General features: G+C 68.6%; 49 protein-coding genes and 1 pseudogene (2 of these 50 cut by a window edge). 14 read left to right on the top strand and 36 right to left on the bottom strand.

The window, feature by feature from the left end; all coding sequences use genetic code 11:
- Positions 1-177, top strand: the 3' end of a protein-coding gene (locus AB0J95_RS09240) for a hypothetical protein (RefSeq protein ID WP_364754598.1). The gene continues 873 nt to the left of window position 1, outside the view; only the last 177 of its 1,050 coding nucleotides appear in the window; its start codon lies off the left edge, out of view; the stop codon is at positions 175-177.
- A gap of 14 nt (positions 178-191) precedes the next feature.
- Here AB0J95_RS09240 and AB0J95_RS09235 read toward each other — a convergent pair whose 3' ends face one another.
- The 3 genes from AB0J95_RS09235 to AB0J95_RS09225 are packed head-to-tail and all read right to left on the bottom strand — an operon-like array spanning position 192 to position 3,480.
- A complete protein-coding gene (locus tag AB0J95_RS09235) occupies positions 192-1,028 on the bottom strand; it encodes a fumarylacetoacetate hydrolase family protein (protein WP_364754596.1) in 837 nt (278 codons plus the stop codon).
- Positions 1,028-1,942: a VOC family protein gene (locus tag AB0J95_RS09230; RefSeq protein WP_364754593.1), complete on the bottom strand. Its 915-nt coding sequence runs from the start codon at positions 1,940-1,942 to the stop codon at positions 1,028-1,030. The genes AB0J95_RS09235 and AB0J95_RS09230 overlap by 1 nt, the downstream gene beginning before the upstream one ends.
- Entirely contained in the window at positions 1,939-3,480 is a 1,542-nt protein-coding gene (locus AB0J95_RS09225) for an FAD-dependent monooxygenase (protein ID WP_364754590.1), read from the bottom strand. The genes AB0J95_RS09230 and AB0J95_RS09225 overlap by 4 nt, the downstream gene beginning before the upstream one ends.
- 136 nt (positions 3,481-3,616) lie before the next feature.
- Between AB0J95_RS09225 and AB0J95_RS09220 the strand changes: the two genes are divergently transcribed.
- Genes AB0J95_RS09220 through AB0J95_RS09205 form a run of 4 tightly spaced genes read left to right on the top strand, consistent with a single transcriptional unit; the run spans position 3,617 to position 7,759 of the window.
- Positions 3,617-4,819: an MFS transporter gene (locus tag AB0J95_RS09220; RefSeq protein WP_364754588.1), complete on the top strand. Its 1,203-nt coding sequence runs from the start codon at positions 3,617-3,619 to the stop codon at positions 4,817-4,819.
- Positions 4,816-5,499, top strand: a complete 684-nt coding sequence (locus AB0J95_RS09215) for a class II aldolase/adducin family protein (RefSeq protein ID WP_364754585.1) — start codon at positions 4,816-4,818, stop codon at positions 5,497-5,499. Before AB0J95_RS09220 ends, AB0J95_RS09215 begins: the two co-directional genes overlap by 4 nt.
- A gap of 5 nt (positions 5,500-5,504) precedes the next feature.
- Positions 5,505-6,965, top strand: a complete 1,461-nt coding sequence (locus AB0J95_RS09210) for an aldehyde dehydrogenase family protein (RefSeq protein ID WP_364754582.1) — start codon at positions 5,505-5,507, stop codon at positions 6,963-6,965.
- An 8-nt stretch (positions 6,966-6,973) separates the two neighbouring features.
- Positions 6,974-7,759, top strand: a complete 786-nt coding sequence (locus AB0J95_RS09205) for an IclR family transcriptional regulator (RefSeq protein ID WP_364754579.1) — start codon at positions 6,974-6,976, stop codon at positions 7,757-7,759.
- A gap of 1,382 nt (positions 7,760-9,141) precedes the next feature.
- Here AB0J95_RS09205 and AB0J95_RS09200 read toward each other — a convergent pair.
- Positions 9,142-9,861: a BTAD domain-containing putative transcriptional regulator gene (locus AB0J95_RS09200; protein WP_364754577.1), complete on the bottom strand. Its 720-nt coding sequence runs from the start codon at positions 9,859-9,861 to the stop codon at positions 9,142-9,144.
- Positions 9,862-10,058: 197 nt separating this feature from the next.
- Between AB0J95_RS09200 and AB0J95_RS09195 the strand changes: the two genes are divergently transcribed.
- Entirely contained in the window at positions 10,059-10,922 is an 864-nt protein-coding gene (locus AB0J95_RS09195) for a manganese catalase family protein (RefSeq protein ID WP_364754574.1), read from the top strand.
- 61 nt (positions 10,923-10,983) lie between these two features.
- On the top strand, positions 10,984-12,195 hold the full coding sequence (locus tag AB0J95_RS09190) for an Nramp family divalent metal transporter (protein WP_364754572.1): 1,212 nt from the start codon (positions 10,984-10,986) through the stop codon (positions 12,193-12,195).
- A 22-nt stretch (positions 12,196-12,217) separates the two neighbouring features.
- Here AB0J95_RS09190 and glgX read toward each other — a convergent pair whose 3' ends face one another.
- Positions 12,218-14,326 (bottom strand): glycogen debranching protein GlgX, encoded by a 2,109-nt coding sequence (gene glgX / locus AB0J95_RS09185; protein ID WP_364754569.1) that lies wholly within the window; start codon positions 14,324-14,326, stop codon positions 12,218-12,220.
- Between the two features lie 66 nt (positions 14,327-14,392).
- A complete protein-coding gene (locus AB0J95_RS09180) occupies positions 14,393-15,328 on the bottom strand; it encodes a sensor histidine kinase (protein WP_364754567.1) in 936 nt (311 codons plus the stop codon).
- A gap of 138 nt (positions 15,329-15,466) precedes the next feature.
- Here AB0J95_RS09180 and AB0J95_RS09175 point away from each other — a divergent pair, with 138 nt between their 5' ends.
- Positions 15,467-16,696: a GGDEF domain-containing protein gene (locus AB0J95_RS09175; protein WP_364754564.1), complete on the top strand. Its 1,230-nt coding sequence runs from the start codon at positions 15,467-15,469 to the stop codon at positions 16,694-16,696.
- Between the two features lie 870 nt (positions 16,697-17,566).
- Here the strand turns inward: AB0J95_RS09175 and AB0J95_RS09170 are convergent.
- From AB0J95_RS09170 to AB0J95_RS09120, 11 genes are all read right to left on the bottom strand, one after another.
- On the bottom strand, positions 17,567-18,604 hold the full coding sequence (locus AB0J95_RS09170; RefSeq protein ID WP_364754561.1) for a LacI family DNA-binding transcriptional regulator: 1,038 nt from the start codon (positions 18,602-18,604) through the stop codon (positions 17,567-17,569).
- 106 nt (positions 18,605-18,710) lie between these two features.
- Positions 18,711-20,942 carry an FtsX-like permease family protein gene (locus tag AB0J95_RS09165; RefSeq protein WP_364754559.1) on the bottom strand — a complete coding sequence of 744 codons (2,232 nt, stop codon included), beginning with the start codon at positions 20,940-20,942 and terminating at the stop codon, positions 18,711-18,713.
- Positions 20,939-21,616 carry an ABC transporter ATP-binding protein gene (locus AB0J95_RS09160; protein ID WP_364754556.1) on the bottom strand — a complete coding sequence of 226 codons (678 nt, stop codon included), beginning with the start codon at positions 21,614-21,616 and terminating at the stop codon, positions 20,939-20,941. Before AB0J95_RS09160 ends, AB0J95_RS09165 begins: the two co-directional genes overlap by 4 nt.
- A 134-nt stretch (positions 21,617-21,750) precedes the next feature.
- On the bottom strand, positions 21,751-22,491 hold the full coding sequence (locus tag AB0J95_RS09155) for a carbonic anhydrase family protein (protein ID WP_364754554.1): 741 nt from the start codon (positions 22,489-22,491) through the stop codon (positions 21,751-21,753).
- A gap of 189 nt (positions 22,492-22,680) precedes the next feature.
- Entirely contained in the window at positions 22,681-23,214 is a 534-nt protein-coding gene (locus AB0J95_RS09150) for an NUDIX domain-containing protein (protein ID WP_364754551.1), read from the bottom strand.
- Complete coding sequence (locus AB0J95_RS09145; protein WP_364754548.1) at positions 23,211-24,347, bottom strand: glycoside hydrolase family 88 protein; 1,137 nt, start codon at positions 24,345-24,347, stop codon at positions 23,211-23,213. Before AB0J95_RS09145 ends, AB0J95_RS09150 begins: the two co-directional genes overlap by 4 nt.
- A 99-nt stretch (positions 24,348-24,446) precedes the next feature.
- Positions 24,447-25,994, bottom strand: a complete 1,548-nt coding sequence (locus tag AB0J95_RS09140; RefSeq protein ID WP_364754545.1) for a cellulose binding domain-containing protein — start codon at positions 25,992-25,994, stop codon at positions 24,447-24,449.
- 90 nt (positions 25,995-26,084) lie between these two features.
- Positions 26,085-26,936 (bottom strand): hypothetical protein, encoded by an 852-nt coding sequence (locus tag AB0J95_RS09135; protein WP_364754543.1) that lies wholly within the window; start codon positions 26,934-26,936, stop codon positions 26,085-26,087.
- Positions 26,933-27,754 carry a carbohydrate ABC transporter permease gene (locus AB0J95_RS09130; RefSeq protein WP_364754540.1) on the bottom strand — a complete coding sequence of 274 codons (822 nt, stop codon included), beginning with the start codon at positions 27,752-27,754 and terminating at the stop codon, positions 26,933-26,935. The genes AB0J95_RS09135 and AB0J95_RS09130 overlap by 4 nt, the downstream gene beginning before the upstream one ends.
- A complete protein-coding gene (locus AB0J95_RS09125; RefSeq protein WP_364754538.1) occupies positions 27,754-28,677 on the bottom strand; it encodes a sugar ABC transporter permease in 924 nt (307 codons plus the stop codon). Before AB0J95_RS09125 ends, AB0J95_RS09130 begins: the two co-directional genes overlap by 1 nt.
- A 96-nt stretch (positions 28,678-28,773) precedes the next feature.
- The gene (locus tag AB0J95_RS09120; protein WP_364754536.1) at positions 28,774-30,057 is read right to left on the bottom strand and encodes an ABC transporter substrate-binding protein; all 1,284 of its coding nucleotides are present in this window, start codon (positions 30,055-30,057) and stop codon (positions 28,774-28,776) included.
- 143 nt (positions 30,058-30,200) lie between these two features.
- Between AB0J95_RS09120 and AB0J95_RS09115 the strand changes: the two genes are divergently transcribed.
- Positions 30,201-30,911, top strand: coding sequence for an FCD domain-containing protein (locus tag AB0J95_RS09115; RefSeq protein WP_364754534.1), 711 nt, complete (start codon positions 30,201-30,203; stop codon positions 30,909-30,911).
- Here the strand turns inward: AB0J95_RS09115 and AB0J95_RS09110 are convergent.
- The 11 genes from AB0J95_RS09110 to AB0J95_RS09060 form a co-directional block, all read right to left on the bottom strand.
- A complete protein-coding gene (locus AB0J95_RS09110; RefSeq protein ID WP_364754532.1) occupies positions 30,908-31,459 on the bottom strand; it encodes a GNAT family protein in 552 nt (183 codons plus the stop codon). The two genes, AB0J95_RS09115 and AB0J95_RS09110, sit on opposite strands and share 4 nt — an antisense overlap.
- A gap of 15 nt (positions 31,460-31,474) precedes the next feature.
- On the bottom strand, positions 31,475-32,623 hold the full coding sequence (gene dgoD, locus AB0J95_RS09105; RefSeq protein ID WP_364754529.1) for a galactonate dehydratase: 1,149 nt from the start codon (positions 32,621-32,623) through the stop codon (positions 31,475-31,477).
- Positions 32,624-32,633: 10 nt separating this feature from the next.
- Positions 32,634-33,323 carry an SDR family oxidoreductase gene (locus tag AB0J95_RS09100; protein ID WP_364754526.1) on the bottom strand — a complete coding sequence of 230 codons (690 nt, stop codon included), beginning with the start codon at positions 33,321-33,323 and terminating at the stop codon, positions 32,634-32,636.
- Complete coding sequence (locus AB0J95_RS09095) at positions 33,320-35,314, bottom strand: hypothetical protein (protein WP_364754524.1); 1,995 nt, start codon at positions 35,312-35,314, stop codon at positions 33,320-33,322. The genes AB0J95_RS09100 and AB0J95_RS09095 overlap by 4 nt, the downstream gene beginning before the upstream one ends.
- A gap of 290 nt (positions 35,315-35,604) precedes the next feature.
- The gene (locus AB0J95_RS09090; protein WP_364754522.1) at positions 35,605-37,308 is read right to left on the bottom strand and encodes a DUF6119 family protein; all 1,704 of its coding nucleotides are present in this window, start codon (positions 37,306-37,308) and stop codon (positions 35,605-35,607) included.
- Between the two features lie 195 nt (positions 37,309-37,503).
- Positions 37,504-39,093 (bottom strand): cation acetate symporter, encoded by a 1,590-nt coding sequence (locus AB0J95_RS09085; protein ID WP_364755042.1) that lies wholly within the window; start codon positions 39,091-39,093, stop codon positions 37,504-37,506.
- Positions 39,094-39,101: 8 nt separating this feature from the next.
- Positions 39,102-39,455, bottom strand: a complete 354-nt coding sequence (locus tag AB0J95_RS09080) for a DUF485 domain-containing protein (RefSeq protein ID WP_364754519.1) — start codon at positions 39,453-39,455, stop codon at positions 39,102-39,104.
- Positions 39,456-39,517: 62 nt separating this feature from the next.
- A complete protein-coding gene (locus AB0J95_RS09075; RefSeq protein WP_364754516.1) occupies positions 39,518-41,263 on the bottom strand; it encodes a cation acetate symporter in 1,746 nt (581 codons plus the stop codon).
- 226 nt (positions 41,264-41,489) lie between these two features.
- Positions 41,490-41,840, bottom strand: a complete 351-nt coding sequence (locus tag AB0J95_RS09070; RefSeq protein WP_364754513.1) for a hypothetical protein — start codon at positions 41,838-41,840, stop codon at positions 41,490-41,492.
- Positions 41,840-42,589 carry a LytTR family DNA-binding domain-containing protein gene (locus tag AB0J95_RS09065; protein WP_364755040.1) on the bottom strand — a complete coding sequence of 250 codons (750 nt, stop codon included), beginning with the start codon at positions 42,587-42,589 and terminating at the stop codon, positions 41,840-41,842. Before AB0J95_RS09065 ends, AB0J95_RS09070 begins: the two co-directional genes overlap by 1 nt.
- Complete coding sequence (locus AB0J95_RS09060; protein ID WP_364754510.1) at positions 42,589-43,647, bottom strand: histidine kinase; 1,059 nt, start codon at positions 43,645-43,647, stop codon at positions 42,589-42,591. Before AB0J95_RS09060 ends, AB0J95_RS09065 begins: the two co-directional genes overlap by 1 nt.
- Before the next feature lie 169 nt (positions 43,648-43,816).
- Between AB0J95_RS09060 and AB0J95_RS09055 the strand changes: the two genes are divergently transcribed.
- Positions 43,817-46,738: a BTAD domain-containing putative transcriptional regulator gene (locus tag AB0J95_RS09055; protein WP_364754508.1), complete on the top strand. Its 2,922-nt coding sequence runs from the start codon at positions 43,817-43,819 to the stop codon at positions 46,736-46,738.
- 138 nt (positions 46,739-46,876) lie between these two features.
- On the opposite strand, the gene AB0J95_RS09050 is transcribed toward AB0J95_RS09055, so the two are convergent.
- The 3 genes from AB0J95_RS09050 to AB0J95_RS09040 all read right to left on the bottom strand — a co-directional run bounded on the left by AB0J95_RS09050 (position 46,877) and on the right by AB0J95_RS09040 (position 49,227).
- Positions 46,877-47,482 carry a hypothetical protein gene (locus tag AB0J95_RS09050; RefSeq protein WP_364754505.1) on the bottom strand — a complete coding sequence of 202 codons (606 nt, stop codon included), beginning with the start codon at positions 47,480-47,482 and terminating at the stop codon, positions 46,877-46,879.
- Positions 47,483-47,551: 69 nt separating this feature from the next.
- Positions 47,552-48,265 (bottom strand): FadR/GntR family transcriptional regulator, encoded by a 714-nt coding sequence (locus tag AB0J95_RS09045; protein WP_364754502.1) that lies wholly within the window; start codon positions 48,263-48,265, stop codon positions 47,552-47,554.
- 35 nt (positions 48,266-48,300) lie between these two features.
- Positions 48,301-49,227: a dihydrodipicolinate synthase family protein gene (locus AB0J95_RS09040; protein WP_364754500.1), complete on the bottom strand. Its 927-nt coding sequence runs from the start codon at positions 49,225-49,227 to the stop codon at positions 48,301-48,303.
- Between the two features lie 100 nt (positions 49,228-49,327).
- Here AB0J95_RS09040 and AB0J95_RS09035 point away from each other — a divergent pair, with 100 nt between their 5' ends.
- Together AB0J95_RS09035 and AB0J95_RS09030 are read left to right on the top strand one after the other, a co-directional pair.
- Complete coding sequence (locus AB0J95_RS09035; RefSeq protein WP_364754497.1) at positions 49,328-50,299, top strand: magnesium transporter CorA family protein; 972 nt, start codon at positions 49,328-49,330, stop codon at positions 50,297-50,299.
- Between the two features lie 11 nt (positions 50,300-50,310).
- A complete protein-coding gene (locus tag AB0J95_RS09030; RefSeq protein WP_364754495.1) occupies positions 50,311-50,796 on the top strand; it encodes a PaaI family thioesterase in 486 nt (161 codons plus the stop codon).
- Here AB0J95_RS09030 and AB0J95_RS09025 read toward each other — a convergent pair.
- Together AB0J95_RS09025 and AB0J95_RS09020 are read right to left on the bottom strand one after the other, a co-directional pair.
- Positions 50,780-51,010: a hypothetical protein gene (locus tag AB0J95_RS09025; RefSeq protein ID WP_364754492.1), complete on the bottom strand. Its 231-nt coding sequence runs from the start codon at positions 51,008-51,010 to the stop codon at positions 50,780-50,782. The two genes, AB0J95_RS09030 and AB0J95_RS09025, sit on opposite strands and share 17 nt — an antisense overlap.
- A 227-nt stretch (positions 51,011-51,237) precedes the next feature.
- The gene (locus tag AB0J95_RS09020; protein ID WP_364754489.1) at positions 51,238-53,433 is read right to left on the bottom strand and encodes a hypothetical protein; all 2,196 of its coding nucleotides are present in this window, start codon (positions 53,431-53,433) and stop codon (positions 51,238-51,240) included.
- Between the two features lie 124 nt (positions 53,434-53,557).
- Between AB0J95_RS09020 and AB0J95_RS09015 the strand changes: the two genes are divergently transcribed.
- Together AB0J95_RS09015 and AB0J95_RS09010 are read left to right on the top strand one after the other, a co-directional pair.
- Positions 53,558-54,304, top strand: coding sequence for a hypothetical protein (locus tag AB0J95_RS09015; RefSeq protein WP_364754486.1), 747 nt, complete (start codon positions 53,558-53,560; stop codon positions 54,302-54,304).
- A 58-nt stretch (positions 54,305-54,362) separates the two neighbouring features.
- Positions 54,363-54,635, top strand: a pseudogene (locus tag AB0J95_RS09010) (ATP-binding cassette domain-containing protein); the annotation flags it as partial.
- Between the two features lie 325 nt (positions 54,636-54,960).
- On the opposite strand, the gene AB0J95_RS09005 reads toward AB0J95_RS09010, so the two are convergent.
- The 3 genes from AB0J95_RS09005 to pruA form a co-directional block, all read right to left on the bottom strand.
- Positions 54,961-56,637, bottom strand: a complete 1,677-nt coding sequence (locus AB0J95_RS09005) for a PHP domain-containing protein (protein WP_364754483.1) — start codon at positions 56,635-56,637, stop codon at positions 54,961-54,963.
- A gap of 93 nt (positions 56,638-56,730) precedes the next feature.
- Complete coding sequence (locus AB0J95_RS09000) at positions 56,731-57,636, bottom strand: proline dehydrogenase family protein (RefSeq protein WP_364754480.1); 906 nt, start codon at positions 57,634-57,636, stop codon at positions 56,731-56,733.
- Positions 57,637-57,646: 10 nt separating this feature from the next.
- A protein-coding gene (gene pruA, locus AB0J95_RS08995; protein WP_364754478.1) for an L-glutamate gamma-semialdehyde dehydrogenase crosses the window boundary here: on the bottom strand, positions 57,647-57,671 show its final stretch. 1,601 nt of this gene lie beyond the right edge of the window; only the last 25 of its 1,626 coding nucleotides appear in the window; the start codon falls outside the window, past its right edge; the stop codon is at positions 57,647-57,649.

Here is a 57,671-nt window from a genome sequence, read left to right as displayed (position 1 = left end):
ACCAACGCGATCAAGCTGACCATCTGGGGCTGGCTCAAGGGCGTCGGCCAGCTGTCGTTCTGGGCATTGGCCCGTGACAACGGCAAGTGCCCCGGTCAGCACCAGGAGGACTGCTCCGGTGTGCAACAGGCGCCGTGGCAGTACACCAAGACCATGAAGGCCTTCACGCACCGCTAGCACTGTGCCGGAACCTATCCGGCTGTGACGGTTTCGGCGCGCACGCGGTTGGTCAACCGGCCCACTCCCGCGACCTCGACGGTGATCTCGTCGCCGTCCCGCAGGAACAGCTGGGGCTCCCGGCGGAATCCGACCCCGCCGGGGGTCCCGGTGAGGATCACGTCGCCGGGTAACAGCGTCGTGAACTCCGAGACAGCCGCGATCAGCGTCGGGATGTCGAAGATCAGGTGCGAGGTGTCCGAGGACTGCAGCACCTCCTCGCCGAGCACGGTCCGAACCTCGGCCGCCGACAGGTCGACCTCGTTGGGCAGCACCAGGTACGGACCGAGCGGGGTGGAGTGGTCCCACGCCTTGCCCGCTAACCATTGGTGCGTCTTGTATTGGTAGTCGCGCATGGTGATGTCGTTGGCGACGGTATAGCCCAAGACGTGGTCGTAGGCCTTTTCGTACGGGATCCGCCGCCCCGTCCTGCCGATCACCACGGCCAACTCGGCCTCGTAGTCGACCTGAGTGGACTCCGGCGGCAGCAGGATGTCGTCACTGGGGCCGATCAGGCTGCTCGCGAACTTGGTGAACAGCACTGGATACGTGGGCAGCTCACGCCCGGTCTCGCCGACGTGCGCGTGGTAGTTCAGGCCCACACACACGATCTTGTCCGGCTGCGGGATCACCGGCCGCAGGTGAACGTCACTGACACGCACCGCGTCACCGGGGATCTCCTGGGCGGCGGCGAGCGCCTCGATCGTGGTGTCGCGGCCGAGTTCGGTCAGCCAGGACAACGGGATCAGCCATTCGCCGTCCACCCGGCCGACCCGGTTCTGCCCGGCGTGGACGTAGCTCGCGTACGGCATCAGTTTCCTTCCGAGGTCTTGCGCCACTGGGGCAGCTGACCGCCCCACAGGTTCACGCTCCTGGGTTGCGGCTCCCACCGGCGGGGCACGTACTCGACGCGGTCGTCGTGGAACTTCTCCATCTCCGCGGACAGCTCGATGTGGTTGCCGGCCGGGTCGTCGAAGAACACGAACAGGTTGTTGCCCGGGCCGTGCCTGCCAGGGCCCCATGCCACATCCACGCCGATGTCGGTCAGCCGGTCGCACCAGGCCTTGAAGTCCTCCCATTCGGCCAGGTCGTAGGAGTAATGGTCCAGGCCCGTCCGACCGCTGCCGACGATCGCCAGGGTGTGGTGGTCGCGGTTGCTGCGCAGCCAGGCGAACCCGCCGTCGGCCAGCTGGTCGGAGATCCGGAACCCGGCCGTGCCGACGTAGAACTCCGCCATCCGGGCCACATCCGCGGTGGCCAGCGTGACGTGCTGGTACTTGATCGGCCGGCGGCCGGTGTCGGCCGCGTTCTCGCCCTGGCGGTAGACCGCGTTGTGGAAGTGCACGGTGTTGCCGTCGGGATCAGTGGTGCTGATGCCGCTGGCCTTGCCGATCGCATAGTCCACGTAGGACTCATCCAGCTCGGTGACCTGCTCCAGCCGGGCGGCGATGGCGTCCACACCGCCGGGATCACGCACCTCGAAACCGAAGTGGTCCAGCGCGGCCGGTCCGGGCAGCAGGTCGAGCACGTGGTGCCCGGTCCCCCAGCCCAGCCGGGCGCCGCCGTCCGGCAGGTCCTGCTGGACGACCAGGCCGAGCACGGTCGCGTAGAACTCGACGGCGGCGGGTACGTTCGGCACGCGGAAACCGATGTGCGACACGGCGGTCTGCCGCAGGGAACCGGCCGCTCCCGGCTCCGGCAGCACGACACGGACGGGTTTGCTCATGACAGCGCCTTTCGTTCAGCAGTCCAGAACAGGTCGGGGGAATCGCCGGGCCGCCAGGAGGCGGCCACGAAACGGTCCGGGCGCAGCAGGACGAACCTGCCGCGGTAGCCGGCGAACTCGGTGTCCAGCCCGCCGTCGACGTCCACGAACGCCCGGCCGGCCCGGGCGGGTAACCGGTCCTCCGTCGCGACGTGCACGACTGACGGCGACAAGGATTGGGTGAGCGCGGTGGCTGCCGGGTAGTCCGCGAGCTCGACGTCGACGCCGAGCAGCGCCCAGCCCTCGCCGACCGCGTCGTCGAACATCGTCGTCCGGTGCTGCCCGGTGTCGAAAACCCTTGGCTGGCCGACAACAGCGCCGCCGCCATCGGTCACCAGACCGCTGCGGTAGTGCTGCGGCGGCCGGTAACGCATCTCCTCCAGATAGCCGCGCCCGGCCGGGGTGCCCAGCGCCCGGTCGATCAGCCGGTCGCGGCGGGCGGCGAAGGCGGCGTTGGTGGTCATCACGACGCGGCCGAGCTTCTCCGACAACCGGACGGTCGCCTCGGCATGCGGCCTGCGCTCGGTCTCGTAGCTGTCCAAAGCGGACTCGTCGAGCCGTCCGGCCAGCACGTCGGCGATCTTCCAGGCGAGGTTGCCCGCGTCCCGGATGCCGGAGTTGAGGCCCTGGCCGGCGAACGGCGGCATCATGTGCGCCGCGTCGCCGAGCAGGAACGTCTTGTCCTTGCGCCATTCGTTGGCCACGACGGCGTTGAACCGGTAGTTCACCGCGCGTTCGACCTGGCCAGGCTCGATCGGCCGGAACGGCGCCAGCAGCGACCGGACCAGTGAGAACGACGGCGGCACACCAGCCGCACCCTCGCCGGGGTGCAGCAGGAACTCGTAGCGGCACCGGCCATCGCGCCCGGGCACGACCACATGCGGCCGCGCCGGGTCGCCGTGGTGCATGCCGTAGCGCTCGTCGTGCGGGTCGTCCAGCACGTCCGCGACCAGCCACACGTCCTGGTGACTGCGCCCGGTCATCCCGACGCCCAGATGCTCGCGCACGGTCGACCGGCCGCCGTCGCAACCGAGCAGATAGCGGGCCCGCAGCAGGGACCCGTCACCGCATTTCAGCTCCACACCGCCGGCGTCCTGGGTGAACCCGAGCAGTTCGGTACCCATCCGCACGGTCGCGACCTCACGCAGGTGCGCCATCAGCTCGCGCTCGAGATCGGGCTGCGCGAACGGGTTCTTGAACGGATACCCGAAGCGGTAGGGCCGCGCCGCCCGCGCCTGGAACACCGGCCGCCCCGCGGCGTCGTAGTACCGCGTGCCCGTGCCCGGGACGATGATGCCCAGCACCCGCTCCCCCAGGCCCGCCCACTGGTACACGCGCAGCGCCTCGTCGTCGACGCTGATCGCCTTGGGGGCGTCGCTGGTGGTCGCGTTCCGTTCCACCACGACCACTTCCAGGCCCAGCCGGACCAGGAGCGCGGCCGCGGTCATCCCGACCGGGCCGGCCCCGGCCACAGCGACGTCGAACTGCCGTACTCGCACGGGACCTCCTCCGATCGCACTCCGCTGGCGATTCGAAGCTACCGTGCCGCAGTCCTGAATACAAGGACTTGCGTTTTGAATTTCAGGACTCTATGGTCGACGGCGTCAGGGGGCACGTCACAGTCGAGGAGTCCCGATGCCGAACCGGACAACCAGTTCGTGGGCAGTGGTGGCCCTGTGCGCGACCGTCGTGGTCGCCGAGGGTTACGACCTGATCGTCTACGGCGCGCTGCTGCCGAGGCTGCTGACCGAACCGGGCTGGGGCCTGACCGCCGCCGGGGCGGGCGAGCTGGGCAGCCTGGTCTACGTCGGCATGCTCGTCGGCGGGCTGCTGGGCGGCCGGCTGACCGACAGCTACGGCCGCCGGTCCATTGTGCTCGCCTCGATCGGGATGTTCACGGTGTGGACGTTCGCCTGCGCACTGGCCCAATCCCCTTGGCAGCTCGGGCTTTTCCGGTTGCTGGCCGGGCTGGGCATGGGTGCGGTGATCCCGTCGGCACTGGCACTCGCGAAGGAATATTCACCCGAAGGTAGGACACCACTGACAGTCACGATCTTGATGGCGGGCGTGCCGTTGGGGGGAACGAGCGCGTCCCTGCTCGGGCTGGCGGTGCTGCCCGCGTACGGGTGGCGGCCGATGTTCCTGATCGGCGGGGCGATCTCGGTGCTCATCCTGCTGGTCGCGGTGACCCGGCTGCCGGAGTCGGACCAGTTCGACGGCGCCCGCGCGCAACGCACCCGGCTCGCGGAGCTGTTCGGCCGCAGATTCGTGCTGATCTCGGTGCTGTTCTGCCTCGCGTCCGTGCTCAACCTGCTGACCTGGTACGGGATGAACACCTGGCTGACCACGCTGATGCGCGAGCTGCGCTACCCGCTGACGTCCGCGCTGCAGTTCTCCATGACGCTCAACATCGCGGCGGTGGCCGCGTCGTTCGCGTTCGCCGCTGCCGCACGGCGTTGGGGCGCGCGACCGATGGCTGTGCTGTGCGCTTTGCTGACGGCGGCCGGGATCTTCGGTGTGGCACTCGGTACCAGCAGCACGCTCTTACTGCTGGTGTTGATCGCCCTGATCGGCGCGGGCGCGCACTCCGCGCTGAACATGGTGATCTCGTCGGTCGCCGACTCGTATCCGGTGCGGCTGCGCGGGACTGCGATCGGGTGGGCGAACGGCATGGGACGATCCGGCGCGGTGCTCGCACCGGCACTGGGCGGCTGGGTGCTGTCCGCCGGCCTCGGCCCGCGCGCGGTGTTCTACACGTTCGCCACCACCGCGCTGTGCGCGGCCGTGGTCGTCTCGGTGCTCGTTCTCGCGGAACGTCGGCAGGAGGCGTTGGTATGAAGGAGATCATCGCGGGCGTGGTCCGGGCGCACCACGCCCTCGCGTCGGCCGGGCAGGCCGACATGGTGTGGGGCCACGTGGCCGTCCGCGATCCGGAGGGACGCGGCGTCTGGATGAAGGCGGCCGGCTGGGGCTTCGAGGAGATCGAGGCGCAGCGTGTGCTGCTGGTGTCCTGGGACGGCGAAGTGCTTGCCGGCGACGGGAAACGACACATCGAGTACCCGATCCACACCGGCATCATGGCCGCACGGTCCGATGTGGACTGCACGATCCACACCCATGCCATGGCCGCCACTGCGTTCGCCTCGCTGGAGGTGCCGCTGCGGGCGATCAACCACGACGGTGTGCCGTTCGCCGATCCCGACGTGCCGCGGTTCACCCGGACGGGAGCGTTGATCCGGACGGACGAGCTCGGCGCGGCGCTGGCCGAGACGCTCGGTGACGCGCGCGGATGCCTGATCCCCCAACACGGACTGGTCGTGGCCGGGCCGGATGTCGCACACGCCGTGATGTACGCGGTACTGCTCGACCGGGCCTGCCGCGCCCAGCTCACCGCGATCGCCGCGGGCGGACCGAAACGCTGGTCCGACGCCGAGGAGATCACCACCAAGATGGCCGAATGCTGGCCGCCGTCCCAGATCGAAGCGGGCTGGAACTACCTGACCCGGCTAAGGAGTTGAACACGGTGCCTGACATCACCGAGATCACCGCGCAGACCCGCGCACACGACTGGCGCCTGCTCGTCGGCGGCCGGCTGGTCGAGGCGAACTCGTTCTACGACAACACATCCCCGGTCAGCGGGGAGGTGATCGCGCGGGTGCCGGACGCCGGGCCGGCCGAGGTGGACGCCGCCGTGTCCGCCGCGGCCGCGGGCTTCCCGGCCTGGGCGGCGACGCCGATCACCGAGCGCGCCGCGATCGTCCGGGAGATCGGCGCCCGGCTGCGCGCCAACGCGGCCGAGCTCGGCGCACTGGACACAGTGGACGGTGGCAACATCATCCGGCTGTCGCAGGCGGATGTGCTGCGCGGCGCGGAGATGCTGGAGTACTTCGCCGACCTGGCCCGCGGGCTGACCGGGGAGACCGTCCCGATCTCCGCGAACGCCCTGCACTACACCACCCATCAGCCGATCGGCGTGGTCGCGCGGATCATCCCGTACAACCACCCGATCATGTTCGCCGCGGGCAAGATCGCCGCTCCGCTGGTCGCCGGGAACTGTGTGCTGCTCAAGCCACCGCACCAGACGCCGTTGTCCGCGCTGCGGCTCGGTGAGCTGGTGGCCGATCTGCTGCCCGACGGTGTGTTGTCGATTCTGACCGGGCAGGGACCGGCGACCGGCGAGGCGATCGTGCGGCACCCGGGGGTGCGGCGGATCGCGTTCATCGGCAGTGCCCGGGCCGGGCTGGCGATCCAGAAAGCGGCCGCGGAGGTTGCGGTCAAGCAGGTCACCCTGGAACTGGGCGGCAAGAACGCGATGGTGGCGTTCCCGGACGCCGACCCGGCCGCGGTGGCCAAGTCGGTGGTGGAGGGCATGAACTTCACCTGGGCCGGCCAGTCCTGCGGGTCGACCACCCGGTTACTCGTGCACGAGGACATCAAGGACGCGACCGTCGCCGAGATCGGCGCGATCCTGCGCGGGCTCAAACTCGGCGACCCGTTCGACGAAAGCACCGACGTCGGCACGCTCGTGTCGCAGGCGCAGTTCGACAAGGTCACCGGATACATCAGCATCGCCCGCGAGGACGGCGCCACCCTGGCGTCGGGTGGATCCGTGGTCCCCGGCCAGGCCTTGTGCGTGGAGCCGACCGTGTTCACCGATGTCACGCCGGAGATGCGGATCGCCCGGGAGGAGGTGTTCGGCCCGATCGTGTCGGTGCTGTCGTTCCGCGACGAGCAGGAGGCCGTGCGGATCGCCAACTCGGTCGAGTACGGGTTGACAGCGTCGGTCTGGACCAACGATCTGCGCCGTGCGCACCGGGTCGCCGCCGCGTTGGAAGCGGGCTACGTATGGGTGAACGGGTCGTCAGTGCACTACGTCGGCACGCCGTTCGGCGGGGTCAAGTCGTCCGGTCTGGGCCGGGAGGAATGCCTCGAGGAGCTCGTGTCCTTCACCGAGACGAAGGCGGTCCACGTGACATACGCATAATGTTGCCTATGGCTGGACGTGAATCGGCGTATCGCGAACGGAACTCGACCGCCGACCGAGCACTGGACATCCTGGCCATGTTCGACGACTCGATGCCGGTGATCTCCGGCCTGGAGGTCGCGAGCAGGCTCGGCGTGGCCAAGTCCACCGCCTACCGCTACCTGCAGAGCCTGGTGGCCGGGCACTTCCTGGAGGAGGCTCCCGGCGGCGGGTTCCGGCTGGGGCTGCGGATCCTGGAACTGGCCCGGGTGGCGCGCAAGTCCTATGGGCTGTCAGAGGTCGCATCGCCGGTGATGAGCGCGCTCGCGGAGTACGTGCACGAGACGGTGCTGCTCACCCGCCGGGTCGGTGACCTGGTGGTGTGCCTGGACCGCGTGGAATCGCAGGCCCACCGGGTTCGCATCTCCTACGAGCGGGGCAGCACCCTGCCGATCAACGCCGGTGCCTCCGCGCTGGCGCTGCTGGCCTGGGACGACCCCCAGGAGGCGCGTGCGGTCCTGTCCGCCCGGCCGCTCGACCGGTTCACCCCCGCGACAGTGACCGACGTGGACGCCCTGATGGAACGCCTCGAGCAGATCCGGCGGGACGGCTACGCGTCCTCCCGCGCCGAACTCGACCCGGACGTGTACGGCATTGCCGCACCCATCCGCGACGAGGGCGGCGAGGTCGTGGCCGCCATCAGCGTCGCCGCCGTCGCCGCCCGGGTCACCACCGAGGACGAGCCGAGCCTCATCGACCGCGTCCGCGCCGCCGCGGACGAGATCAGCGGCGGCTTGGCCCTCGCCAGCGGCTAGCCGGGGATCAACACCCACACCAGCGGGCGGACCACGGGCAGCAGAACCAGCGCAGCTCGGCACAGCTGCTGTTCCCGCGACCCACTCACCGACCGCCCGACAGCGACAACCCAGCCCGCCCGACATCGATAACCCAGTTGTGCCCTGCTCTTTGGAGCCAGGCCCAGTTCGGCACGGACACATCCCGGCAACCTCGCTCAACGACTGACCGATCCCCCACCCAGCCAATGGATCGCCACCCACAAGACCAGATCCCATCGAGCACCACACAGGCCCACGAACTCGGCCAACGGCTGACCGACCGCCACCCAAACCGATGGATCTCCAGCGACGAGACCAGACCCGATCCGGCACCGAACAGCCCGCGCAACTCAGCAACGGCTCACCTGACAAACCGACGACCTCCGCGCGAACGAAGTCCCGCCCGGCTCCGCAGCCAAGCCCCACAACACCGCTCAACGACCGATATCAATGGCCTCCACACGAACGGAGCCACGCCGGGTTCCGCGCAGACAAGCCGCGCAACCATCCAGGCGGCCGACATCGCCACCCCAACCGACCAATGCCCCCGTACGGACAGAGGCACACCCAGCTCCGCACAGACAAGCCCACCCAGTCCTCTCAACCACCAGCCGATCCCCTCAACCACCTACCGACATCGCCGCCCGAACCAGCCAATGCCCCCATACGAACACAGCCAGGCCCAGTTACGCACACGCAAGCCCGCCCGATCCGCTCACGCACCGACCGACATCGCCACCCGGACCAGCCAATGCCCCCATACGAACACAGCCAGGCCCAGTTACGCACACGCAAGCCCGCCCGATCCGCTCACGCACCGACCGACATCGCCACCTGAACCAGTCAATCCCCCATACGAACACAGCCTCCCCAGCTCGACACAGGCGAGCCCCGCGCGATCCGCTCAACCACCGACCGGCATCGCCACCCGAACCAACCAATGACCTCGTGCGAACAGAGCCACGCCCAGTTCCGCACAATCAAGCCCACCCGATCCGCTCAACCACCAACCGACGTCACCACCCGAACCAACCACCCGTCCCTCCGAACGAAGCCAAACCAAGTTCGGCACCGTCGGCACGGCAGCCCCACTCGACCACCGACTGACAGCACCACCCGAACCAACCGATGCCCCTCGCGGATGGAGTCAGGCAAGTTCGTCATGCGCGGGCCCGCGTAACCCGCTCAGCGACCTCACCGCCCCCAATCCATGGCCTCCGCGCGAACGCAACCACGCCTAGTTCGGCAGAGGTGCGCCCGCTCGATCCGCTCAACGACCGACCTCATCCACCTCAAAACAAACCGATGCCCCTACGAAAGGAGCCAAGCAAAGTTCACTTCAGACAAGCCACACGCCCTGCTCAACGACCGGCTGAGGTCGCTACCTGTACCAATCGATGGATCTCCGGCGAGGGAACCAGGCCCAGCTCGGTGCGGAGCAGGTCCCGGTAGCTGCGGAACTGGCGCACGGCCTCCGCGGGGTTGCCGTCGGCCAGGTGCAGTTCGATCAGCCGGCGGTGTGCGCTTTCGCGGAGTGGGTCGCCGTGGACAGCGGCGAGCGCGGCCTCGTGGGCGCGGAGGTGGTCGCCGTTGAGGCGGAAGCGTTCGCTCAGTGTCTCGAGGGTGCGCAGGCGGAGCTGGCGGAACCAGTCGCGTTCGGTCTGCACCCAGCTCTCCTCCCAGCCGGGCAACAGGTCCATGGTCAGCGCGGCGAGCACCCCGGGTTCCGGCGCGGTGCCGGCGTGGTGGTGGGCGATGCCGGTGGCGAAGTGGCGCACCTGCACGACGTCGACCCGCACGGATGGCGCCACCGTCAGCACCTCGGTGTCGGCGGTGACCAGCTGGTGTGGGGGTGTGACCAGGCGCCACAGCGTGGAGCGCAGGCAGGACGCCGCACGCGCCACGGTGGCCCGCGGCCACAACGCCGCGGCGACTGCCTGGCGGGGCACGGGGTGTTCCAGCAGGGCAAGGAAGGCCAGCAACCGTTGGGAGGCCGGAACGATGCGCAGCGGCACACCTCCGGCCCGCAGCCGGAACGTGCCGAGCAGCTGCAGGTCGACCGCTATCTCGTTGCTGGCCATGGATGTGCGCCTCCGTCGGTGTGCCTTTCCGCGGTACTTCGGGATTCCCGGCCAGCCGCGATTGCAACGTCGCGGCCAGATTTTTCTCACGCGCCCGGCCTGCGGCGTTGACGCGGCCGTGACGGGGCGGTGCCGCGCACCACGTCACGAGGTGACACGCCGTTCCTACCTTGTGGTGGCCAGAAAGGAGTCGCCAGATGTTCTTCCACACCAGCCGGCTGCAGTTCGAATCGAAGCCGGCCCGGCCGGATGCGCACTACGCCCGCAAGCTCCAGGAGCTGATCGGCGGCGCGTGGGGCGAGATGACCGTGACCATGCAGTACCTGTTCCAGGGTTGGAACTGCCGGATGGAGGGTAAGTACAAGGACCTCATCATGGACGTGGCCACCGAGGAGATCGGCCACGTCGAGATGCTGTCCACCATGGTGGCGCGGCTGCTGGAAGGCGCGCCCTCGGAGACCACCGCCGAGATGGTGGACAAGGACCCGGTGCTGGCCGCCGTGATCGGCGGGATGGACCCGCAGCAGGCCATCGTCAGCGGCGGCGGGGCCACCCTGTCGGACAGCAACGGGGTGCCGTGGAACGGCCGCTACATCGTGGCCAGCGGCAACCTGATGGCCGACTTCCGGGTGAACGTGGCCGCCGAAGCACAGGGCAGGCTGCAGACCGCGCGGCTGTACAACATGACCGACGACCCGGGCGTGCGGGACATGCTGAAGTTCAACCTCGCCCGCGACACGGTGCACCAGAACATGTGGCTGGCCGCCATCGAGGAGCTCCAGGAGGACGGCCTGGAGGGCCCGGTGGTGCCCAGTGCCCTGTTCGACGAGGAGCACCAGCAGCACGCCGGATCGATCTGGCACCTGTCCGACGGCGCGCACGGCGCCGAGGGGCGATGGGCGAACGGGACCGCCCCGGACGGCATGCACGAGTTCGAATACCTGATGAAGCCCGAGGCGCTGGGCGAGAAGGGGACCGCGCCCAAACCGGACCCGCTGCTGTACGCCACCAGCCCCGAGAACCTCGGCATGATCGAAAACGCCATCAAGAAGCTCACCTGATCCGCCCGGAGTCACCGCCGGCCCGCCCGGCGGTGACTCCGCTTGTTCCCCTGGAGGTTCGATGGCATCCGTCGCGGCACTGGAGACGAGGCCGGGCCGGCCTCGGGTCACCGCGATGCTGGGACCCGCGTTCGTGGTCGCCGTCGCCTACGTCGACCCGGGCAACTTCGCGACGAACATGGCCGGTGGGGCCGCCTACGGCTACCGCCTGCTGTGGGTGATCGTGGCGGCCTGCCTGGTGGCGATGATGATCCAGTACCTGTCCGCGAAACTGGGCATCGCCACCGGCCGTACCTTGCCCGAGTTGTGCCGCGAGCGGTACTCCCGGCCGGTGACGCTGCTGTTGTGGGTCCAGGCAGAGCTGGTCACCATGGCGACCGACCTGGCCGAGTTCGTCGGCGGCGCGGTCGCGCTGAACCTGCTGTTCGGGGTCCCGCTGCTGCCGGCCACCGGGATCACCGCGGTGGTCTCGTTCGCGATCCTGCTGCTGGCACCGTTGCGCCGCAAGCGGTTCGAGACCGTGATCGGCGGGATGCTGGCGATCGTGCTGGCCGGTTTCGCCTATCAGGCCTGGCATCTCGGCCCGTTGACCGGGGCGGCGAGCGGCCTGCTGCCCGGTTTCGCCGGACCGGACAGCGTGCTGCTGGCCACCGGCATGCTGGGCGCCACGGTCATGCCGCACGTGATCTACCTGCACTCGGCCCTGGTGCGCACACCCCACGACCCGCGCACGGCCTTACGGGGCACCAAGGCGGACATCGGCATCGCGTTGGGCGTCGCGGGAATCGTGAACGTCTCGATGTTGCTCGTGGCCGCCGGGGCGTTCCACGGCACGCCACAGCCCGCGCAATCGTTGACGGACATGCACAGCAGCCTCGGCGCCACGCTCGGGACAGGTGCCGCGGCCGCGTTCGCGTTGGCATTGCTGGCGTCCGGGCTCGCCGCGTCCAGTGTGGGCACCTACGCGGGCCAGATCGTGATGGCGGGGTTCCTGCGCCGGCGCATCCCGTTGCTGCTGCGGCGGTTGATCACCATGGCGCCCGCGCTCGCCGTCCTCGCGATCGGCGTGGAACCCACCCAGGCTCTGGTGATCAGCCAGGTCGTGCTGTCGTTCGGCATCCCGTTCGCGCTGATCCCGCTGGTGGCGCTGACCAGGGATCGCACACTCATGGGACCGCTGGCCAACCGGCGGATCACGACCGTGGCCGGTGGTGTGGCCGCGGCCGTGATCTGCGCGCTGAACGCGTTCCTGCTGGTCCGTACCCTGCTGTGACCCATCGGCCGGCTCAGCGAGCCTATGCGTGGTCCATGCGCTGCACCACGATCAGCGAGCGCGCGGGCATGGCCAGGGTCTCCTTCACCTCGTCTGACGGGTCACGGGTGACTTTGCCGGTGGTGGTGTCGACGACCACGGCCCATTTCGAGCCGTAGTCGTTGCCGGGCAGGGTGGCCTCGATCGTCTCGTAGTGGGCGTTGAAGCACATCAGGAACGAGTCGTCGACGACCCGTTCACCGCGCGAGTCGAGGTCCGGGATGCCTTGCCCGTTCAGGAACACCAGGATGCACCGGCCGAAATCGGCCTCCCAGTCCTGTTCGGTCATCTCCCGGCCCGCCGGGGTGAACCAGGCGATGTCCCGCAGCTGGTCGCCGCTGCGGATCGGCCGCCCGGCGAAGAACCGCCGCCGCCGGAACACCGGATGCACACGCCGGAACTCGGTCAGTTCGGCGACGAACCGCTGCAGCCCCGAATGCGAGAGCTCCCAGTCCACCCAGGACAGTTCGTTGTCCTGACAGTACGCGTTGTTGTTGCCGTGCTGGGTCCGGCCCAGCTCGTCACCGTGCAGGATCATCGGCACGCCTTGAGACAGCAGCAAGGTGGCCAGCATGTTGCGTTGCTGCCGGGTGCGCAGGGCGGTGATCTCGGGGTCGTCGGTCGGGCCTTCGACCCCGCAGTTCCACGAACGGTTGTCGTTGGCGCCGTCGCGGTTGTCCTCGCCGTTGGCTTCGTTGTGCTTGTCGTTGTACGACACCAGGTCGTTCAGCGTGAACCCGTCGTGCGCGGTGACGAAGTTGATCGACGCGAACGGCCGCCGCCCGTCGTCCTGGTACAGGTCGGACGAACCCGTGATGCGCGAGGCGAACTCCCCCAGCGTCGACGGTTCGCCGCGCCAGAAATCGCGGACGGTGTCGCGGTACTGACCGTTCCACTCGGTCCACAGTGGAGGGAAGTTGCCGACCTGGTAGCCGCCGGGGCCGACGTCCCACGGCTCGGCGATCAGCTTGACCTGGCTGACCACCGGGTCCTGCTGGACGATGTCGAAGAACGCGCTCAGCCGATCCACGTCGTAGAACTCGCGCGCCAGGGTCGCGGCGAGGTCGAACCGGAACCCGTCGACGTGCATCTCGGTCACCCAGTACCGCAACGAGTCCATGATGAGCTGCAGGGTGTGCGGGTCGCGGACGTTCAGCGAGTTCCCGGTGCCCGTGTAGTCCATGTAGTACTGCGGGTTGTCGTCGACCAGCCGGTAGTAGGCCTGGTTGTCGATACCGCGCATGGACAGCGTCGGGCCGAGGTGGTTGCCCTCCGCGGTGTGGTTGTAGACCACGTCCAGGATGACCTCGATGTCCGCCGCGTGCAGCGCCCGGACCATGCCCTTGAACTCGTGCACCTGGTTGTCCACCGACGTGTTGGCGGCGTACGAGGCCTGGGGCGCGAAGTACCCGATCGTGTTGTAGCCCCAGTAGTTGCGCAGGCCCTGCTGGATCAGGCCGTGGTCGCTGATGAACTGGTGCACCGGCATCAGCTCGACCGCGGTGACGCCCAGTTGGGTGAAATGGTCGATCATGACGGGGTGCGCGAGGGCCGCGTAGGTGCCGCGCAGCTCCGGCGGGATCTCGGGGTGCTGCATGGTCAGGCCGCGCACGTGCGCCTCGTAGATGACCGACTCGTTGTAGGGCGTGTGCGGCGGCCGGTCGTTCATCCAGTCGAAGTACGGGTTGATCACCACGCCCAACGGCACGTGCCCGGCGGAGTCGCCGTCGTTGCGCTCGTCCGGGTTCTCGAACCGGTAGCCGAACAGCGACTCGTCCCAGTCCACCTCACCGGTGATCGCCTTCGCGTACGGGTCGATCAGCAGCTTGTTCGGGTTGCACCGCTCCCCTCGGCCGACGTCGTCCGGCCCGTGGACGCGGTAGCCGTAACGCTGTCCCGGACCGACACCGGGCAGGTAGCCGTGGTGGACGAACCCGTCCACCTCGGGCAGCCGGATGCGGGTCTCGGTGCCCTCATCGTCGAACAGGCACAGCTCGACGAACTCGGCGACCATGGAGAACAGGGCGAAGTTGGTGCCGACGCCGTCGTAACCGGCGCCGAGCGGGTACGGGGAACCGGGCCATGGCCGCACGGGCAACACTCCTTCGAGCCGCAGAGACGCAACTCCTTAAGCCTGCGGCATTCCCGCCCGGTTCGCTCAGCGGATGAAGTAGGTCCGGAACGTGGTCCCGTCCGGTCCGGTGTACATCCGCACGAGATCGGCCAGGTAGTTGACCAGCAGCACGCCCCGGCCGCGGATCTGTTCGGGCGTCGCCGGGATCCGGCCGACCAGCGGGTTGAAGATCTGGCCGGTGTCGCTGACCTGGCAGACGAAGTCGTCACCGTCCGTCCAGACGTGCAGCACGCCCGAGCCGGGGCCGTGTTCGACGGTGTTCGTGGCCAGCTCGGTGACCGCGAGGACGACGTCGTCGAGCCGGCCCGGATCGACCCCGAGGCTTTCCGCCTGGCGCCGCAGGAACCGCCGCATGTGCGACAGCGTGCGGTACTCGAACGGTTGCGGGACAGCGTCCTCGGGCGCCGGCAGCGGGCGGTTGTAGGTCGCGGCGATCCGCTCCGGCGCGAAGTCCACGCTGTCGCGGGTTCCGTTCGCGTCGATCAGCACCGAGTGGGTCGCCGCGGCGTCCGCGATGGCGTGCGGCGTGAGGGTCGCCGAGTCGTACGGGCACATGATGGTGACGTCCCGCTCGGCGAAGGCGAGGTTGACCAGCGCCTCGTGCTGGACACACGCCGGGTATTCGATCTCGGTCCGGCCGTCCCAGAGCGGCTCGCCGATGATCCGGACCCGGCTCGTGCGGTGCTCGTCGGCGAACGCGTGCAGCACGTTGGGGATGATCCGGCCGGGGTTGCGGCCGTCCACCGCCATGTCGAAGAAGCGCACGTGTTCGGCGGCGCCGCCCAGTTCGGTTCGCAGCAGCTTGAGCTGGCGGGGCGGGACCGCGGCGGCGACCGGTTCGCCGGCGTCGAGACCGTTGGTGATGAACGGGATCGTGGTGGCCAGGTACTCGGTGTCGTCGCGATAGAACAGGGCGGGGTGCGCGAACTGCCCGCCGCGCGTTCCGTCAGCCCCGATCACACCCGCGAGTGTAAGGCCGATCAGGAGATGGTGTGGATTGAGCCGAACTGTGACCGGATGGCCACCCACCAGCGCGCACAGTGAGTAATATTGTCGTCACGCGCGTACATGCCAATTGGGGGAACAAAGGGGGATGGCATGCGGGGAGGAGTTCGAATTCGGCCGGGCCGGTTGGCATTGCTCGATGCGCCGAAAGGAGTGCTGCCTTACTACGTCGGCACGGAGATCGCCGCAATTGCGATAGTCCTGGCCACCACGTGGTGTTCGGTGAGCGGTCAGGAGTGGATCTGGTTCGGCCTGTTGTCGGCCACCGGAGTGGCGCAGGCGGAACTGTCGATGCGGGTGGAGAAGATCCGTTCCCGGCTCGCGAACGCGTGGCACGTGAATATGACGTCGGTGTGGTTGTTCGCCGGGGCGCTGCTGTTACCGCCGTTGCTCGCGGTGATTCTGGCGTTGACCATCTACGGGCACCTGTGGGTGCGGGTGTGGCGGCCGGAGCGCGGCCGCCCGGCATACCGGAAAGTGTTCTCCACCACCACGATCGTGTTGTCCTGCTTGGCCGTCCGGCCGGTGCTGGACTGGCTGGGCGTGTCCGCGATGACCGACGCGCACCTGCCGGTGATCGTTCTGGCCGGGGCCGCTTACACATTCGTCAACAGCGCACTGGTGATGATCGGGGTCCGGCTGCACCACCCCGACGAGCCGCTGCTCCCGCTAACCGGATCGTGGGCGGACAACATCCTGGAACTCGCGACACTTTGCCTGGGCGGGGTGACCGCGGTCGTTTTGTCCACGAGTCCCACGCTGGCCGTGTTGATGGTGTTGCCGGTCGTCGTGTTGCACCGGTGCCTGCTGATGCGGCAACTGGAGGAACTGGTCACCAAGGACCAGAAGACCGGTTTGCTGACCAGCGCGGAATGGCACAACAGGGCGGCCAGTGAACTGACCCGGGCGCGCCGCGGCGGCATTCTCATGATCGACCTCGATCACTTCAGCCTGATCAACCGCAGGCACGGACACGTGGCCGGCGACGTGGCCCTGAAAGCCGTCGCGGACACAATTAGCGCGGAAGTACGCACCTATGACCCGGTCGGCCGATTCGGCGGCGAGGAGTTCGTGGTATTGCTGCCCGGGACCCACGAGGAACACTCCGTCGCGGTCGCCGAACGGATCCGCGAGAAGGTCGCCGGCCTCGAGGTCCCCGCGCCCACAACCGACGGCTCGGCCACGATCAAGGGGCTGTCGGTGTCGATCGGGGTGGCGACTTTCGAGGAGGCGGGGGCGGGGGTCGAGGGCCTGCTGGTGGCTGCGGATCGCGCGCTGTACCGGGCCAAGGATGACGGCCGCAACCAGGTGGTGGTCTGCTAGGCGGCGAGGTGCTTGGCGGGCGACCGTTTCGGCTGGCGGGACGCGGTTCGTTGGGCGACGGCGGTTGGGCTAGGGCGGCCTGTTGAGCGACGGCGGCCTGTTGAGGACGGCGGCCTGTTGAGCAACGGCGGTTTGTTGGCCGGATGACGGCTTGGTGGTGGAAGGGGCGGTCTGTCAGCCGGGAGTGGCTTCCGCCAACCGAAGGGGCCATCGGCCAGCCGGGAGTAGGTGAGTTGCCGAGGCGACGGTGCGGGAGTAGCGGTGGCCCGCTCGCACGCGAGAGTGCTGGTTCGTCAGCCGGGTGGCGGTCTGATTCGCCGCCGGGTGGCGGTCTGGGTTCGCCAGCCGGGCGACTGGCATGACAGCCGAGGCGACAATGCGAGCGGCGTTGCCCCTCCGCGCGCAGGAGCAGTGGTTCGGCAGCCGGGCAGCGGTCTGCGCGCCAAGTGACGGTTCTCAACCGGGGCGACAGGCGTAGCCGCCTAGACGACCATGTGCGAGCGGGAGCGAAGATTTGCGCACCAGCGGCGACCTGGCCGCCGGAATGTGGGTTCGCCAGCCGGGCTGTGAGGACCTGCGGTGGGGCGGGATGCCCGGCTGCCGTACGCGTTGCGGACGTGGGTAGCCGGTCAGGCGCTGTTGTCAGCGCGGCGGTGGTGAGCGCTGCCGCTCGCTTGCCTCCGGCCCCCCGAAATCCAGCGTACCGAGGGGGACCGACACTTTTGGCTCGGCAAGATCATTTGAAGAGGGGTTGTCCACAGGGGTGTGGTGCGCTGCGGTGACTGTGGTGGGCGGCTTTGGCTTCCGATTCAGGTGAGCCGCCCGCGTGCGGGTCCACCGCGCGGCTGCGGTGTCCCGTCCGGGTGGCGGTTATGCGGATTCGCGGAGGATGAGGGTGGGGTCGAAGATCACTGATCTGGGAGGTTGGTCCGGGTCTTCGATGCGGGCTAGGAGGAGGCGGGCCATTTCCGCTGCCATGTCCTCCACCGGCTGACGCACGGTGGTCAGGCGGGGGCGGCTGGCGAGGGCCGGGGGGCTGTCGTCGAAGCCGACCACGGCTACGTCGTCGGGGACCCGGCGGTTGGCTTTTTGCAGGACCAGTACTGCGCCGTGGGCCATCAGGTCGTTGGCCGCGAACACGCCGTCGAGGTCCGGGTGGTCTGCGAGGAGGCGGCTCATCGCCGCTTCGCCGCTCTGCTGGGTGAAGTCGCCTTCGGCGATCGGGATGTAGGTGTGGCCGTGCGCCGTCAGGGTTTCGCGGAAGCCGGTGAGGCGGTCCTGCGCCGCTGGGACGTCGAGGGGCCCGCAGATGGTGGCGATCTTCTGGCAGCCGCGGGCAACCAGGTGCTCGGCTGCCAGCACACCACCGGCGTCGTGGTGCAGGTCCACGTAGCTGATGGGGGTCGGGCGGGCCGGGCGGGCGAACAGGACGACGGGAAGGTTGTGTTCGAGCAGCATGCCCGGCAGTGGGTCTTCGGGGTGGGTCGAGACCATCAACGCGCCGTCGGCGTTGCCCCGCCGCAGGAAGTCGAGGACGTCGCCGCGCGCCTTACGGGTCTCGGCGAGCATGAGCACCGGGTGCACCCCTTGGGTCCGCAGGAACGCGACCACCCCGCCCGCCACCCGGCCGAAGAACGGGTCCGCGAACGCCTCCTTGGCGAACTGCTCCCCCGCCACGCCCGCCCCGGACATCACCAACGCGATGGTGCCCGCCCGCCGGGTGACCAGCGACCGCGCCGCCTGGTTCGGGATGTACCCGGTGGACTGGATCGCCTTGCGGACCGTCTCCTGGATCTCCAGGTCGACGTTGCGGATGCCGTTGATCACGCGGGACACGGTCGCGCGGGACACGCCAGCCACCCGTGCGACGTCCTCCAGGGTGGGGGTCCGCGGTACCGACTTGCTCATGCCCTCTTTCTACTCGACGCCCTGTGGCCGGTGGACCACCCACACCTACGCGGGATGATCGGACGGCCCTGGACGGCAAGGGGGCACCGTCCAGGGCCGGACCGGGCTACTCGTCCGAGTAGTCCCGGGCGGTGATCTTCCGCAGCACCGGCCCGCAGGCCACCGCCGCGATCAACGCGACCACCACACCCAGTACGACGGGCGTGAGGATCCACGGGTTGAGTGCCAGATGGCCCTGGATCAGGGTCACCAGGCCCGACCCGACCAGCACCCCGGCCAGGCCCGCGCCGACCGTGGCGACCAGGGCGGGCAGCATCGCCTCCCGCCGCAGCGCCTTGGTCAGCACCCGCACCGGTGTCCCGGCCGCGATCAGCGCGCCGAACGTCCGGCGGCGGTCCACCACCGACCCGGCCGACGCGACGGCCGCGCTCACCCCGCCGAGCACGGTCGCGATCGACAGCCCGATCAGCGTCGCCCGGCGCAGGTCGCCCGACAGTGTGTCGGCGCGGGCGTCGTAGCGTTCGTTGCTGTACAACGAGACTCCCGGCAAGTTGCGCACCAGCATGGTGTGGACGACGTCCTGGTTCTGCGGCGATGTCACCACCGCGACGGTGTCAGCGCTGCTGATCCCCGGGTACAGCGACGGGTCGACCAGGATGCCGTGGAACCCGCCGGTCGGCTGGTACTCGCGGACCGACACCGCCGCGGGCAGCGGCAGGCCGTCCTCAGGCATGTCCGGCACCGAGTAGGCGCGGAACTTCAGCCTGGTCGCGTCCACCGCCTGCGCCTGCGGAACGTAGATCGCCGGGCCCGGGCGGCAGCTGTCGAACCGCGCGCCGAGCACCTTGCTGGCGTCCGTGCAGGTCATCATCATCGCCGTGGTCGACTCGCGGACGCTGGTGCCGATCGAGCCCTCGGCGATGGCCACGACCGGCGCGTTGATCCCGCGCTGGCTCAGGTCCGACCGCAGCCCGTTGACCTGCTCCTCGGACAGGCCCGCGCCCTGCGCCACGTACACGCCATCACGGAACCTGCCGTTGCTGTAACCGATCTGGCTCTCCACGCTCGGGAACATGGCCAGCGCCAACGATCCGGCGAACACCGCGAGCACGACACCGGCCGAGGCCCGGAACGCGGCCTTGGGGTCGTCCCGCAGCCGCCGCCCGGCGAGCAAAGTGGACGGTGACTGCCACCGGGACACGAACATCCTGCCCAGCAACGAGGTCACCAGCGGGCCGACGAACACGAGCGACACCGCGACCGCGGCGAGTCCGAAAAGGACGACGAACATCTGGCTGTCCCCACCGCTGCGAGCCTGGCTGAGACCCACAACGAACACGACAGCCGCGCCGACCAGCCACAGCAGACGAGCGGCGTTGGGCTGCCGTCTGGTCTGTTGCTGGGCCGCGCCGAGCGGCCGGCTCACCGCGCGCCGCAACCCGAGCACGGCCGCGCCGACCACGAGAGCCGGTGCCACGACAAGCACGAGGGTCAGCATGAGCGCACTGGGCGTCCAGTCCGACGGGTACCAGGTGCCGCCGTCCCAAGGGATCCGGGCGGTGAGGTATCTCAGCGGGAACGTCAGCCCGACCCCGAGCACCACACCGACGACCGACGCGATCGCCGTCTCGGTCGCGGTCATCGAGACGACTTGTTGCGGGGTCGCCCCGGCCAGGCGCAACGCGGCGAGCCGGCGTTCCCGGCGTGCGGCGGTGAGCCGGGCCGCGGAGGCGACCAGTACGAGGCACGGCGCGATCAGCACGACCAGGCCGATCTGGCTCAGCACCACCAGAAGCTTGTTGATGTAGCCGCTTCTGGCCGCGGCCAGCCCGGTGCGCGGGGCGCCGTTCTCACCCAGCTCGGCGGGATCGTGGCCGACCATCGCGACGAGTTCCTCGGGGAACTTCAACGCCTCCGGCCCGAACTGGCCGACGACCCTGCCCTTGAACCGGTCGGCCAGCTGGTCGGCGGGCAGGCTCGCGGCCAGTTCCGCCAACGCCGGTGACAGCAACACCTCGCCGGGCCCGGGCAGCTTCGGGATCCCGGCCGCCAGCGGCACGTTCGGCTTGAGGCGCGCCACGTCGAACCGCTGGATCTCCTGCGCCCCGACGTTGTCCCGGGTCTGGGCGACGACAACCGAAGCGTCCGCCTTGTCCGCGGCGAAGTCCGCCTGCCGCCACCCTTCCCGGTCGGCCCGGGACTGCAGCGCCCCGGGCACCGCCGCCAGCCACAGCACCAGTGCCGCCCCGACCGCGACACCGGCAGCTGTGAACAAGGCGGACATCCGGCTGCGGGAGTCGCCCCGCAGTACCCGGATCGCGAGCTGAACCGGGTTCACGCCGCCGCCCGCACAGCGATCAGGCCGTCGCGCATCTCGATGACCCGCTGCGCGCGCCGCGCGACGGACTCGTCGTGCGTCACGATGACCACCGCGGCGTTGGTCTCGCGGGCGACAGTCAGCAGCGCGGTGATAGTCTCCTCACCGGTGCGCGTGTCCAGCGCCCCGGTCGGCTCGTCAGCGAAGATCACCCGCGGCCGGTGCGCCAGCGCGCGGGCGATCGCCATCCGTTGCAGCTGACCGCCGGAGACCTCGCCGGGGCGGCGGTCGGCCAGGCCCCCGAGGCCCAGCCGGACCAGCCACTCCCGGGCGGCGGCGATTCCCTGGTTGCGTGGCGTTCCCGCGAGCAGGAGCGGGAGCGCCACGTTCTCCTCCGCGGTGAGCTCGGCGACCAGCATGCCGGACTGGAACACGAAGCCGAACTCGCTGCGGCGGAGCTTGCTGCGTTCGGTCTCGCTGAGCTTGGTGATCGGCTTCGTCCCCAGGAACACCTCGCCGCCGTCGGCCGGCAGGATCCCGGCCAGTACGTGCAACAGCGTGGACTTCCCGGACCCCGACGGTCCGACGATCGCGACCACCTCGCCGGCGCGGATCGTGATGTCCACCCCGGCCAGCGCGGTCACGTCGCCGTAGCGCTTGACCACCCCTCGTCCAGCCAGAATCGGCTCTGTCACCTTGACTCCTCCTCGTTTCGGATGGCGATGAGGAGACTGCCCGTCCGGCCAGTGTGGACGCTTCGGCCGCGGGGCCACAGCTGGATCGGCCGGATGACCGATGGGGCATCGGTCATCCGGCCAATGGGCAGCGTTCAGTAGCGGGGGCGGTCCAGCTCGACCACTCGCCCGTTCAATGGCTGCACCTCACGGGCGTTGCCACTGGTGAACAACGACTGGAAGCGCGCGACAGTGCCCGGGGACACGGTCTTGGGGCCGGTGAGGAACCACTGCACGTCCTCGGAGAACGGCGCGGTGGTCAGCGAGCCGTCGTAGCGCGCGACGGTCCTGCGGTCGGGCGGCAGCAGTTCGTTGAGGTCGACCTTGGGCAGGTGCACGGACTCGCCGCACTCCGGCGCCAGCTTGGCCAGCACCTTGTCGACCGCCGAGCGGGGGCCGGGGATGAGCGGCACGCCGATCACCAGCAGGCGCCCGGCGGCGCTGCGGTGCACGAGGTGCAGCTCCAGCGGGGTCGACTGGCCCTCGAAGCGGTGCTCGGACGGGGTGTGGAAGTGGAACTGGATCAGGTCGTAGCGGGTGCCGCTGAGGGTCACGTAGCCGGCGCCGGCCGGGACGATGCCCTCCTCGGTCTCCTCGTGGTTGCGGGTGGCGCAGCCGGCCGGGTCGGTCTGGTCCTTGCGGATGTACTCGAGCTCGACATCAGTGGTGCGGTACGAGATGCGCAGCTGCGGCAGGTTCGGGTCGACGCGGACGTTCTCGCGCGTGATGTTGATCGGGCTCTGGTGCGGTAACTGCGTCTCGGCGGCGGGGGCCGCGAGGACGGTGGTGGCCAGCGATAACGGGACAAGGATGGCGATGGCGCCTCTTTTGACCATATCGCCGGATCCTGACGGGTTTCGTAGACTGTATACAACCTACGAAAGTCGTGAGGTGTCCCCCGTTCGTCGCCCCCGTGTCCCACTTCGTCCGCGGGCCTGGAGATGCCGCGGACGAACGGAGGACTCACCCTGGAGGAAAGGGGGACACGGGCCGGAGGAAAGGGGGACACGGCGAGGGGTGGGGTGTCAGCAGTGGTTGATGGAGTGTTCCACCAGGTCGAGGAAGCTGTGGGCGAGCAGGTCGTTGGAGGTCCGGCGGCGCGCTTCTTCCACGGTTGTCAGGCTGGAACGCAGTTCGTAGCCGTCGATGTCGCTCCAGCTCTCGCTGGTCCGCGAATGCGCCGTGCCGGTGTAGATCAGCTGCAGGAACACCGGGTAGGGGTGCGGATCCTTGGGGCGCTGGGGACTCAGGTGCTCCAGCCGCAGCCAGCCGAGGGGTCGCAGGCTGTCGCGGTCGAGGTGCCAGCCGGTCTCCTCGTGCACCTCACGGCACACGGTGTCATGGTAGGTCTCCCCCGGTTCGCGGCGGCCGCCGGGCAGGGGATGTGCGCCGTCGCGGTTCTCGCACAACACGATCTGCGTGCCGACGCGGACAATGCACCGCACCGAGCTGACCAGCTCGGTGCGGATGTCGTCGAAGGTGTCCGTGCCGTACGCCGTGACACGTAAGGGCATGGTGCCGTAGTCCCAAGCGGTGGCACCGGTGGCTAACCAGTTCATGGCACCCGGGTCAGTTGCTCGTTCATGATCAGGAAGGCGCCCAGGCCGTGGAAGTCGTTCCGCAGCCGGGGGCGGTTGAGGTAGTAGCTCAGCGTGCCGGGGCTGGTGGCGTCACAGATGTCCACCAGGTTCGTCCGGCCGTCACCGCCCAGCGAGATCTTCCCCAGTACACCCTGATATCCCTTGGTGGCAACGGGTTTGACCGATGGGTCCAGGTACCCTCGCTCGACCCCACGCGACAACATGTATGTGAACATAGAAGAAGCCGACGTCTCCGTCCAGTTCCCGTTCGTCGTCCCGCGGTCCACCACCTGGAACCAGCGCCCGGTTGCCGCATCCTGGAACCGCTGGAACCCGCCGGCCAGGTGCCGGACGATGTCGATCATCGCTTGGCGGCGGACGTGGCCGACAGGCAGAACTTCCAGGATGTCGATGGCGGACATGGCGAACCAGCCGATCGCGCGCCCCCAGTGGAAGTCCGAGCAGTGGTCGGTCCCGGTCGCCCACGAGGAGGACCCATCCACGTCGTAGGCGTGCAGGATCAGTCCGTTGCTGGTGCGCAGGTGGTTGAAGTACGCGACCATGTTGCGGGTCGACTCATCGAACCCGTACGTCTGGTTGTACTGCTTGGCGTAGTTGGCGATGAACGGCTGTGCCATGTAGACGCCGTCGGCCCACAACTGGTCCACGAACCCGGTGTTGTGGATCATCCCACCGTCCGGCGTCCGGGGATACGTGGGGAAGCGGTTGCGGATCTTGTCGGCGGCCGTCTTGTAGCGCTGCTGGCCGGTTTCCGCGTGCAGGATCGGCAGCAGCACGCCCGAGCGCATCGCGTCCAGGTTGTTGAAGCTGTTGTTGATGTTGCCGTTGCCGTCGACGAACCGGTCCACCCACGCCTTGATGTAGTCGAAGTAGGCGCGGGTGCCGGTCCGCTTGTACACCAGGTACTGGCCGTAAAGGTATAGACCACGCATGTAGTCCCAGCCGCCCAGCGTCGCGGGGGTGAACCGGGCCATGGTGGAGCGCACCACCTCGACCGACCAGTCGGTCGCGGCGAGCGCCCTGCCCGCGGTGACGGGCAGGGCCAGTGCCGCTCCGGCGGTGCCGAGCAACACAGAACGACGAGTGGGCAAGAGATCCTCCGAGCGGCGTCAACGGTGGACCAGACCAATGGAGTAGACACCGGCTCCGGTCACTGAGTCAATTTCCCGCTCAGAGGAACAACTCTCGTTCTAGAAGCCAGCAGTGACCCTGGTGAAGTCCCAATCGGACTGTGCGATGCCACTGCAGTTGGACACCACGCCGCCGCCCGGGCAGCCGCGGTCGCGGTTGACCGACCAGAACGCCAGCCGGCCGAGGCCGTGCGACTTGGCGTAGTCCCGGATCTGCGTCCAGGTCGCCACCGTGGTCATCTCCTGCTGGTCGGACAGGCCGTTCATGCCGGAGATGCCCATGTGGCTGTAGGCCTGGGCGTCGCTCCAGCCGAACGAAGACTTCAGCTTGTTCTTCAGGCCTTCCGCGGCGTTCACCGTGTCGGAGCCGATGTTCCCGCTGCCGAAGTCGAACGGCATGATCGTGAAGATGTCGATGTTCGCGCCCAGTGCGCGGGCCTGGTCGATCAGCCGGTTGCCGTAGAAGGTCGGGCCGGTCGTGCTCGTGCCGAAGGTGACGATCGTCTGCACGCCGGGGTTGTTCTGCTTGACGATCTTCAACGCGTTCAGGATCCGGTCCTGCACGGTCTCGTTCTCGAACTCGTCGGTGTTCTCGATGTCGATGTCGATCGCCTTGAGCCCGTATGCATTGATCACCTGCTGGTAGGCGCCGGCCAGGGCCTGCGGGGTGCCGCAGTTCGGGCCGAGCTTGTTGCCGCTCCAGCCACCGAACGACGGGACCACATCGCCGCCGGCGGCCCGGATCTGCGAGATCGAGGTGGCGTCCACGCTGCCCTGCAACGGCCGCGAGCCGTCCCACGCCGGGGCGCAGCCACCGGACGAGAGCACGAACGCCATCGTGAACCACTTGATACCAGTGGCGTTCATGACCGTCTGCGGGTTCGGCGGGCTGCCCCAGCCGTTGTAGATGTACGGCGCCGCACGGCCGCCACCGGTCGGGCAGCCGGTCGTGGTTCCGGTGACGGTAGAGGTTTCCCCAGACTCACCAAGGCTGTTGTACGCGGCCACGGCGTAGGTGTGCGACTGGCAGGTGCCGAGGCCTGAGATGGTCGCCGAGGTTCCGGTCACGGTCGCGCGCACGGAAGTGCCTTCGTAGACCCGGTATCCGGTGACGGTGCCGCTGGAGGCGCCCCACGACAAGGAAATGCTCGTGTTGTTCGATCCGGTGATGCTGGGTGCGCCCGGAACCCCTGGCGCACCAGGCGTTGTCGGACCACCGTCACAGCCGCCGCCGTTCAGCCGGCAGTTCTGAATCCCGCCGAAGTTTCCCGGGCTGCCGTTGAACCCGAACGACGCGCTGGCGCCGACGGCGAGCGGGCCGGCCCAGCCGGGTGGCGTGAACGTGTAGTGCTGGCCGCTGCTGGTGCGGGTGGCGTCCCAGGAGGTGGTGATCTGGGAGCCGGACGGCATGTCGAACTCGACCGTCCAGGTGGACAACGTCGTTGTGCCACCGTTGGTCACGGTGACCTTGCCTTCGAAACCACTGCCCCAGTCGGACACCTTGACGAAGGTCGCGGTGACACCGTTGGCGGCGCTGGACTGTGCGGGGACGAACGTGACGGCCGCCAATGCGGCGACCGCGGCCGTGAGGAGACGTCTGGTACGCATGGAAATGCTCCTTACACAGGGCAGGGCGGAGCGTTCCGTTGAACGGGAGGTTCACGTACCTGAAAGAATGGCTTAGACCATTCCGCCTGGTCAATACCCCAGGCTGACCGTCGTGCGGCAGATGTCCAGCACCGGTTCGGCGTACCGCGCGGCCGGGCTGTGATGCTCGAGTTCCGCGTACCCTCCGTAGTGACCGTCGTCCTCGAACACCTGCACCGCGTCGCCCTGGCCGGAACGATCGGCGCCCAGCGGATGGTCGCAGTAGCGACGGTCGGGATGAACCTCGATCACCCGCTCGATCGTCACCCCGTCACGGGAATAACGCATCGGCCCCGCGACGACGTCCGGCTGGATCCCGATCTTGGCCATGAACTGGCCCGGCAGTTCGACACAGGCATGGCCGTCACGGACGGTGAACCGGCGCCCGTCGAACGGCCGGAGATAGTCGCGGTACGCCCACTCCCCCGCCAGATCCAGGCGCAACCGTCCGCCGGCCGGCACCTGCAGCACACTCCACGCGCTGACCTCTTGATCGGGCGGACCGGCAGCGACCTCGACGCGGGTGTGCACCTCGTAGATCACCCGGCGGGAGTCGGCGTACTTCAGGCAGACATCGCGTCCAATGTGGACCTGAGTGGTGGAACCATTGCCGCGGTGGGTAAGCACGGGATCGGCGGCGTAGGAAGCGTGCCCCATCGCCAGGCTGATCGTGCGCCACTCCCCCGGGTCGATCGGCGCCGGGACGACGTGCCCGCTCAGGTCGTTGGGATCGTCGGTGGCCCAGAACCAGTCGCGTTCCGGGCCGAGCCACAGCCGGTCGCCACCGACGTTCCAGTCCGGGGCGTCCGGCGCGGCCCAGAACGCTTCCTTGCCACCAAGGGACACCTGCAGGACGCGGCCGGGCACGAGATCCATCCGGCCGCCGGCCCACTCCCAGCTCACTTGACCGCCCCGACCGCCAGACCCGACACGAAGTGCTTCTGGAACCGCAGGAACACCGCGACCGTGGGGATGGCCGCGATCACCGAGCCGGCCGCGATCACGTTCCACATCGACACGTACTGTCCTTGCAGGCCGAGCAAAGCCGGGGTGACCGGCATCTGCGTCCCGGTCTTCAGAACGGTGATCGCCCACAGCAGGTCGTTGAACACCCAGGTGAACGCCAGGGCGGCCAGCGCGGCGAGCGCCGGCCGGGTCAGCGGCAGGATGATGCGGACGAACACCTGCAGCGTGCCGGCGCCGTCGATCACCGCGGCCTGCTGGATCTCCGACGGGATCGCGCGCATGAACCCGTGCAGCACGAACGTGTAGAAGCCGAGCCCGAACCCGATCTGCACCACGATCAGCGCGGTGAGCGTGTCGTAGATGCCCAGCACCTCGGACAACCGCGACACCGGGACCAGCAGGATCTGCGGTGGCAACAGGTTCCCGCCGAGCATGACCAGCAGGATGGTGCGCCGGAACGGGATGTCGAAGCGGCTCAACGCGAACGCCGCCATCGCACCGAGCAGCAACGTGATGATCACCGTCGGGATGGTCACGATCAGGCTGTTGAGCATGGCCTGGTTCTCGCCGCCCGCGCTCCACGCCTCACCGAAGGCGGCGAGGGAGAACGAGTGCGGCAGGCTGCCGACCCCGTTCTGCGCGATGTCGTCGAACGTGCGGAACGCGGTCACCAGCACCAGTGCGATCGGCAGCAGCCAGAGGATCGACACGCCGCCGACGAACGTGTGGTACGCGGCGGTACGCAAGCGCTTCATCAGTCCGCCTCCCGGAAGGCCCGCACCAGGTATCCGACGATGACGCCGAACGCCAGCACGAAGATCACCACGGCCAGCGCCGAGGCGTAGCCGAGCCGCAGCGACTGGAACGCCGTCGAGTACATGTACGTGCTCAGCAGCTCGGACGAGTGGAACGGCCCGCCGCGGGTCAAGGCCCAGACCACGTCGAACGATCGCAGCGAGTCGATCACGATCACCGACAGCACCACCGAGTTCACGCTGGACAGCTGTGGCAGGGTGATGTTGGTGAACTTCTGCCAGGCGGTGGCACCGTCCACAGTGGCCGCTTCGTAGAGCACCGGGTCGATGCCCTTGAGACCGGCCAGGTACAACACCATGATGTAGCCGATCTGGCGCCACAGCGCGGGAACGATGACCGCGTACATCGCGGTGTCCGGGTCGGCGAGCCAGGAGTGCTGCCAGCTTTCCAGGCCCAGTCCGCCCAGCAGGTTGTTGATCAGGCCGTCCGGCTGGTACATCGCCTGCCAGATCAGCGAGGTGGCCACCAGCGAGAACACCACCGGCGTGAACAGCGCCGAGCGGTAGAACCCGACCCCGCGCCGTTCCTTGGCCAGCAGCAGCGCCATGCCCAGGCCACCCAGAGCGGACAGCCCGCCGAAGAGAATGAGCCACAACACGGTGTGCCACAACGAGGACAGGAAGATCTCGTCGGAGAACATCTCGACGTAGTTGCCCAGGCCGACCGCCCGCGGCGCGGTCATCCCGTCCCAGCTGGTGAACGAGAGGAACACGCCCTGGATGGCCGGCCAGAACACGAAGAAGCCCTCGACCGCCAGCGGGACGAGCACGAAGGCCAGCAGCACCGGCGACAGCCGTTTGCGCTTGCGCCGCCGGACCGGCGCGGGCCGTGTCCGGGGACGCTCGACGGTCAGTGTCGCCACCTCGGCACCCTCCCTGTCAACCAGCAAAGTACAAAGTGGACTTGCGGCCGCCCGCCCCGCCGCATCCACGGGCGGGCGGCCGGTCTGCGGAGAAGGTCAGGCCTTCCAGATCTTCTCGGCCGCGCTCTGCCAGTCGGTCAGGATCGAGTCGATCTGGCCGGGCTGGTCGAAGAACTTGACCAGGGCGGTGTCCGCGGTCGGCTGCAGCGCGTCGGAGGAGTCCCGGTTGAAGAACTGGGTGATCTCCTTGGCGTCGGCGAGCAGCTTCTTGCCCTTGTCCACCAACGGTGTCGAGGCCGCCTTGGCGTTCGCGTTGAGCGGCAGCACGGTGCTCGTCGATGCCTTGACGTACACCTCCTGCGCCTCCGGGGTGGCCATGTAGGCCAGGAACTCCTTGGTACCGGCCACATGCGCGGAGCGGGCGCTGGCGAAGAACCCGTCGGTCGGGCCCTCCTCGGCGACCGGCACGCTCGGGTCGATGATCGGGAACTGGAAGAAGTCGATGTCGTCCAGCTGGTCCTTGGGCGCCGCGTCGGCGAAGAAGGTGCCGATGAGCATCATCGCCGAGCGTCCCTGCAGCAGCGACGTGGTCGCGTCCTGGAAGGACACCGCCGTGGCCTGCTTGTCGAAGTACGGCAGGACCGTCTTCCACCGGTCGAACACCTTCTTGACCTGCGGGTCGGTGAAGCTGTGCTCGCCGGCCAGCAGCTCGCGGTGGTAGGGCGCGCCGTTGATCCGGATGTTGAGGTAGTCGAACCAGGCCGACGCGACCCACGGCGTGCCGCCGCCCGCGCCAAGGCCGATCGGCGCGACGCCCTTGCCCTGCAGCGTCTGGCAGAGCGCGATGAACTCGTCCCAGCTCTTGGCCGGCTGCACGCCCCACTTGGCGAAGTTGGACTTGCGGTAGAACATGCCCCACCAGTAGTTGCTGATCGGGACGATGACCTGCTTGCCGTTCCTGTCCGTGCACAGCGACTTCACCGCGTCGCTGTAGCCGGATGTTTTCTGCCACACATCGCTGATGTCCAGCAGCAGCCCCTTGTCCGCATAGGACCGGGCCACGCTGCCCACGTACCACGTGTACACATCGGACGGTTGCTGCGCGGTCAGATAGCTCGGCAGCTGCGTCCGGAAGGTCTCCGACGCGATCGTGTTCAGGGTGGCCTGGGTGCCCTTCTTGGCGTTGAACGAGTCGATCAGCGCCTGCATGGCCGCCTTCGCGGCGGGCGCCGAAAGGTTGGACTCGATACTGACCGCGCCGGTCGTCTGCCCGCCGGCTCCCCCGGTGGCCGACGTGGCGCATCCCCCGAGCAACGTCGCCGCCCCAAGGCCGCCGATACCTGCTAAGAACCCTCTGCGGCTCAGGCCGTCGTTGTTCATTGGGCCTCCATCTCGCTACCTGCACTGCTAGCGCTGGCGACGAGATTGCAAGAGTGGCGCGCCCATGTCAAGATAAATTACTAAATTATTAGCGATGGGTGCCCTGAGATACTTGGGCGGGAGACCGACCGAAGGGACCGAAAGTGGCCGACTACCAGCTTCGCGGGGTGCACGGGCAGACCGTCGCGGCCTTGGCCGGGCGCATCCTGTCCGGCGACATCCCGGAGGGCGCGACGCTGGACCTGGTGACCCTGCGCGAGGAGCTGGACGTCAGCCTGACCGCGTTGCGCGAGGCGCTGAAGGTGTTGTCCGCCAAGGGCCTGGTCGACGCGCGGCAGAAGCGCGGCACGTTCGTGCGCGCCCGCGAGGCCTGGAACATGTTCGATGTGGACGTCATGCGCTGGCGCTCGGCCGGCCCGCCCGACCTCGGGCTGCTGGAGGACCTGACCGAGGTCCGGTCGGTGATCGAGCCCGCCGCCGCCCGGATGGCCGCCGAACGCGCCACCGCCCAGGACATCGAGGACCTCGGCGCGGCGCTGGCCCGGATGGCCGACCCCGAGCAGGACGCCATCGAGGCCGACCTGGACTTCCACCGCGCCCTGTTCGGTGCCACGCACAACCAGTTGCTGGTGGAGATGCAGCGCGTGCTGGCCAACGGCCTGGCCATGCGCGACAAGGTCGTGCACGCGGCCGAGGCGGACGACCCGGTGCCCAGCCACCAGAAGGTCCTGGAGGCCATCCGCAGCGGCGACTCCCCCGCGGCCGAGCTGGCCATGCGTGAACTGCTCGACAAGGCCACCGAAGACTTCCAGCGCGCCTCCGAGCCCGTGGTCGACTACCGCCCGGCCCCCTAGTCGGTGGGCAGCAGGCTGTAGACGACCGTGTCCCGGCGGCCGTCTTTGAAGCGCATGTGCGAGCGCAGCACGCCTTCCCGGGTGAAGCCTGCCTTCTCCGCGACGCGCTGGGAGGCGAGGTTGTCCGGGCCGCAGGTGAGTTCCAGGCGCGCCAGGGACAGCTCCTCGAACGCCCACGCCGACATCAGGCGCAGGGCCCGGGTGGCCACGCCGCGGCCACGCGCGTCCGCGACGACCCAGTAGCCCACCGACGCGCGTTCCTCGGCCGGATCGACGTCGTAGAGGGATCCCGCACCCAACAGGACGTCCGGGCGCTCAGCGTCCACTATGGCCAGGTTCAGCGAGATCCCGGCCAGCCGGTCGGCCTCCTGCGCGTCGAACCGCCCGTCCATCTGCTCCCAGGTGAACGGCTCGGCCGACGGCCAGGAGAACCGCTGGACCACCGGGTCCGAGAACGCCTCGAACCGTTGCCGCTCCTCGGATCGCCGCCACGCGCGCAGCGTGACATCACCGTCGGTCAGCGGAGGGTCGGGGAACGGCAGTGCCATTCCCCCAACCTAACGTCACCACTCCGCGAAGCTCCCGTCGGCGTGCCGCCACACCGGGGAATGCCAGTCGTGGCCCTGCCGGTCGGCCCGGCGGACCTGTTCCTCGTCGATCTCGATCCCCAGTCCCGGCCCCAACGGCCGCGCCGCGTACCCGTCGGCGAAGTCGAACGGCGACGGGTCGGTCAGGTAGTCGGTGTACTCGGTGCCCACGTTGTAGTGCATGCGCAGGCTCTGTTCCTGGATCAGGAAGTTGGGCGTGGCGAAGGCGACCTGTAACGCCGACGCCAGCGAGATCGGCCCCAGTGGGCAGTGCGGGGCCAGGCTGGCGCCGTAGATCTCGGCCAGCGCGGCGATCCGGCGCAGCTCGGAGATCCCGCCCGCGTGCGACGGATCGGGTTGCAGCACGGCGACTCCGGCGTCCAGCACGGGTTTGAACTCCCACCGCGAGTACAACCGTTCCCCGGTGGCGATCGGGACCGAACTGCACTGCACCACGGAGGCCCACGCGTTGCCTTGCGTCTCGCCGAGGATCGGTTCCTCGACGAAGATCGGCTGCACCTCCTCCAGCATCGGCAGCAACCGGCGGGCCATCGCGGGCGAGACCCGGCCGTGGAAGTCGATCGCCAGATCCCGGTCCGGGCCCAGCACCGCCCGCGCCTCACGGGCCCGCTCCAGCACCGCCTGCGCCTCGGCGGGGGTGTCCACCGCCCGCATCGGGCCGCAGCCGTTCATCTTCACCGCGGTGAAGCCGCGTTCCACTTGCGCGGTAACGGCTTGCGCGATCCCGGACGGACGGTCCCCGCCGACCCAGGAGTACACGCGCACCTGGTCGCGCACCGGGCCACCGAGCAACTCGTGCACCGGCGCGCCCCGGTAGCGCCCCGCGATGTCCCACAGCGCCTGGTCGAACCCGGCGAGCGCACTGGAGAGCACCGGCCCGCCGCGGTAGAACCCACCGCGCCGCAACACCTGCCAGTGGTCCTCGATGCGCAACGGGTCCTGCCCGATCAGCAGGTCCGCCATCTCGTGCACGGCGGCCCGCACCGCCGCGGCCCGCCCCTCGACGACCGGCTCGCCCCAGCCAGCGATCCCCTCGTCCGTGCTGACCTTCAGGAACAGCCAGCGCGGCGGCACGAGGAACGTCTCGATACCGGTGATCTTCAACCGTGCTCCCTCACGACGAGTCCTTCATGACCGTCCAGCCACCGTCCACCACAACACTGGCCCCGGTCACGAAAGACGCCTGCGATGACAACAAGAACGCGATGACCGCCGCGACCTCGGCCGGATCTCCCAGCCGGCCCAGCGGGGTCGCGGCCGCGCTGCGGTCCCGGTCCGCCTCGGACACCCGATCCCACGCCCTGGTGAGAACCGGGCCCGGCAGCACGGAGTTCACCCGGACGGCGGGCGCGTACTCCACGGCCAGTTGAGAAGCGAGGGACTTCAGGCCGCCCTTGGCCGCCGCGTACGCCGGGTGCCCGGGGATCCCCACGACCGCGTGCACGGACGAGACCAGGACGATCGCGCCTTTCCGTTCCCGCAACGAAGGCAGGCACGCGTGCGCGCCCAGGTACGCAGCGGTCAGATTCACCTCGAGCTGCCGCGTCCACTCCGCCCGGGTGGTCTGGTCCAGGGGTTTGACGGTCACCGTGAAAGCGTTGCTCACCAACGCGTCCACGCCGTCGACCGACGCCAGCACCCGATCCCACGTCTCGTCGGCGGCCACGTCACCAACGATCGTGACGTGCTCGCCGTCCTGGATGTCAATGCCCACAACGGTGTATCCGTCGTCCTTGAGACGGCGACAGGCCGCGGCGCCGATTCCCGACGCCGCGCCCGTCACCACCGCGACCCTAGAAGTCACAACACCACCTGGTGCACCCGTCCGTCGACGCCGCGGAACGCGACCCACGCGGATCCGTTGTCCCCGGCGGCCGCGCCGAGGGAACCGTCGAACGCGTTGCTCGGGAACTCTCCACGCGGGAACCACCCTCCCCATGAGCCGTCGGAGAAGTTGCGCTGCCACAACGTGTAGTCGCTGGCACGCGCGAACAGGTAGATCCGGCCGAGGGTCGCCACGATGGCCGGGCTGCCGCTGATGGTGCCGCCGAGGCCGGCCCACGCGCCGTTCTCCCAGATCCAGACCGAGTCGTCGGCGGTGCGCACGGCCACGTGCGGGCCGTTGCCGTCCACCACGGCACTCGGGCGGCCGTAGATCGGCTTGCCGTTGGGCGCGCCGATGCTGGACCACCAGGCGTTCGAGGGGCGCTGCCAGACCTGGCCGTCCTTGCCACGGGCGAACAACGTCCAGCTGCTGGGTGAGGTGAACGCGACCGTCGGGGCGTCGGTGAGGTCGCCGCCCAGCCAGATCCACGGACCCCACTGTCCATTTCGGAACGTCCGCTGGTATGCCGCGTTGTCGCTACCGCGGACGAACAGGTCGATCCGGCCGCCTGCCGAGCCGTACGCGGCCGGCTGCCCGAGGATGCGGTGCCCGTCCAGGCGGGTCCACTGCTGAGCCCAGTTCGCACCCTTCCGAGTGTTCATCAGAACGCTGCCGTCCGCCGCACGGGTGAACGCGGCCGCGTCGGTGTCGGAGAACCGCACCAGCGCCGGGCTGGCCGTGGCGTCGCCGCCGAGGTCCGCGCCGGGGGCGTAGTCCGTGCCGCTCAGCTTGAGCATCGCGGTGCCGTGCGGGGGAACCGTCGTGGCGTAGGAACCGGTGAACGTGCCGAGGTCCTTGCGCTGGCGCAGATCCCGGATCTGCACGTCGCCGGACAGGCCGGCCTTGGTGAAGTCGACCGAGATCATGGAGGGCGTGTCGTTGCGGTTGAGCAGCACCACGGATCGCTGGCCGCGGCCGGACAGGACCTTGCTGTAGACGTCGCCGACGCCGGAGGTCTGGATCCGCACGCCCTGGATGCCGAGCCGGTCCTGGTCGACCGCGATGATCTCCGGGTTCTTCAACGTGTTCAGCATCGACTGCGGCAGGGTGCGCGGGTCGGAGCCGATGATCAGCGGGCCGGCCATCTGCGCCCACATCACCAGCTGCGTGGTCGACTCCTCCTCGGTGAGCTCGTAGCTGCCGTCGGGCAGTTTGCGCATCGGCAGCAGGTAGTCCGCGTCGTTCCAGTGCCCGGGGCCGTTGGCCTCCGGGTGCCAGGCGTTGGTGTCCATGGCGCGCACGATGTTCGCCCACTCGCCCGGGGTCGGGTTGCCGAACGCGAGGTCGGTGTAGGTGCGCCAGGAGTCACCGGTGGTCGGGCCCCAGATGTAGTTGTTGTTCGCGGCCTGCTCCGGGGTGATCGGCACGCCCCACTCGCTGGTCACCGGGTTGCACAGGTTCAGCAGCATCTTGCGGCCGGTCTTCGCGACCGCCGCGCTGAACTGGCCGAACGCCGTGCCCGGGTCGAGCTTCTGGGCCAGGCCGCAGAGGAAGTCCACCTTGATGGCGTCGAACTTCCAGCCGGCGAACTGCTTCGCGTCACGCTCGTAGTACCCGCCGCTGCCCAGACCGCAGCTCTTGCCGCCGTCGTAGGCACCCGCGTCGGTGTAGATCCCCGCACGCAGGCCGCGCTTGTGGATGTAGTCGACAATGGACGGAATGCCGTGCGGGAACCGGGTCTGGTCCGCCGCGAGCCGGCCCTTGGTGTCGCGCGGCGGCGTGGCCTGCCAGCCACCGTCCAGCCACACGATGTCATAGCCCGCGTTGCGCAGGCCGCTGGACACCAGGAAGTCCGCGACGCCCTTCACCGCGTCCTCGGTGGGCGCACCCAGCCCGTAGTACGTGTTCCAGCCCATGTAGGGCGTGGGCGTCAGGCCGCTGTTGTAGTACTGCGGCGCTCCCTGGTCCACCGTCCCGACAGGACTCCCATGATCGCCGTACGGGTCACTGCCTGCCGACACCCCCGGCGCGACAACCACCCCGGCTAACACCGCCAGGACACAAGCCTGAACCAAACGACGCATCATCGCGACGCCCTCACTTCCGGCACGGGACTTCTCCGCAGGTGAGATTGCCTTGCCGCAGCTCGGGTGTCAACGTTTATTAATAATTAATGAGCTGCTGTGTCCGGTGACAGTGCGTGCACGACACAGGACCCCGTGCCGCAGGCGACTGAGCCACCCCGCGTCGATGGGGGCGCCTACGGGATCACCGCGATCCGCAGCGGCACGTTGCAGGTGGACAGCGCGACCGAGGCGGACACCAACGCCGAACGAGCGAACGTGAACAGCGTGTTCGGTTCCAACGCCTTGTCCGACCTGTGAATCGCGTACACCAGTCCGGACGGGCGGGAGCCGAGTGTGGCCGCCCTCTTCTCGTCGTGGCTCCCGACCAACGTGACGAATTCGTCCCACGTGGCCCTGTCCGTCAGGCTCTCGATCGCGACGAGCCCTTGCGCGAACAGGTGGCTCAGCGCGGAGGAGCCGGTGTCAGTACTAACCTTCTTCACGTGTACCAACACGTTACCCGGCCCAAGTAGGTCACAGGCCTCGAAGCCCCGTGGGTGGATCCGCGTCCGGATCAGCTTGCGGTCAAGGCACATGAACCTCGTGTCGACCTCGGCGACGTGACGGTTGTAGGCGCCTTCGACCACGACGCCGGCCTCGTTCGGCGGCGCCGTGGTCCACGCGGGAAGTTCCCAGTCGGGCCCGTCCTTGAACGCATCCGAGACAACTCGGTCGACATGGTCGAGATACTTCTCCCCGAACTCGTACCAGTCGCCATCGATGAGGATGAACCGATAGTCGGGATTGATGATCTCGGCCGCCATCCAGTGCAGGGCCGAGACTTCGCCACCAAGGCTCACGCCGGAGTCGTCGAAACCCTCGATATACCCCGTCCGCAGAACTCGGAGACACTCCTCCGCCGTGCAGTGCCGGACACCGGCTCGAAGATCGTCGACAGTCAGATCGTCAGTGTCGAAGGTGACTTGACCGATCTGCCCGCGGAAGCGTCGAACTCCAGGTCCATCGTAGTAGCGCGCCGGATAGGCAACGCCGATCTCGCCATGGTCAGGATCCTCGTTCGCGAGCAAGTCCGCAGCAGTGGAGTCAAGCAGTTCCGCCATCTCCGTGCCACGCGCGAGCCGTCGCACCCACTGAAGCGGTTCGAGCCTGTCGTGCACCGGCAAGTGATCAACGACCTGCGTGAGAAAACGTAGATCGGACACCAGCGAATCACCCTCGATGCCTAACGGCACATGAAGGCCATCACCACATTCCAAACCAAGCTTGAAGTTCCGACGTTGCCCTCGCTTGTGCACGTATGCGAGATCCACGGTGATGTGAGAACTCACCTTGCCGGTCAACCTTCGTACCAACTCAGCGTGTTCACGGAGGCCGAAGGCCCACAGCCCTTGGCCGCCAGGCACCATGTTTCGGTCAACCCGGGACTTGGCACTCAGCGCCCACCGAGTGACCTGCCTGATGTCGTCGGGATCAAGCAACCTGACGGCGACATCCAGCCCGAACTGCCGATCGATCCTGCCTTCGTGGAGATACCGCCATCCATGGCCGAAGGCCAACGCGTAGTTGACGTCGTCCACGCGTAAGAACAGTGCAGCTGATGCTGTAGCGGTCGTGAACCCGAGCGCCACGCCGGTCAGGGACCGCACAGCGGCGACCCATTCCACTGGCGCGGTCTCGGATTCTCCGGAAACCAAGACAGCCGGTGATGAACCAACTTCGAGCTCGTCGATGCGAAACTGTTCCTGATCATCCTCCAGAATCTTCGTGGAGATCAGTTCATGTAACGGCTTCGGCGAGTCCATACGATAGACGTTGGTCACGCGAGTACCAGCAGAGACTTGCGTCTCGCCAAATCCGGTTTCCGGGTCAGCAGTCACGGTTCAGCGATAGCAAGAACGGAGCGGCGAGGTCCACATCAAAACCGCCGAAACACTCTTTTGGTTAAACTATCGCCGACTCGCGTAACACCGATACCGATCGAAGGGATAACCGTTGGTTGGGGTGGGTCCTGAATGGACGAGAGGGCCACGCTCCCCAACGAAGCGTGGCCCTCTCCTTTCCCCAACCCTCGGTCAGTGCTGGATGGCTTTCTCCGCGCCCACGCCGGTGAGGGCGCGCACCTCCATCTCGGCGTACTTGGCGTCGTCGCGTTCCTTCGACAACACCGTGCCGAGCCAGCCCAGGATGAAGGACACCGGGATGGACACCAGGCCCGGGTTGGTGAGCGGGAACCAGTGGAAGTCCGAGCCCGGGAACATCGCGGTGGCCGAACCGGAGACCGCCGGGGAGAACACGATCAGCACGATGCAGACCGCGAGACCGCCGTAGATGCTCCACAGCGCGCCCTGGGTGTTGAACCGCTTCCAGAACAACGAGTAGAGGATCGTCGGGAGGTTGGCCGAGGCCGCCACCGCGAACGCAAGTGCCACCAGGAAGGCGACGTTCTGGCCGTTGGCCACGATGCCGCCGGCGATGGCCACGGCACCGATGATCACCGCGGTGATCCGGGCGACCTTGACCTCCTTCTCCGGTGAGGCCTTGCCCTTCTTGATGACGCTCGCGTACACGTCGTGGGCGAAGGACGCCGAAGCTGTGATCGTCAGACCGGCGACCACGGCCAGGATCGTCGCGAACGCCACGGCCGCGATGAACCCGAGCAGCACCGGCCCACCCAGCGCCTGCGCGAGCAGCGGCGCGGCGGAGTTCGCCTTGCCGGGAGCCGCGTTGATGGCCTTCGCGCCCACCAGCGCGCCCGCGCCGTAGCCGAGCACCAGGGTGAACAGGTAGAAGATGCCGATCAGCCAGATGGCCCAGACCACCGAGCGCCGCGCCTCCTTGGCCGTGGGCACGGTGTAGAACCGCATCAGGATGTGCGGCAGGCCCGCGGTGCCGAGCACCAGGGCCAGCGCCAGCGAGACGAAGTCCAGCTGGGTCAGGCCGGTCTTGCCGTACTGCTTGCCCGGCTCCAGCGCGGCACCGGCCTTGGCGCCGTCACCCAGCAGCGACGACAGGTTCAGGCCGTACTTGCCCAGCACCCACAGGGTGATCGCCGCGGCGCCCACGATCAGCAGCGCCGCCTTGATGATCTGCACCCAGGTGGTGCCCTTCATGCCGCCGACCAGGACGTACACGATCATCAGGACGCCGACCACCGCGATCACGGCCGCCTGTCCCACCTTGCTGGTGACACCCAGCAGCAGCGCGACCAGACCGCCCGCGCCGGCCATCTGGGCGAGCAGGTAGAAGAAGCTGACCACGAGCGTGGAGGTCGCCGCGGCGGCCCGCACCGGGGTCTGGCGCATGCGGAACGCCAGCACGTCGCCCATCGTGTACTTGCCGGTGTTGCGCAGCAGCTCCGCGACGAGCAGCAGCGCGACCAGCCAGGCCACCAGGAAGCCGATGGAGTAGAGGAAGCCGTCGTACCCGTTCAGCGCGATCGCCCCGGCGATGCCGAGGAACGAGGCGGCCGACAGGTAGTCGCCGGAGATCGCGATGCCGTTCTGCGGGCCGGTGAACGCCCGGCCCGCGGCGTAGTAGTCCGCCGCGGTCTTGGTGTTGCGGGAGGCCCGGAACACCACGATCAGGGTGACCACGACGAAGGCGCCGAAGATCGAGATGTTGATGGCCGGGTTGCTGCCCGACACGCTCTGCGCGAGGGTCACGGGTGCGCTCACTTGTCCTCGCCTCCCTCGATCTCCTCGCGGATCTTCTCGGCCTGCGGGTCGAGCTTCCGGTTGGCGTAGCGGACGTAGAGGCCGGTGATCACGAAGGTCGACACGAACTGCAGCAGCCCGAAGATGAGCGCGACGTTGATGTTGCCGAAGACCTTGGTGGACATGAAGCCGTGCGCGTAGTCCGCCAGCAGCACGTACAGCAGGTACCAGACCAGGAACAACCCGGCCATCGGGAAGACGAACCGGCGCAGCCTGCGCCGCAGCTCGACGAAGTCGGGACTGTTCTGGACCGCCGTCCAGTCCTGCGAGTCCGGCTCCGGCGGCCTGGTTTCGGGCGAGACGGTACTCACGCAACCTCCCTGTCGCGGCATGTGTTCCGCGACACGTTAGGAAGCCGGTTCACCCATCGGAATCATTCCCGGACAAACCGCCGAACCATGCGACGAACGGTCGACGAACGGTCATCGTCCACAGTCGAGTGGCCTGGGTCACGTTCGTGCTCGCGCAGGTGCAGCCGGAGCATCGCCGCACGCGACCAGGCCGGCGGCCGCCCGAACAGCGAGACCACCACCATCGTGCCGAAAGCGAGCGGAACTGACCAGGGCGCGGGCTGGGCCACCAGGATCGCCAGCCAGCCGTCCACCGGTGGGCCGGACAACGTCGCGATGATCGCTCCGGCTGTGGCCAGCAGACCCACTGCGACACCGGCGATCGCGCCCGGCGCGGTCAGCCTGGACCACCAGATCCCGAGGACCAGCAACGGACTGAAGGTCGACGCGGCCACGGTGAACCCCCACGTCACCAACGTTCCCGCGTCCATCCTGGCCGCGGGCAACGCAAGCAGCACAACCGCCGCCGCCGCAAGGACAACCGTCACCCGCAGCTGCCGCAGCCCACCGGCCAGCAGGTCATGCGAGATCGCGCCGGACACGACCAGCAGCAGCCCCAACGAAGTCGCGAGGAACGCGGCGAACGCACCCGCGGTCAGCAACGCTGTGAAAGCGTCTCCCCACGCTCCGTTATCGACCTGCGACGGCAACGCCACAACCGCCGTGTCGGTGGCCCCGGAGAGATACAACTGCGGGACGAGCACCCGGCCCAGGACACCGTAAATGCCTGGGAACAAGTAGAAAGCGCTCAGCAGCACCACTGTGAGGGCCGCTGTCCGGCGGGCGGCTCGGCCGTTCGGGCTAGTGTGGAAGCGCATCAGGACGTGCGGAAGTCCCATCGTGCCAAGCATTGTCGCCAGCAGCACGGCCCACGTGCCGAGCAACGGCTGGCCCGCGTTCTGCACGTCGATCAACGGCCGTTCCCAGCCCGGCCCACCCGGCGGCGTCTGCCCCTGCAGCCCGGGCACCGCGCTGCCCGCCGGGAACACCAGCGTCCGGCCCGCGTCGACGTGGAACTCCCCTGGCGGCAACGTGATCGTTTCGCCACCGGGTGTCCGCACGACGGTGTTGTCGCGGACTTCCAGCGTCACCGCCGACCGGAAGGTCACCGGCGTCTCGTGGGCGAAGTGCGTGAACTCAACGGGATGAACGGCGTCGTCGCGTACCTCCGGGCCGACCCGCAGCAGCAGCCAGATCGCCGGAACGATGAACAGCACCAGCTTCAGGCAGAACTGGAACGCCTGAACATAGGTCGCCGCCCGCATCCCGCCGAGCGCCAGCGTCGCACTCACCGCAGCGCCCGCGATCACCACACCCACCCAGTACGGCGTCCCGCTGACCACACTCAGCACCAGGCCCGCGGTCCGGAACTGCGGCACCAGATACAGCCCGCCGATGACCAGAATCGTCACCGCGGCAAGCCTTCGGAGCGGTGGCGACGCCAGCCTCGCCTCCGCGAAGTCGGGCACCGTCAACGCCCCCGACCGCCGCATCGGCGCGGCCACCAAGGCCAGCATCGCGATGTACCCGGCGGTGAACCCCACCGGATACCACAGCGCGCCGACCCCGTCCTTGACCACAAGCCCAGCCACACCTAGGAAAGAAGCCGCCGACAGATACTCTCCCGACACCGCCGCCGAGTTCAGCAACGGCGAAACCCGCCGCGACGCCACCAGAAAGTCGGACGTCGTCCGCATCGCCGCCACGCCCCGCAACCCCACCAACAGAGTCACGAGCACCACCGGCGCCACCGCGAAAGCCGCGATCATCCACCCACCCCCCAGCGACGCCGGGCAAGCCCGAAGCCGACGCGGTGAGGGCTCGCGAGCGAAGGCTCCGCGCAGAGGGTGGTCCCGAGCCTCGGCCCTCCAGCCCGCGCCCCAGTATGGACCTGCCCGCCCATCCTGCCGAGGCCGCCGACGGGACCCATGTCACACCGAACCGCCCCAGCTACACCGGCGCCGCCCCAGCCACAGAACCCGCCAAGGGCCCTGTTCACGACTCATCCTCAGGAGCCTCAGCCCGCCGCAACTGCCACACCGCGAGAAAAACCATGGCCGGAAACGGAATCACCACGACCATCAACCAGGACAACGGCACCCCGACAACATGGATCCCATCCAACTCCGGCCACAAAGCAAAAACGACCGGCAACAACAAAACCAGCGCGAACAACAGCCCAACCGCCAAAACCGCCCTGCGCCGCTGAACCCGAAACAACCCGACCGCCCGCTCAGCATCAACGGGATCCAAAGCGGGCACCCGCCAACGCCCCCGAGACCGCCTGCGAGCGTGCGCCAACCGGGTCTGCGGGCTGGTGACCGCCACGCGGCGGTGGGGTGCCATCAGACCCGCCGGTCAAGCTCGCCGCGTTGCGCCGCCCGCAGCAGCCGCTCCCGCAGCTCCCGCGAATGCCGCCGCGACACCGGCACATCACCAAGGTCGGTGTGCGCCAACAAACCACCCACCGCGTCGCTCCGCAACTCCCGCACCGAAGCCAAAGCCACCAGGAACCCCCGGTGCACCCGGGCAAAACCCGCGCTCTCCCAGTACTCCTGCAACCTGGAGATCGGCATTCGCACGAGATGAGCCCCGGTCTTGGTGTGCAGCCGCACGTAATCCCCGTGCGCCTCAACGAACTGCACGTCACTGCGCCGCACGTACTGCGTCCGGCCGCCGATCTCCACCGGCAACGCGGCCATCGCGTCCACAGAGGACTCCGGCGCCGCGGTCGCCCGCTTCGCCACGCGCGCCAGGGTGTCCGCGAGGCGTTCGGCGCGCAGGGGTTTCAGCAGGTAGTCGACCGCGCCGATGCCGAACGCGGCCACGGCGTGTTCCTCGTGTGCGGTGACGAAGACGATGACCGGCGGGTCGCTCAGCTTGGTCAGCAGCGAGGCCAGTTCCAGGCCGTCCAGACCGGGCATGGAGATGTCCAGGAACACCGCGCCGAACCGGCCGTTCTGGATCATCTTCAGCGCGCTGATCGGGTCGCCCGCCCCGGCGACCTCGGACACCTCGGGCGACTCCCGCAGCAGCCGGCACAGCTCGTCCAGCGCCGCGGGCACGTCGTCGACGGCCAGCACACTCAGCCCCATCACGGCATCACTCCCGGTTGGAACATCGGCACCCGGACCACGACCCGGGTCCCGGCGTCGAGCGCGGTCTCCACCACGAGCCCGAACCAGGACCCGTACACGTTGCGCAGCCGACGGTCCACATTGGTCAGTCCCACGCTGTCCGCACGGCCCTGCCCGGCCAGGATCCGCTCGGCCTCGGCCGGGTCCATGCCGACCCCGTCATCCTCGATGCTGATCACGCAGTCCGACCCCTCGGCCTCACCGCGCACCTGCACCAGGCCGGGCCTCGAGCGCGGCTCGATCCCGTGCCGGACCGCGTTCTCCACCAACGGCTGCAGCACCAGGTATGGAATCGCGACGGCCAGAACCTCTGGCGCCACACGGATCTGCACGCGCAAACGTTCGCCCAGCAGCGCCCGTTGCAGCGCCAGGTAGGTCTCGATGGCGTGGAACTCGTCCGCCACCGTCGTGTAGTCGCCGTGCCGCGCGAGGCTGTAGCGCGTGTAGTCGGCGAAGTCCAGCATCAGCTCGCGCGACCGGTCCGGATCGGACTTCACCAGCGAGGCGATCACGGTCAGTGCGTTGTAGACGAAGTGCGGCGAGATCTCCGCGCGCAACGCCCGCAGCTCGGCCGCGGCCGCCTGATCGGCCAACGCGTCCAGCCGGGTCCGCTCCAGCGCCGAACTCACCCAGTCCGCCACCTCACGCACCGGCGACATCCGGCGCGCCCCACACACCACCAAGGCCCCGACCAGTTCGTCGCGGACATGCAACGGCAACGCGACAACCGGCAGCCGCCCGGCGCGAACCTCGTTGTGCAGCGCGCTGTCCACCAACGCCGCAGCACCGTCCGGCTCGGCCCCGGCCCATTCGACGTTCCCCGAGAGGTCCGCGAGCCCGACCGCGGTCACCCCGAGCAACCGCCGGATCCCCCGCGCCGCCGCGCGCACCCGCGGCCCGGACAGCCCGCCCGCGAGGTCGGCCGCGACCCGGCGGGCCACCGCGAGCGTGGTGGTAGGCGAGACCTGCAAGGCCTTCGACCAGGCTCGCACGGACCGAGCCGGCTCCACCGACATCGACCCGCTCCCAACCCCGTCGACGAACCTGAGCCACGATCCTAACGAAACGGACTGTCCCACCCCCGCATTCACCAGTCACGATCCGGTGCATTAGCACAGCGGGCAACCCGGGGGCGGTTCGCTGCGTGCTCCGAGGAAACGGCAGATCGCATACAGTGAGCGCGGGATGGAATTTCAACTGTTGGGGCCGGTACGGGCGTGGATGGGCGGCGAGCCCGTTGATCTTGGCGTCCGCAAGCAGCGGTTCGTGCTGACGATGCTGCTGCTCGAGGCCAACAGACACGTCTCAGCGGACCGCCTGGTCGAGCTGACCTGGCCGGACGGCGCGCCGGACAGCGCGCGGGCGGTGATCCACACCCAGGTCAGCAGGCTGCGGTCGGTGCTGTCGGTCGCCGACGACGTCTCCCTGGTCCGGGAAGGCTCCGGGTACCTGCTGCAGTGCGACCCCGGCCAGATCGACTGGTTCCGGTTCCGCACGCTGGCCGCGCAGGCCCGCACCGGACCGGACGAGCAGCGGATCGAGCTGCTGGAGCAGGCGCTCGCCCTGTGGGAGGGCCCGGCGCTGTCCTCGATCACCGCCGAGGACGTGCGGCTGCGGCTGGCCCGCCCGCTCGACGAGGCCCGGCTGACCGCGCAGGAGGACCGGTTCGACGCCTACCTGCGGCTCAACCGGCACGCCGAGATCATGCACGAGCTGACCGAGCTGGCCGCCGAGCACCCGGACCGCCAGCAGCTGGTCGCCCGGCTGATGCTCGCGCTGCACCGCTCGGACCGCACCCCCGAGGCGCTGACCGCCTACCAGGACCTCTACCAGCGGCTGAACGAGGAGCTTGGGCTCGAGCCGGCGCCCGCGTTGCGCCAGTTGCACCTGCAGATCCTGCGCGACGACCCCGAGCTGCAGCCGTTCAGCGGTCCCCGGCAGCTGCCGCCGGACGTCGACCACTACGCGGGCCGCGGCGAGCAGCTGGGCACGCTCGTTTCGTTGCTGCGGCCCGGTTCGACGCTGCCGGTGGTCGCGATCACCGGGAAACCCGGGCTCGGCAAGACCGCGTTGGCCGTCCGCGCCGCGCACCGGGTGAGTTCCGCGTTCCCCGATGGGCAACTTTTCGTCGACCTGCACGGCGCCGGTGCGTCCCCGCGCGACCCGGCCGAGGTGCTCGCGCGGTTCCTGCGTGACCTCGGCGTGGCCAGCGCGGACATCCCGGCGACGCTGGAGGAACGGGCTGGGTTGTTCCGCGACCGCACGGCGACCCGCCAGGTGCTGGTGGTGCTGGACAACGCCTCCTCGGAGGACCAGGTCCGGCCGCTGTTCCCGGGCAACCCGTCGTGCGCGGTGCTGATCACCAGCCGGCGGCGGCTGACCGGCCTGGACATGCGTGACCTGATCGACCTGGATGGCTTGGACGACGCCGATGCGCTGGCCCTGCTGACCGATCTCGCGCCGCAGGTCTCCCCTTCGGCCGCCGCCAGGAAACTCGTGCGGCTGTGCGGCGGGTTGCCGTTGGCGTTGCGGATCGTCGGCACGCGGCTGCGGTCGCGTCCACATCAGACGGTCGAGGACCTGGCCGCGCGGCTGGAGGACTCGCGCAACCGGCTGGACGAGCTGGTCGGCGGCGACCGGGAGATCCGGGCGGGCTTCGAGCTGAGCTACGACAGCCTCACCGGCGACGAGCAGCGCGCTTTCCGTGTCCTGGCGCCGCTGCCGACCTTCCCGGTGTGGGCTGCCGCCGCGGCTTTGGGCGTGGAGGTGCGGGCGGCCGAGCGGTTGCTGGACAGCCTGCTCGACGCGAACCTGCTGGAGTCCGGGCCTTCGGGCAGGTACTACTTCCATGACCTGATTCGCTTGTACGCCAAGGAGTTGTTGTCTGCTGAGGAGCGCGAGGAAGCCCGGGTCCGGCTCGCCGCGGTGTACGTGAACCTCGGCATGCGGGCCGATGCGAAGCTGGAGTTCGGTGGGCTGCACCGGTTCGAGCCGCCGCCGCTGACCATCGAGGCACCCCGGGTCGAGGACGATCCGGTCGGCTGGTTCACCGAGGAGCATCCCTCGATCCTGCTCGCGGTCGAGGAGGCCGCCGCTGTTCGGGATGACGAGACGACGTGCCGGTTGTCCGCCCTGCTGGCGGCTTTCCTGGAGTTGCAAGCGCAGTGGGCGGACCTGAAGTCGGTCGCGTCGGTGAGCCTGGCTGCCGCCGAGCGGATGCGAAGTCCTTATTGGACGGCCTATGCGTTGCTCGCCACCGGCCTCGCCGCTCGGGAGACGCGCGACTTCGCCGCTTCCGAGCGGGCGTTCCGGCAGGGGCTGACCATCCTGCCGGCCGCCGGCGACTCGCTGCTGGAGGTCGTCACGCTGCTATCGGTCGGTGTGGCCAAACGCTTGCAGGGCCAGTGGGACGAGGCCGCCGGGTACTTCGCGGAATGTTTGTCCACATTGGAGGGTTTGGACGAGCCGCGCTGGCGGGCTTACACGTTGCGGGAGTACGGCGTGCTGTACCGGTACCGCGGCCAGTGGGCGGAGGCCATCGAGTGCCTGACCGAGGCCGTGTCGACCTACCACGAGCTGGGCAACTCCCGGTGGGAGGGCGCGAGCCTGCGCGAGCTCGGCATCGTCCACCAGGACATGGGCGACCGCGCGACGGCCGCGGACATGTTCAGCCAGAGCCTGGAGCTGCTGCGGATCGGCGGTGACCGGCGGCGGATGGGCGCCGCGCTGCGCTGCCTGGCCTGGTCCGCGCTGCTCAACGGAGACCTCGCCGCGGCCCGCAACCACGCCATCGAGTCCCGCGAGCTCCTGCTGTCCACACTGGACACCCACGGCCTGGCCTGCACGGAGGTCCAGCTGAGTGACATCCACCTGGCCCTCGGCGACCTCAGCACGGCCAAGACCCACCTCGACGCCGGCGTCACGCGCCTGAGCACCTCCGGCGACCCCCGCTGGCGCGCGAAGTCCCAGATCAGCCTCGGCCGCTACCACCAAGCCACCGGCAACCACCAGGAAGCCGTCAAAACCTGGCGCCAAGCCCTGGAAACCCTCGAAAAACTAGGCGCCCACGAAACCGACGCAGTCCGCGCCCTCCTCGCCGCGGAGTAGCGGACCACGCCGATCCACCGGGCGGCCGAGCAGCGCCAGCAGCACAGCCACAGCCCGGCGGGTACCGCCGCGAGGACGCGGCTACCAGCCTCGCCATGCGAAAGCGCGGCTCCGGCAGGTGCAGCCCTGAAGGCGCGGCTACCAGCCTTGGCGGTGGGGTGGCTGCTGGTCTTCGGGAATTTCGCCGGTGGGGCCGAAGGACTGGGATGGGTCCCACTGCGGCTGTGGGGGTGGTGGCTGGAGGCGGGCGGTGGGGGTTTGCTGGAGCCACTCTTGCTGGGGTGGCGAGGGTTGCGGAGCATTGCCCTGGAGTGTCTGGGCTGGCCACTGTGGTTGCGCTGGCGCGGAATGCCGCGGCGGCCATTGCTGTTGTGGCGGCGTGGGGTGGGGTGGCCACTGTTGGGTGGGTGGGTTTTGGTGGGCCGCTTGGGTGAGCGGCGCTGGGGTTTTGGGGCCGCGCAGGCCTTTTACCAGCTGCCAGGCGCTGATCAGCATGATCAGCCCGCCGAAGCCGACCACGAGGTAGTTCTCGCCCTGGTTGCTCTGCCGCTGTTCCTCGTAGGTCTTCACCTTCTTCACACCCGTTTTGGATGTCGACTCGCAGGTGTCGCCCGGGGACATGATCTTGCCACCGCAGTCCACCGCGGAGTTGGGTGTGGTGTGGCTTGCCTTGAGCAGGCCGCCGGCGATGGCCATCGCCCCGAACACGAGGCCGATGATCGACCAGATGATGCGTTTCTTCATTCCCACCCAGACCCAGCCGTACGAACGTGATCGCCCGGATGGTCGCACGGCGGGCCTTGTGGTTTTCTTTTATTTGCGTCTGACCTGGGCGTTGAGGTTGCGGAAGTGCTCGTGCATGGCTTTCTCGGCGCGGTCGACGTCGTGTTTGCGGCAGGCCGTGACGATCGCGCGGTGCAGTTTCACCGTCTCCACCGGATCGGGGTCGGTCACGCCGAGGCGGTGGTTCACCCGGTGGAAGACGTTCCAGAACGCGGTCAGCAGCTGCGTCACCAGGCCGTTGTCCAGCGAACGGTAGAGCAGCTCGTGGAACTCGCGGTCCTCCTCGGCGAACGTCTCACCGCGCTGCGCCCGCTCGTTCATCCGGGCGATCACGTCGTCCAGGTCCGTCAGGTCGGCCGCCGGGATGTCCTCGGCGACCCGGCGGACCAGCGCGCCCTCCAGCGCCTCGCGCACCTCGAGGATCTCCCGCAGCGAGCTCATGTCGCTGCCCAGCCCGTGCAGCACCCGGAAGGTCAGCCCGTCGGCCAACGGGTCGAGCGACAGCTTGCCGACGTACGTGCCGTGTCCGTGCCGGATGTCGACGATGTCCAGCGCCTGCAACGCTTTCAGCGCCTCCCGCACCGAGTTGCGGCTGACCCCCAGCGACTCCATCAGCTCGGTCTCGGTGGGCAGCGGGTCGCCCGAGCGCAGCCCGCGGTCCAGGATGAGCGCGGCGATCTCGTCGCGGATCGCCCGGCTCAGCCGGCTGGACAGCCGGTGCGGCTGGTCTTGGTTCAGGCTCACAGCTGCTCCCGGAGTGGTCCCGTATCCGGCGAACATTACAGCGGACCAAGCTCGGCGTCGGTGAGGTACGCCCGGACGGCGGCGCGTTCCGTGTCGTTCAACGGGATCATCGGCAGGCTCGTGGTCGCGTGGTCGATCACCCCGCGAGTCACCAGTCCCTCCTTGAACGCCCCGATCGCCGACGAGTAGCGGCCCATCCGGGCGTCACCCACATAGATGATCTTGAACAGCTGACGCAGGCGCTGCTGCTCGGTGCGGGCCGCGTCCCAGTCCTGGCGCTTGGCGGCGTCGTACAGCCGCACGTACCCCTCCGGGTCCACGTTGCCGATCCCCGGCACCAGGCCGTGCGCGCCCAGGAACAGGCCAAGGTCCGCGAGCGTCTCCGAACCCGAGAAACAGGTGAACGTGCTGGTGTCGACCAGCTCCAGCACCGCCCGCAACCCGTCCAGGTCACCGCTGGAGTCCTTCAGCCCATCGAGGACGCCCTCGGCCGCGAGCTCGGCGACCACCTCGGCGTTCAGCTTGGAGTGCACCGACGCCGGGATGTCGTACCCGATCAGCGGCAGGTCGACCGCGGCGCGGATGGCCCGGAAGTGCACCGGGAACTCGACCAGGTGGGTCGGCGCGTAGAACGGCGCGGTCGCGACCAGCGCGTTGGCGCCGTGTGACTTGGCCGCGTACGCGTGCTCGATCACGCGCGGGGTGGTGGTGTCGATGATGCCCGCGAGCACCGGCACCTGGCCGCCCGCGGTGCTCACGACCACCTCGAGCGCCCGGTAGCGGACCGAGTCGGGCAGGTAGGCGACCTCGCCGGTGGACCCGGTGACGAACAGGCCGTGCACGCCCGCGTCGAGCAGGAACCCCACGAGCCGCTCGAGCGACGGCACGTCGAGCTCGCGTTCGGGGGTCAGCGGCGTGCACACCGGCGGGACGACTCCGCCGGCCAGCGTGGGCTCGGGCATGGGCCTCTTCTCCATTCGGCACGTCCAACGTCGGACGTAGGATGTCCTACACCGTAGCGTACGAAAGCACGTCCTGTCCCCCGGGACTAAGTTGCTGCTCATGACGCGTTCGCGGGTGTACCGGGCAGGCAGGCTCGAAGCCGAGGATTTCCCGCCCAGCGAGCTGACCAGGTACCTGGCCGACCCGGACGCGGTGGTCTGGCTCGACTTCACCGAGCCGACCGAGCAGGACCTGGCCGAGGTCGCCCAGGCGCTCGGGCTGCACGCGATCGCGGTGAAGGACGCGGTGCAGAAACACCAACGGCCCAAGCTCAACCACTACAACAACCACGGCCTGCTGATCGCCTACGAGACCTCGATCAACGCCAAGACCGGCGCCCTGCACGCCCAGGAACTGGCGGTCTTCCTGACCAAACAGGCCCTGGTCACGGTCGGCAAGTCCAGCAACATGTCGATGGACGCCGTCACCGAGCGCTGGGACGAGGAGGCGGACCAGACCGCGGCCGGCGTGGGCTACCTGCTCTACACCGTGCTCGACGCCGTGGTGAACAGCCACATCGACTCGCTGGGCGTGCTGGACGACCTGGTCGAGCAGCTGGAGGACGCGGTGTTCAGCGAGTCGCCGACCTCGATGAGCCTGCAGAAACGGTCACTGCGCACGCACAAGAGCCTCAACGGGTTGCGGCGCAAGGTCTCCCCGATGCACGACATTCTCAACTCGTTGCTGCGCCGGGAGAACCCGCTCTACACCGCGGACATGATGCCGTACTACCAGGACGTGCTGGACCACGTGCTGTACGCCAACGAGCAGGTGGAGTCGCTGCGGGACCTGATCACCACCATCCATGACACCCAGGTGAACCTGCAGGGCAACCGGATGAACCTGATCATGAAGAAGGTGACCAGCTGGGCGGCGATCATCGCGGTGCCGACCCTGATCACCGGCGTCTACGGGCAGAACGTGCCGGTGCCCGGCACCGACCACGTGTGGGGCTTCTGGCTGTCCACAGTGGCCATCGTGCTGGCGTCCATCGGCCTGTACACCTCGTTCAAACGCAAGGACTGGCTGTAGGCTGACTCAGCGTGAGCACACGCACACACACATGGGATGACCCGCAGCCGACCGTCGACGCGGTGCTGCGGATGACCGGGCTGGAACTTCTCCAAGCGGTCATCCGGGGCGAACTTCCCCCGCCGCCGATCGGCAGCACGCTGGCCTACCGGATCACCGCCGTCTCCCCCGGCCACGCCACGTTCGAGATCGAGCCGGACATCATCCACACCAACCCGGGCGGGGTCGTGCACGGCGGCGTGCTCGCGACCGTGCTGGACACCGCCGCGGGCGCCGCCGTGCAGACCACATTGGACATCGGTGAAGGCCTGCTGACCACCGACCTCAACGTGAAGTACCTCAACCCGGTGCTGCTGACCACCGGAACCCTGCGCTGCGAGGGCACGATCATCAACCCCGGCAAGCGAACCATGCTCGCCGAGGCCCGCCTGACCGGCAAGGACGAGCGGCTCTACGCGCACGCCACCGCCACCATGTCGATCATCCGCCCGAGATGAGCGTCCCCAGCTCGGTCTGATACCAGCCCGCGGCTCCCCCGAACACATCCAGCGCGGGCCCCTGTCCGATGGCCAGGAACCGCAGCAGCTCGATGAACGCACTGGCGAACGGGACTCCGCCGCGCCAGCCGAGAACTCGTCCACTGTGGATGGACACGATCGGGAAGTCCGTGTAGTAGCAGGCCCAGGGGTCCTCGCCCCAGACGTTGAGCATGTAGCATGCCGGAAATGCTCCCCCAGTCCCCCTCGGGAAAACTCCCACTCCGGCCGCAGCTCCGGCGAGAACCGGACCAGGCCGGACCGGCCGATCGGGACCGTTGCACCGGTGTCACCCCAGCCGTGGTTGCCGTAGACGCCCTCGTCGAAGTTGCGGGATCGCGGTGGGCCGCACCGCGTCGGGCAGAACGATCTCCTGGGGCCAGCTCGGGGTTGTGCACCTTTTCACTTGCCGGGGCGGCCCGCGGTGCTGCTGATGGCTCCGATCGTGACGAACGTCGCCAGGGTGGCGAGGCCCGCGATCAACAGCGCGGTCGGGGCTGGAGCGGGGGTGGGGGTGGCGACAGCCTCCTTCTTGATCGCGGGCGGGGCGATGGGGGTGGGGTTCTCGGGGATGAGGGTCACGACACTGGCCGCGGTGGCATAGACGGTTTCCTGGCGGGCCTGGTCGCTGACGGCGGGTGTGGCGGTCACCGAAAGATTGGTGGTCAAGCGGCCGGTGATGCGGACGTCGCAGTAGTAGACGACTTCCTGCCCAGGCGCGAGGGTCCCGATCGGGCGAGCGCAAGCGGTTGGCGTGCCGTCGACGCGGACGGAGCTCAACGTGATCCGGGTCGGGTTCTTCAGGGAGATGGTGAACGTCACGACGTCCCCGGTGCGCGCCGCATGGGTGGATGGGGTGACGGTGAACTCGATTTTCGGGGCGACGACAGCGAAAGCAGCATGGGCATCGGCGGTGACCCGCTTGCCGATCTTGTCCGTGCCGCTGACCGTGACGTTGTTGGTGAAGCCGTAGTCGCCCGCGACGACAGAACAGTTGACGGTGACGATCTGGTTGACGTACAGCGTTCCGAGATCGCCGCGGTCACAGTTGTCGATCTGCTTGTCATCCACGGAAACCTGGGACAGCGCGGTGTTCCCGGTGTTGCGCACGGAGATGTCGTAGTTCACGGTCTGTCCATTGAGGACAGTGGTTGGTGAGGCGGACTTGGTGACGGTGATCGCCGGATCGATGACCACCACAGCGGTCTCGGACTCATCCGACAGCGGATCGCCGACCAGGCTCTGCCCGGTGACCTTCGCGGTCAGCCCGAAGTCCTGGGCACCAGCGGCGCGAGTGCAGGTGACGGTGACGGACTTCCCCGCCTCGATCCGGCCGACGTTCTGATCACAAGCCGGGCCAAGGCTTTCCGTCGCACGAACGTCGACCGCCGGAGCCCCGCCGGTGTTCGTGATGAGCACGGACTGGGTGACGTCGTCGCCGGGATGCACGGTGTCCCGGTCGGTCCGCGTGCTGATGGCCAGCTCCGGCCGAGCGGAAGACGCGGCGATGCCACCGATGAGATACGCGTCCAGCCCGCTGGTGAAGCTGACAGCCGCCCCGGACTCGCCCGGGCGCATCACGTCGGCGGACACGTCCACGGTCTGCGCGTCGACGCTCATGTTGTTGAGCGCATTGGGTGAAACGCGTCCGTCCGCAAAGGACTTGAAGAAGTTCTCGCCATAGCCGTGGCCGTTGACGGAGAACTGGTCTCCGCCAATGGCCCAGTCCCCCTCGTACCCGGCGACACCGACCCGCGAAGACCCACCGGCCGCCTTGATCGCACCCAGCCGGGCATCCACGCGACGAACGCCACTGAGGACGCGCATGTGCCCGTCGTAAACGGTGACCTGACGCCGGGCCGGAGCCGCCTTGACCGGACCGTCGAACGCCCACACCGCAAGCAAAGACCACCCACCGAAGCAGTCATACCCCTGCGGCGTCCAGACATTCCCGACCATCACCGACGCGGGACCGGTCAGGCCCTTGAACGACGAGGTGACGTCCGCCGAGGCACTGTAGAACTGCTGGTCCGTCCAGGAAATCTCGCCGTCCTCGGTGTACCGCGCAGGCTTGACGTCCGAAGCCTTGCCCTCCACCGACAACGACACCGCCTGGTCACGAGGCACACCAGGAGGCTTGGGCATCCCGCGTCCACAAGGGATTCCGGCCGGGGCACCGGTATCCCCCGCCCACGACAAGAGCGCGTACGCGATGTGCGCACCGGCGGGAATGGTCAGCTTCGCGCTGGATGAGTTGTACGTCGAAGCGGACGTGTCGACGTCCGCCCATCCCATCGGGTGACCGTTGTTCTGCGCCGGAATGCCCGAGCCGACCTGGTTCTGCGCGTCCGTGCACATCTTCACCGGATAGGGCCCCGGCGTGGATGGGCACTGTGTCACCGTGTTGCCGATGACCGCGAAATCGCCGTAGACCAGCTGATCGTAGACAGTGGACACCGGCGGTGGGCCGGCTGCCGCGACCGGTGGCATCGAGGACCCGAGCAATGCCGAGACAACGCCTGCCAAGCCCCACAACCGACTTCCGCGCACGCCACCCTCCGCGTCCAAGGTGAACAGACCGTAAGCCAGCGTCGTCAAGACCCGCCAGGGTATTCACTCCTCCCGGTGTATTTCCGCCCAGACCATGGCGATCTTCGCGACCGTGTGTCCACGATGGAGCGGTTTCGACGGATGGGCGGTGACGATGCCGGGGTACTTGTTCGTGTTGGTCATCGGAGCGATGTTCCTGACCGCGATCGCGACCATCCTGGCAGGCAAGCGAAGAAGAGCGCAGGAGGGCGAGTACAACTCCGACGCGCTCGGGTTCATCGGCGGTGTGCTCAACGCGCTGTTCATCGTGGTGCTCGCCTTCTACACGGTGATCACCTGGACGAACGCCGACTCCACCGAGCAGCACGCGCAGGACGAGGCGTCCAGCCTGACCGAGATCTACTGGCAGGTCACCGACGCGCCGCCGGAGTCGCGCGCGCAGATCCGTTCGCTGGTCAAGGAGTACACGAACGAGGTGATCAACCGCGAGTGGCCGGCGATGGACCGGGGCACGGCCGACCAGAAGGCCGACGACCTGCTGATCGCGCTGCGCTCGGAGATCAACCGGCTGCCGACCGACAGCGATCTGTCGGTGTCGGTGCGGGACAAGGCGATGGACGGCGTGCGCACGGTCGCCGACGAGCGCCGCGCCCGGGTCAACGAGGCCACCAGCGACGACACCCTGCTGACGATCCTGTTGCTGGGCACCATCATCGGCGGCATCTCGATGGTCGTCTACCCGCTGGTGATCGGCCTGACGTCGGGCATCCGGCACGTCGCCAGCCTGGTCTTCCTGGCCGCGCTGATCGCCGTCACGGTGTGGTTCTCACTGGAGCTGGACCAGCCCTTCCAAGGCATGATCCACATCGCCCCGGACGCGTTCACCACCGCGCTGGCCGAGTACCCCCGCATCCCCTGACCCCTGGTGATCCAGGTTAGCGCTGCTCGGGCCGGACGGCGCGGGCAAGACGACGCTGGTGAACCTGTTCACCGGCTTGCGCAGGCCCACATCGGGCCAGGTGGAGATCGGGGACGGCCGCCCGGAGCGACCGGCGGTGCGCCGCGCTCTGGGCATGACGCCGCAGCACTCGGGCCTGCCGCCGAAGCTGCGGGTCCGCGAGTGCGTCGAGTTCGTGGCGGCGCACTATCCGGACCCGCTCGACCCGGACGAGGTGATCGAGCGGTTCGGCCTGGCGGAGTTCGCCGACCGGCGGGCTGGGGGTCTGCCGGGCGGGCAGAGCCGACGGGTCGCCGTGGCGCTGGCGTCCGCCGGACGGCCGAGGATCGTCTTCCTCGACGAGCCGACCACCGGACTGGACCAGTCACTACCTGGAAGAAGTCGAAGCGCTGGCCGAGCGGGTGGTGGTCGTGGACCGCGGCCGCGCGTCGCTCGCGGACCTCGAGATAACCGCGTCGTCGTGCTCCCATTGGCCTTCGCCAGTGAGTTGTTCGGCAACCCCAACGATCTCGGCGGTTTCATCGGCACGATCTCACCGTTCGTGCCGACGAGGGGTGCCGCCGATCTCGTGTGGGCCTCGCTCGACCCGGCCTACGAGATCAACGGCACCGCTATACCTAGTAAGGCAGCGCCCAGATCGGGTTGGTGTAGAACCAGAGGTCCTTCCACGGGTCGGCATCGCCCTGGACATCCATCGCCGGACCGGCCGGATCCACAGCGGCACCATGGAAACCAGGCGCAACACGGTTTCCATCGGTGCCACGCAACCGCACGTACACCGGGCGGTCGAGCCGGCCCAGCGGGTACGTGAAGGTGACCGTCCCGGTGGACTTGTTGACCTCGAAGGACTTCACGACCTTCGTCTCGGGTGCGCGCAACGTGTCGAGGTCCTTGACCGCACCGGTGACCGCGCCCTGGATGACGTCGACCCGGGCCAGCGTGGGCACGAACTGGGCCCAGTTCGGCCCGTTGGCCAGGTCGATCGTGATGACGAGCTCGACCGGGGTGCCGCGCCGGGCGTGCAGCGTGCCGCCCAGGGTGGAGCTGGTCTGCGCCCAGCCACCGGACGTGCGCAGCCGGACGTCGAGGCCGCTGATCAGGCCGCCGTGGTCGACCCAGACCCGCCCGGCCCGGATGCCGTCCATCACCGCGGCGTACGAGAAGTCCGTTGCGCCGACGTGGGTCCGGCTGTAGCAACCGGGCCAGAAGTCACCTTCGCCGAGGGCGAGCGTGCCGCCGTACACCGGGTCGGCGTGCTTGCCGTCAACGGCGAAGTTGCTGTTCGGGCCGCGCACCGAGTTGTCCGCGTACACGCTGTGCGAGTCCGAGTTCGCCGTGATCCACCACGGCTTTCCCTCGGCCAGCAGGCTGTCCCAGACACCGCCCACGGTGGCGGTCATCCAGTCGAACCCGCCCCAGGTCCGGTAGCTCTCCGGCGGGTACCCGGCGAACGCGTCCGAACCGTGCGAGCCGTCGTAATACCCGCGAGCGCGCCCACCGCCTTGCGGCGCCGGGATTCCGGCCGCCTGGTGACCGGGAGCGCCTTCCATGCCAACGAAAATCCGCGGCTGCGCGTCCCGCCAGCCACGGATCTCGTGCGGCGAGTCCAGTCCCTTGCGGGCCGGGTGGTTGGCGAGCATCAGGGCGTCGTCGATCCGGCGGCGGCGCACCGCGTCGGCCATGAAGTTGATGCCCGCGATGGCCAGCGCCTCCTTGGCCGGGTTGGCCTCCGTCAGCCTGCCGTCGTAGGTGAGCTCGAACTCCTTGAGCAGGGACATCTCGTTGCGGCCGGGGTGTACGAACACCGTGCCGTGCTCGGCGCCCGGGATGTTCCACTCCAGGCCCTGGAAAACCAGAGTGTCGTTGAACGCGGCCCGGGCCGCCTTGATGTCCGGGTTGACCTTCTCCACGCCGATCTTGGCGTGCTGCTCGCCGCCGTGGTCGGTGATCACCATCCAGTCCAGGCCGTAGGCGTTGCCGTGCTGGACGTGGTCGAGCACGCGGTACTTGCCGTCGTCGCTGTACTGGGTGTGCACGTGGTGGTCACCCGCGAGCCAGCGGAACCCGCCGCGCGGAGCGCGATCCTGCGTCGCCGCGGCCGGGGAGGCGGTCAGCACGTTCCCGGCGGCGGCCAGGCCCGCACCGAGCAGACCCGCACGACGCAGCACCGAGCGGCGGGACAGCTCGTCGCGGCTCAGCTCACCGTCCGGGACCGAGGTGTCCATCGCCCTCGGCAGGTCCTCAGCCGTGCGCGCGTGTGCATGCTCGTGTGGGTGGTGATGGTCGTGTCCCAAGGTCCGCTCCTAGTGTTGCGAGGCTGCGCCGCAACACTGAATCGGACAGGTAAACGACCCTTGAACCGAAGATGATTCACATCTTAAAGAAACTCATCCTCGGGTGATCATGGCCCGCAGGAAGAACGCGAGGTTGGCCGGGCGCTCCGCCAAACGGCGCATGAAGTACCCGTACCACTGCACTCCGTAGGGAACGTACACACGCATCGTGTCGCCGCGGTGCGCGATCAGTTCCTGCTCCTGCGGCCGGATCCCGTACAGCATCTGATACTCGAACGCCTTACCGGCGCCCAGCTCACCGGCGATGGCGACGATTCGCGGGTCGTGCGAGGCGACCATCGGGTAGCCGTCGCCCTCCATCAGGACCTTCAGGCACCGGATGTAGCTCTGGTCCACTTCGGACTTGCCCTGGAACGCAACGGACTCGGGCTCCTTGTAGGCACCCTTGCACAGCCGGATCCGCGACCCGGCGACCGCGAGATCCCGCGCGTCGCCCTCGGTCCGGCGCAGGTACGCCTGCAGGACACCGCCCACGCGCGGGAAGTCCACGCGCAGGTCGGTGAGGATCTCCAGGGTGGAGTCGGTGGTGGTGTGGTCCTCCATGTCCAGGGTCAGCGTGGCACCGACCGCGGCGGCCGCTTCGGCGATGTGCCAGGCGTTCTCCATGGCGATCTTGTGCCCGTCGTCCGGCAGGGCCTGCCCCACCGCGGAAAGCTTGACCGAGACGTCCGCGCCCGCGGCCAGGCCGGCCGTGTCCAATGCGGACAGCAGGGTCTCGTAGGCCTCGACGGTCCGGGTGGCGTCGGTGGTGTCCTCGCCGAGGTAGTCGATGGTCACCGCGCGACCCGAGTCCACCAGGGCCCGGGTGGCGGCGACGGCGTCCTCGGTGTGCGCGCCGGCCACGAACCGGGTGACCACCGGCTTGGTCAGCGGGTTGCGCTCGACGACCTTGCGGGCCAAGGGCGAGCGGGCGGCGGCGAGCAGGCTGGCACGCAACATGATCGAACTCCTAACCCTGGTGCGGGTGACGCGAA

Source organism: Actinocrispum sp. NPDC049592 (assembly GCF_040675465.1).
Taxonomy (GTDB): domain Bacteria; phylum Actinomycetota; class Actinomycetes; order Mycobacteriales; family Pseudonocardiaceae; genus Kibdelosporangium.
The sequence above is the reverse complement of the archived record's forward strand: the minus strand, read 5'-3'. Positions and strand labels throughout refer to the sequence as shown.

Bases quoted from the DNA above. Each gene is read 5' to 3' on its own strand.
- AB0J95_RS09235 (WP_364754596.1), bottom strand. From the start codon at position 1,028: ATGCCGTACGCGAGCTACGTCCACGCCGGGCAGAACCGGGTCGGCCGG.
- AB0J95_RS09230 (WP_364754593.1), bottom strand. From the start codon at position 1,942: ATGAGCAAACCCGTCCGTGTCGTGCTGCCGGAGCCGGGAGCGGCCGGT.
- AB0J95_RS09220 (WP_364754588.1), top strand. From the start codon at position 3,617: ATGCCGAACCGGACAACCAGTTCGTGGGCAGTGGTGGCCCTGTGCGCG.
- AB0J95_RS09215 (WP_364754585.1), top strand. From the start codon at position 4,816: ATGAAGGAGATCATCGCGGGCGTGGTCCGGGCGCACCACGCCCTCGCG.
- AB0J95_RS09205 (WP_364754579.1), top strand. From the start codon at position 6,974: ATGGCTGGACGTGAATCGGCGTATCGCGAACGGAACTCGACCGCCGAC.
- AB0J95_RS09200 (WP_364754577.1), bottom strand. From the start codon at position 9,861: ATGGCCAGCAACGAGATAGCGGTCGACCTGCAGCTGCTCGGCACGTTC.
- AB0J95_RS09195 (WP_364754574.1), top strand. From the start codon at position 10,059: ATGTTCTTCCACACCAGCCGGCTGCAGTTCGAATCGAAGCCGGCCCGG.
- AB0J95_RS09190 (WP_364754572.1), top strand. From the start codon at position 10,984: ATGGCATCCGTCGCGGCACTGGAGACGAGGCCGGGCCGGCCTCGGGTC.
- AB0J95_RS09175 (WP_364754564.1), top strand. From the start codon at position 15,467: ATGCGGGGAGGAGTTCGAATTCGGCCGGGCCGGTTGGCATTGCTCGAT.
- AB0J95_RS09170 (WP_364754561.1), bottom strand. From the start codon at position 18,604: ATGAGCAAGTCGGTACCGCGGACCCCCACCCTGGAGGACGTCGCACGG.
- AB0J95_RS09155 (WP_364754554.1), bottom strand. From the start codon at position 22,491: ATGGTCAAAAGAGGCGCCATCGCCATCCTTGTCCCGTTATCGCTGGCC.
- AB0J95_RS09150 (WP_364754551.1), bottom strand. From the start codon at position 23,214: ATGAACTGGTTAGCCACCGGTGCCACCGCTTGGGACTACGGCACCATG.
- AB0J95_RS09140 (WP_364754545.1), bottom strand. From the start codon at position 25,994: ATGCGTACCAGACGTCTCCTCACGGCCGCGGTCGCCGCATTGGCGGCC.
- AB0J95_RS09130 (WP_364754540.1), bottom strand. From the start codon at position 27,754: ATGAAGCGCTTGCGTACCGCCGCGTACCACACGTTCGTCGGCGGCGTG.
- AB0J95_RS09120 (WP_364754536.1), bottom strand. From the start codon at position 30,057: ATGAACAACGACGGCCTGAGCCGCAGAGGGTTCTTAGCAGGTATCGGC.
- AB0J95_RS09110 (WP_364754532.1), bottom strand. From the start codon at position 31,459: ATGGCACTGCCGTTCCCCGACCCTCCGCTGACCGACGGTGATGTCACG.
- AB0J95_RS09075 (WP_364754516.1), bottom strand. From the start codon at position 41,263: ATGATCGCGGCTTTCGCGGTGGCGCCGGTGGTGCTCGTGACTCTGTTG.
- AB0J95_RS09070 (WP_364754513.1), bottom strand. From the start codon at position 41,840: ATGGCACCCCACCGCCGCGTGGCGGTCACCAGCCCGCAGACCCGGTTG.
- AB0J95_RS09065 (WP_364755040.1), bottom strand. From the start codon at position 42,589: ATGGGGCTGAGTGTGCTGGCCGTCGACGACGTGCCCGCGGCGCTGGAC.
- AB0J95_RS09060 (WP_364754510.1), bottom strand. From the start codon at position 43,647: ATGTCGGTGGAGCCGGCTCGGTCCGTGCGAGCCTGGTCGAAGGCCTTG.
- AB0J95_RS09055 (WP_364754508.1), top strand. From the start codon at position 43,817: ATGGAATTTCAACTGTTGGGGCCGGTACGGGCGTGGATGGGCGGCGAG.
- AB0J95_RS09050 (WP_364754505.1), bottom strand. From the start codon at position 47,482: ATGAAGAAACGCATCATCTGGTCGATCATCGGCCTCGTGTTCGGGGCG.
- AB0J95_RS09040 (WP_364754500.1), bottom strand. From the start codon at position 49,227: ATGCCCGAGCCCACGCTGGCCGGCGGAGTCGTCCCGCCGGTGTGCACG.
- AB0J95_RS09035 (WP_364754497.1), top strand. From the start codon at position 49,328: ATGACGCGTTCGCGGGTGTACCGGGCAGGCAGGCTCGAAGCCGAGGAT.
- AB0J95_RS09025 (WP_364754492.1), bottom strand. From the start codon at position 51,010: ATGCTCAACGTCTGGGGCGAGGACCCCTGGGCCTGCTACTACACGGAC.
- AB0J95_RS09000 (WP_364754480.1), bottom strand. From the start codon at position 57,636: ATGTTGCGTGCCAGCCTGCTCGCCGCCGCCCGCTCGCCCTTGGCCCGC.